This window comes from Pseudomonas sp. Lb2C2, assembly GCF_052112205.1.
Lineage (GTDB): Bacteria > Pseudomonadota > Gammaproteobacteria > Pseudomonadales > Pseudomonadaceae > Aquipseudomonas > Aquipseudomonas kilonensis.
On the sequence record NZ_JAUTYW010000008.1, the window covers coordinates 1 to 55,400 of the forward strand.

The 55,400-nt window shown below is 62.0% G+C and carries 56 protein-coding genes (1 of these 56 running past the window's edge); 19 read left to right on the top strand and 37 right to left on the bottom strand.

Annotated features, from left to right (window positions below; all coding sequences use genetic code 11):
• Positions 1-402 precede the first annotated feature (402 nt).
• From Q7F16_RS23160 to Q7F16_RS23180, 5 genes are all read right to left on the bottom strand, one after another.
• Entirely contained in the window at positions 403-945 is a 543-nt protein-coding gene (locus tag Q7F16_RS23160; protein ID WP_014337784.1) for a hypothetical protein, read from the bottom strand.
• A 75-nt stretch (positions 946-1,020) separates the two neighbouring features.
• On the bottom strand, positions 1,021-1,659 hold the full coding sequence (locus Q7F16_RS23165; protein ID WP_409557412.1) for a response regulator transcription factor: 639 nt from the start codon (positions 1,657-1,659) through the stop codon (positions 1,021-1,023).
• Positions 1,646-2,704: a sensor histidine kinase gene (locus Q7F16_RS23170; protein ID WP_409557411.1), complete on the bottom strand. Its 1,059-nt coding sequence runs from the start codon at positions 2,702-2,704 to the stop codon at positions 1,646-1,648. Before Q7F16_RS23170 ends, Q7F16_RS23165 begins: the two co-directional genes overlap by 14 nt.
• Before the next feature lie 64 nt (positions 2,705-2,768).
• On the bottom strand, positions 2,769-4,073 hold the full coding sequence (locus Q7F16_RS23175; protein ID WP_409557410.1) for an ABC transporter ATP-binding protein: 1,305 nt from the start codon (positions 4,071-4,073) through the stop codon (positions 2,769-2,771).
• Between the two features lie 11 nt (positions 4,074-4,084).
• Positions 4,085-5,833, bottom strand: coding sequence for an ABC transporter permease (locus Q7F16_RS23180; protein ID WP_409557409.1), 1,749 nt, complete (start codon positions 5,831-5,833; stop codon positions 4,085-4,087).
• A 721-nt stretch (positions 5,834-6,554) separates the two neighbouring features.
• Here Q7F16_RS23180 and Q7F16_RS23185 point away from each other — a divergent pair.
• A complete protein-coding gene (locus Q7F16_RS23185) occupies positions 6,555-7,088 on the top strand; it encodes an REP-associated tyrosine transposase (protein WP_046064216.1) in 534 nt (177 codons plus the stop codon).
• Positions 7,089-7,670: 582 nt separating this feature from the next.
• Here Q7F16_RS23185 and Q7F16_RS23190 read toward each other — a convergent pair.
• Genes Q7F16_RS23190 through Q7F16_RS23230 form a run of 9 tightly spaced genes read right to left on the bottom strand, consistent with a single transcriptional unit; the run spans position 7,671 to position 16,375 of the window.
• On the bottom strand, positions 7,671-8,744 hold the full coding sequence (locus Q7F16_RS23190) for a protein-glutamate methylesterase/protein-glutamine glutaminase (RefSeq protein WP_003203057.1): 1,074 nt from the start codon (positions 8,742-8,744) through the stop codon (positions 7,671-7,673).
• Positions 8,745-8,746: 2 nt separating this feature from the next.
• The gene (gene cheD / locus Q7F16_RS23195; protein WP_057450969.1) at positions 8,747-9,244 is read right to left on the bottom strand and encodes a chemoreceptor glutamine deamidase CheD; all 498 of its coding nucleotides are present in this window, start codon (positions 9,242-9,244) and stop codon (positions 8,747-8,749) included.
• Positions 9,241-10,077, bottom strand: a complete 837-nt coding sequence (locus tag Q7F16_RS23200; RefSeq protein ID WP_014337791.1) for a CheR family methyltransferase — start codon at positions 10,075-10,077, stop codon at positions 9,241-9,243. The genes cheD and Q7F16_RS23200 overlap by 4 nt, the downstream gene beginning before the upstream one ends.
• The gene (locus Q7F16_RS23205; protein WP_028237645.1) at positions 10,074-10,610 is read right to left on the bottom strand and encodes a chemotaxis protein CheW; all 537 of its coding nucleotides are present in this window, start codon (positions 10,608-10,610) and stop codon (positions 10,074-10,076) included. The genes Q7F16_RS23200 and Q7F16_RS23205 overlap by 4 nt, the downstream gene beginning before the upstream one ends.
• A 39-nt stretch (positions 10,611-10,649) precedes the next feature.
• On the bottom strand, positions 10,650-12,308 hold the full coding sequence (locus Q7F16_RS23210; protein ID WP_095963172.1) for a methyl-accepting chemotaxis protein: 1,659 nt from the start codon (positions 12,306-12,308) through the stop codon (positions 10,650-10,652).
• 33 nt (positions 12,309-12,341) lie between these two features.
• Entirely contained in the window at positions 12,342-14,444 is a 2,103-nt protein-coding gene (locus Q7F16_RS23215; RefSeq protein WP_409557408.1) for a chemotaxis protein CheA, read from the bottom strand.
• A gap of 36 nt (positions 14,445-14,480) precedes the next feature.
• Positions 14,481-14,765 (bottom strand): STAS domain-containing protein, encoded by a 285-nt coding sequence (locus Q7F16_RS23220; protein WP_095963171.1) that lies wholly within the window; start codon positions 14,763-14,765, stop codon positions 14,481-14,483.
• 15 nt (positions 14,766-14,780) lie between these two features.
• Positions 14,781-15,149, bottom strand: coding sequence for a response regulator (locus Q7F16_RS23225; protein ID WP_003203044.1), 369 nt, complete (start codon positions 15,147-15,149; stop codon positions 14,781-14,783).
• An 11-nt stretch (positions 15,150-15,160) separates the two neighbouring features.
• On the bottom strand, positions 15,161-16,375 hold the full coding sequence (locus Q7F16_RS23230; protein ID WP_079302382.1) for a methyl-accepting chemotaxis protein: 1,215 nt from the start codon (positions 16,373-16,375) through the stop codon (positions 15,161-15,163).
• A gap of 489 nt (positions 16,376-16,864) precedes the next feature.
• Between Q7F16_RS23230 and Q7F16_RS23235 the strand changes: the two genes are divergently transcribed.
• Complete coding sequence (locus Q7F16_RS23235) at positions 16,865-18,211, top strand: MATE family efflux transporter (RefSeq protein ID WP_409557450.1); 1,347 nt, start codon at positions 16,865-16,867, stop codon at positions 18,209-18,211.
• 188 nt (positions 18,212-18,399) lie between these two features.
• Entirely contained in the window at positions 18,400-19,068 is a 669-nt protein-coding gene (locus Q7F16_RS23240; RefSeq protein ID WP_046064243.1) for an HAD family hydrolase, read from the top strand.
• A 129-nt stretch (positions 19,069-19,197) separates the two neighbouring features.
• Here Q7F16_RS23240 and ppnN read toward each other — a convergent pair whose 3' ends face one another.
• Positions 19,198-20,571, bottom strand: a complete 1,374-nt coding sequence (gene ppnN / locus Q7F16_RS23245) for a nucleotide 5'-monophosphate nucleosidase PpnN (RefSeq protein WP_018606010.1) — start codon at positions 20,569-20,571, stop codon at positions 19,198-19,200.
• A 218-nt stretch (positions 20,572-20,789) separates the two neighbouring features.
• Here ppnN and Q7F16_RS23250 point away from each other — a divergent pair, with 218 nt between their 5' ends.
• A complete protein-coding gene (locus tag Q7F16_RS23250) occupies positions 20,790-21,323 on the top strand; it encodes a DUF3087 family protein (RefSeq protein ID WP_409556547.1) in 534 nt (177 codons plus the stop codon).
• A gap of 4 nt (positions 21,324-21,327) precedes the next feature.
• Here the strand turns inward: Q7F16_RS23250 and Q7F16_RS23255 are convergent, their stop codons facing one another.
• The 8 genes from Q7F16_RS23255 to Q7F16_RS23290 all read right to left on the bottom strand — a co-directional run bounded on the left by Q7F16_RS23255 (position 21,328) and on the right by Q7F16_RS23290 (position 28,038).
• Complete coding sequence (locus tag Q7F16_RS23255) at positions 21,328-21,798, bottom strand: arsenate reductase ArsC (protein ID WP_409556548.1); 471 nt, start codon at positions 21,796-21,798, stop codon at positions 21,328-21,330.
• A gap of 141 nt (positions 21,799-21,939) precedes the next feature.
• On the bottom strand, positions 21,940-22,119 hold the full coding sequence (locus tag Q7F16_RS23260) for a general stress protein (protein WP_003203031.1): 180 nt from the start codon (positions 22,117-22,119) through the stop codon (positions 21,940-21,942).
• 125 nt (positions 22,120-22,244) lie between these two features.
• Positions 22,245-22,808, bottom strand: a complete 564-nt coding sequence (locus Q7F16_RS23265) for an ATP-dependent Clp protease proteolytic subunit (RefSeq protein WP_014337800.1) — start codon at positions 22,806-22,808, stop codon at positions 22,245-22,247.
• A gap of 117 nt (positions 22,809-22,925) precedes the next feature.
• Positions 22,926-23,981 carry a DNA topoisomerase IB gene (locus Q7F16_RS23270; RefSeq protein WP_095963544.1) on the bottom strand — a complete coding sequence of 352 codons (1,056 nt, stop codon included), beginning with the start codon at positions 23,979-23,981 and terminating at the stop codon, positions 22,926-22,928.
• A 192-nt stretch (positions 23,982-24,173) separates the two neighbouring features.
• Entirely contained in the window at positions 24,174-25,253 is a 1,080-nt protein-coding gene (gene modC, locus Q7F16_RS23275; protein ID WP_409556549.1) for a molybdenum ABC transporter ATP-binding protein, read from the bottom strand.
• Between the two features lie 3 nt (positions 25,254-25,256).
• Entirely contained in the window at positions 25,257-25,937 is a 681-nt protein-coding gene (gene modB / locus Q7F16_RS23280) for a molybdate ABC transporter permease subunit (protein WP_014337803.1), read from the bottom strand.
• A complete protein-coding gene (modA, locus tag Q7F16_RS23285; protein WP_095963546.1) occupies positions 25,938-26,690 on the bottom strand; it encodes a molybdate ABC transporter substrate-binding protein in 753 nt (250 codons plus the stop codon). It lies immediately after the preceding gene.
• 274 nt (positions 26,691-26,964) lie between these two features.
• Positions 26,965-28,038 (bottom strand): NAD(P)H-dependent flavin oxidoreductase, encoded by a 1,074-nt coding sequence (locus Q7F16_RS23290; RefSeq protein WP_409556550.1) that lies wholly within the window; start codon positions 28,036-28,038, stop codon positions 26,965-26,967.
• A gap of 150 nt (positions 28,039-28,188) precedes the next feature.
• Between Q7F16_RS23290 and Q7F16_RS23295 the strand changes: the two genes are divergently transcribed.
• Positions 28,189-28,677 (top strand): GyrI-like domain-containing protein, encoded by a 489-nt coding sequence (locus tag Q7F16_RS23295; RefSeq protein ID WP_079302374.1) that lies wholly within the window; start codon positions 28,189-28,191, stop codon positions 28,675-28,677.
• Here the strand turns inward: Q7F16_RS23295 and ada are convergent.
• From ada to Q7F16_RS23320, 5 genes are all read right to left on the bottom strand, one after another.
• A complete protein-coding gene (ada, locus tag Q7F16_RS23300; protein ID WP_409556551.1) occupies positions 28,641-29,714 on the bottom strand; it encodes a bifunctional DNA-binding transcriptional regulator/O6-methylguanine-DNA methyltransferase Ada in 1,074 nt (357 codons plus the stop codon). The two genes, Q7F16_RS23295 and ada, sit on opposite strands and share 37 nt — an antisense overlap.
• Before the next feature lie 87 nt (positions 29,715-29,801).
• The gene (alkB, locus tag Q7F16_RS23305; protein ID WP_046064228.1) at positions 29,802-30,482 is read right to left on the bottom strand and encodes a DNA oxidative demethylase AlkB; all 681 of its coding nucleotides are present in this window, start codon (positions 30,480-30,482) and stop codon (positions 29,802-29,804) included.
• Positions 30,469-31,188: a 2OG-Fe(II) oxygenase gene (locus Q7F16_RS23310; protein ID WP_409556552.1), complete on the bottom strand. Its 720-nt coding sequence runs from the start codon at positions 31,186-31,188 to the stop codon at positions 30,469-30,471. The genes alkB and Q7F16_RS23310 overlap by 14 nt, the downstream gene beginning before the upstream one ends.
• Positions 31,189-31,465: 277 nt before the next feature.
• Positions 31,466-31,636, bottom strand: coding sequence for a hypothetical protein (locus Q7F16_RS23315; protein ID WP_014337809.1), 171 nt, complete (start codon positions 31,634-31,636; stop codon positions 31,466-31,468).
• 29 nt (positions 31,637-31,665) lie between these two features.
• Positions 31,666-31,968 carry a DUF1883 domain-containing protein gene (locus Q7F16_RS23320; protein ID WP_014337810.1) on the bottom strand — a complete coding sequence of 101 codons (303 nt, stop codon included), beginning with the start codon at positions 31,966-31,968 and terminating at the stop codon, positions 31,666-31,668.
• A 202-nt stretch (positions 31,969-32,170) separates the two neighbouring features.
• Here Q7F16_RS23320 and Q7F16_RS23325 point away from each other — a divergent pair, with 202 nt between their 5' ends.
• Positions 32,171-32,527: a hypothetical protein gene (locus Q7F16_RS23325; RefSeq protein ID WP_014337811.1), complete on the top strand. Its 357-nt coding sequence runs from the start codon at positions 32,171-32,173 to the stop codon at positions 32,525-32,527.
• A 110-nt stretch (positions 32,528-32,637) separates the two neighbouring features.
• Entirely contained in the window at positions 32,638-32,868 is a 231-nt protein-coding gene (locus Q7F16_RS23330; RefSeq protein WP_003203005.1) for a hypothetical protein, read from the top strand.
• On the opposite strand, the gene Q7F16_RS23335 is transcribed toward Q7F16_RS23330, so the two are convergent.
• Together Q7F16_RS23335 and Q7F16_RS23340 are read right to left on the bottom strand one after the other, a co-directional pair.
• Positions 32,869-33,150, bottom strand: coding sequence for a hypothetical protein (locus Q7F16_RS23335; RefSeq protein ID WP_014337812.1), 282 nt, complete (start codon positions 33,148-33,150; stop codon positions 32,869-32,871).
• Positions 33,151-33,265: 115 nt separating this feature from the next.
• A complete protein-coding gene (locus Q7F16_RS23340) occupies positions 33,266-33,481 on the bottom strand; it encodes a hypothetical protein (protein ID WP_018605984.1) in 216 nt (71 codons plus the stop codon).
• 234 nt (positions 33,482-33,715) lie between these two features.
• Here Q7F16_RS23340 and galU point away from each other — a divergent pair, with 234 nt between their 5' ends.
• The 4 genes from galU to ahpF all read left to right on the top strand — a co-directional run bounded on the left by galU (position 33,716) and on the right by ahpF (position 38,683).
• Complete coding sequence (galU, locus tag Q7F16_RS23345; RefSeq protein WP_003182953.1) at positions 33,716-34,555, top strand: UTP--glucose-1-phosphate uridylyltransferase GalU; 840 nt, start codon at positions 33,716-33,718, stop codon at positions 34,553-34,555.
• Positions 34,556-34,900: 345 nt separating this feature from the next.
• Complete coding sequence (gene gorA / locus Q7F16_RS23350; protein ID WP_003203000.1) at positions 34,901-36,259, top strand: glutathione-disulfide reductase; 1,359 nt, start codon at positions 34,901-34,903, stop codon at positions 36,257-36,259.
• Between the two features lie 174 nt (positions 36,260-36,433).
• The gene (gene ahpC / locus Q7F16_RS23355) at positions 36,434-36,997 is read left to right on the top strand and encodes an alkyl hydroperoxide reductase subunit C (RefSeq protein ID WP_014337814.1); all 564 of its coding nucleotides are present in this window, start codon (positions 36,434-36,436) and stop codon (positions 36,995-36,997) included.
• 123 nt (positions 36,998-37,120) lie between these two features.
• Positions 37,121-38,683, top strand: coding sequence for an alkyl hydroperoxide reductase subunit F (ahpF, locus tag Q7F16_RS23360; protein ID WP_409556553.1), 1,563 nt, complete (start codon positions 37,121-37,123; stop codon positions 38,681-38,683).
• A gap of 179 nt (positions 38,684-38,862) precedes the next feature.
• Here the strand turns inward: ahpF and gloA are convergent, their stop codons facing one another.
• Positions 38,863-39,384, bottom strand: a complete 522-nt coding sequence (gene gloA, locus Q7F16_RS23365; protein WP_079302369.1) for a lactoylglutathione lyase — start codon at positions 39,382-39,384, stop codon at positions 38,863-38,865.
• Positions 39,385-39,578: 194 nt separating this feature from the next.
• Here gloA and Q7F16_RS23370 point away from each other — a divergent pair, with 194 nt between their 5' ends.
• A complete protein-coding gene (locus Q7F16_RS23370; RefSeq protein WP_046064231.1) occupies positions 39,579-40,115 on the top strand; it encodes a DUF4946 domain-containing protein in 537 nt (178 codons plus the stop codon).
• A gap of 109 nt (positions 40,116-40,224) precedes the next feature.
• Here the strand turns inward: Q7F16_RS23370 and Q7F16_RS23375 are convergent, their stop codons facing one another.
• From Q7F16_RS23375 to Q7F16_RS23385, 3 genes are all read right to left on the bottom strand, one after another.
• On the bottom strand, positions 40,225-40,590 hold the full coding sequence (locus Q7F16_RS23375; RefSeq protein WP_003202992.1) for a histone-like nucleoid-structuring protein, MvaT/MvaU family: 366 nt from the start codon (positions 40,588-40,590) through the stop codon (positions 40,225-40,227).
• 212 nt (positions 40,591-40,802) lie between these two features.
• Positions 40,803-42,347: an EAL domain-containing protein gene (locus tag Q7F16_RS23380; protein ID WP_409556554.1), complete on the bottom strand. Its 1,545-nt coding sequence runs from the start codon at positions 42,345-42,347 to the stop codon at positions 40,803-40,805.
• 235 nt (positions 42,348-42,582) lie between these two features.
• A complete protein-coding gene (locus tag Q7F16_RS23385) occupies positions 42,583-43,446 on the bottom strand; it encodes a LysR family transcriptional regulator (protein ID WP_046064233.1) in 864 nt (287 codons plus the stop codon).
• A 182-nt stretch (positions 43,447-43,628) separates the two neighbouring features.
• Here Q7F16_RS23385 and Q7F16_RS23390 point away from each other — a divergent pair, with 182 nt between their 5' ends.
• Entirely contained in the window at positions 43,629-44,573 is a 945-nt protein-coding gene (locus tag Q7F16_RS23390) for a DMT family transporter (RefSeq protein WP_046064234.1), read from the top strand.
• 250 nt (positions 44,574-44,823) lie between these two features.
• On the top strand, positions 44,824-45,900 hold the full coding sequence (gene hppD / locus Q7F16_RS23395) for a 4-hydroxyphenylpyruvate dioxygenase (protein ID WP_046064235.1): 1,077 nt from the start codon (positions 44,824-44,826) through the stop codon (positions 45,898-45,900).
• An 88-nt stretch (positions 45,901-45,988) separates the two neighbouring features.
• On the opposite strand, the gene rarD is transcribed toward hppD, so the two are convergent.
• The 3 genes from rarD to Q7F16_RS23410 all read right to left on the bottom strand — a co-directional run bounded on the left by rarD (position 45,989) and on the right by Q7F16_RS23410 (position 49,554).
• Positions 45,989-46,873 carry an EamA family transporter RarD gene (gene rarD, locus Q7F16_RS23400; protein ID WP_046064236.1) on the bottom strand — a complete coding sequence of 295 codons (885 nt, stop codon included), beginning with the start codon at positions 46,871-46,873 and terminating at the stop codon, positions 45,989-45,991.
• A gap of 160 nt (positions 46,874-47,033) precedes the next feature.
• Positions 47,034-48,047 (bottom strand): aldo/keto reductase, encoded by a 1,014-nt coding sequence (locus tag Q7F16_RS23405; RefSeq protein WP_095963482.1) that lies wholly within the window; start codon positions 48,045-48,047, stop codon positions 47,034-47,036.
• Positions 48,048-48,243: 196 nt separating this feature from the next.
• Positions 48,244-49,554, bottom strand: a complete 1,311-nt coding sequence (locus Q7F16_RS23410) for an MFS transporter (RefSeq protein ID WP_014337824.1) — start codon at positions 49,552-49,554, stop codon at positions 48,244-48,246.
• A gap of 184 nt (positions 49,555-49,738) precedes the next feature.
• Between Q7F16_RS23410 and Q7F16_RS23415 the strand changes: the two genes are divergently transcribed.
• From Q7F16_RS23415 to Q7F16_RS23435, 5 genes are all read left to right on the top strand, one after another.
• On the top strand, positions 49,739-50,863 hold the full coding sequence (locus tag Q7F16_RS23415; RefSeq protein ID WP_046064033.1) for a sugar diacid recognition domain-containing protein: 1,125 nt from the start codon (positions 49,739-49,741) through the stop codon (positions 50,861-50,863).
• Positions 50,864-51,147: 284 nt separating this feature from the next.
• Positions 51,148-52,284: a glycerate kinase gene (locus tag Q7F16_RS23420; RefSeq protein WP_409556555.1), complete on the top strand. Its 1,137-nt coding sequence runs from the start codon at positions 51,148-51,150 to the stop codon at positions 52,282-52,284.
• Positions 52,285-52,367: 83 nt separating this feature from the next.
• Positions 52,368-53,552: a pyridoxal phosphate-dependent aminotransferase gene (locus Q7F16_RS23425; RefSeq protein WP_409556556.1), complete on the top strand. Its 1,185-nt coding sequence runs from the start codon at positions 52,368-52,370 to the stop codon at positions 53,550-53,552.
• Between the two features lie 218 nt (positions 53,553-53,770).
• Positions 53,771-54,472 carry a response regulator transcription factor gene (locus Q7F16_RS23430; RefSeq protein WP_018605899.1) on the top strand — a complete coding sequence of 234 codons (702 nt, stop codon included), beginning with the start codon at positions 53,771-53,773 and terminating at the stop codon, positions 54,470-54,472.
• Between the two features lie 4 nt (positions 54,473-54,476).
• A protein-coding gene (locus tag Q7F16_RS23435; protein WP_079302362.1) for an ATP-binding protein crosses the window boundary here: on the top strand, positions 54,477-55,400 show its 5' portion. Its footprint extends 381 nt past the window's final position; only the first 924 of its 1,305 coding nucleotides appear in the window; the start codon lies at positions 54,477-54,479; its stop codon lies off the right edge, out of view.

Here is a 55,400-nt window from a genome sequence, read left to right on the forward strand (position 1 = left end):
GGATCGTTCCTCACGCTCCGCGTGGGAACGCCGCCAGGGACGCTCCGCGTTCCGCTTCTGTAAGGTGACGCAGAGCGTCACGGGATGCATGCCCACGCAGAGCGTGGGAACGATCAGGTTGCGGGGGATGTGGAGATCGTTCCTCACGCTCCGCGTGGGAACGCCGCCAGGGACGCTCCGCGTTCCGCTCTGGAAGGTGACGCAGAGCGTCACGGGATGCATGCCCACGCAGAGCGTGGGAACGATCAGGTTGCGGGGGGCTGTGGAAGATCGTTCCTCACGCTCCGCGTGGGAACGCCGCCAGGGACGCTCCGCGTTCCGCTTCTGAGAGGGTGACGCAGAGCGTCACGGGATGCATGCCCACGCGGAGCGTGGGAACGATCATCCGAACGAGCGGGTGCATTATTTCTTGACCGGATAATCCTGCCCCCACACCCGTACCGTGCTGACCGCCTCGTTCATGCCTTCAAACACGAACTTCTGGCGCACGGCAGTCTTCGGCGGAATGGTGACTTCATCCGGGTTGTCCAGGCCGGTGAGGCGGTTGGAGTAACCCGCCTGGTCGATGGCCAGCAGCACGCCGGTCTGGCCGAGGTTGACCACGCGCAGTTGGGTGTCGGTGCTGTTCTTGAAGCCGAGGGTGATGCTGACGTTGTCGTCGCTGGGTTCGAGCTTCAACACTTCAACGGCGATGCGGTCTTTCATTTGCTCGCCGGAGGAGATGATCGCGGCGCCATCGGTGCCTTGGGCTGATTCGCGGCCATCGAGCACGCCTTCACTGACGCCGCCCAGCAGGTTCTTGCCGGCGGTGATGAACGTTGAAACGGCCGCTTTGGTCGAGTCCTTGATGAGGCTGCCGTCGGTTGGCTCGCCTTCGGCGAAGCACAGGGAGCTGAGCAAAAGGCTGGAGACGAAGAGGGTGGAGCGTGACGGCAGAAGGTTCATACCTGAGTCCTTGAGGAGGCTGCGACATCGCCCGTCAACAGGGCGAACGGCAATGATAGCCGTGATCATGGGCCGCTAGCGATCTGCTTCCTTGAGTTTTTCCGACATCTTCACCAGCGTTGCCAACGAGTCCGCATTCATCTTGCGCATCAACGACCCGCGGCGCACTTTTACGGTCACCTCGCTCAGGCCCAGTTGGCCGGCCACCTGCTTGTTCAGCAGCCCCGACACGACCAGTTCCATCACCTCGCGTTCGCCGTCAGTCAGGGTGTCATGCCGTCGTTTCAACGCGTCCATGTTCGCTGCGGTTTTGCGCCGTTCCTGGTCGCGGTTCAGGCCCTGGGTGATGGCATCGAGCAGGTCCTGTTCGCGAAATGGCTTGGTCAGGAACTCCAGCGCCCCGGCCTTCATGGCTTTGACGGACATGGGGATGTCGCCATGGGCGGTGATGAACACCACCGGGACCAGGATGTTCAAGCGTGCCATTTCCTGCTGGAAGTCCAGCCCATTCAAGCCCGGCATGCGCACATCCAGAATCAGGCACGCCGGCACGTCCGGCCGTTGGGCGTCGATGAACTCACGGGCCGAGCCGAAAGCCATGCTTGCCAGGCCCACGGAGGCCAGCAGGTCTTGCAGTGAGGCGCGCACCGAGTGGTCGTCGTCGACGATGTAGACCATCGAATCGGCCCGGTCATGCACGTCAGTTTGGTTCATCGGATTCCCTTGTAACGGCTGGCAGGGTGAAGTGAAACGTCGCGCCGGACTGCGGATTACTAGCGACCCAGATCCGCCCGTCATGGGCCTCGATGATCGAGCGGCTGATGGCCAACCCCATTCCCATGCCGTCTTGCTTGGTGCTGTAGAAGGCGTCGAACACCCGTTCCCGGTCGCTTGCCGACAAGCCGTTGCCTTGGTCGGACACCGAAAAGAGCAGTTGCTGAGGTGACTCAAGCGTCACATGAAACTGCAGAATCCGCTGGTCGACGTCAACCTGGCGCATGGCGTCGAGCGCGTTCATCGCCAGGTTCAGGATCACTTGCTGGATTTGTACTTCATCCGCGAGCATCGGCGGCAGCCCTTCCTGGACCTGTACGCGCAAGGTGATGTTCTGCTCGTTCAGCTCGCCGGCCAACAGTCGCAGCGCGGCATGGACCGTGTCGGCGACGTTCAGCCATTGCTTCGTCGGTGCTTGATGCCGGGCCATGCCGCGCAACCTTGCAATGATGTCGCTGGCCCGATGGGTGTCGGCGATGATCCGCTCTACCGCTTGCCGGGCCTTGGGCAGGTTGGGCGGCTCGGTGGCCATCCAGCGCAGGCTGGCACTGCCGCTGGCAGCGACGGCGGCCAGGGGTTGGTTGACTTCGTGGGCAATCGAGGCGGCGAGTTCGCCGAGCATGTTGATGCGGGCGATGTGCGCCAGGTGGGCGCGGGTCTGATGCACCGTGCGCACGGCGGCCGAGAGACGCAGCGCCAGGTACGTGGTGCCGGCGATGGCCGCGAGGCTGATCAGCACGTTGATCAGCCCGGCCTCCGTGTCGCCAAAACGTGTGAAGCGATAGCTGAGGATCGTCAGGACCATGCAGATGACCGAGACCCCGGCCACGGCGCGCGCCGGCAGGATTCTCACGGCGATCAGCACCACCACGATCTGGAAGACCCCGACCGCGATTTCCAGGTCGGTGACGGTGTCGATTGCCGCGATGCCCAGGGCCAATCCCAGCAGAAGCAGTAGACGCAGGGTCAACGCCGTTCTTCTCATTGAATGTCCATCGCGCATTGCTCCAACGACCAGGCCTGATCCACGCAGTCTATACCGCAGCGTCTCAGGATGGATTGTCCAGGCTGAACTGATCGGCCACTTCGTCGTAGGCGAATAACTCGGCGTAGCGGCCCCATTGCGTGACACAGTCCAGCGTAATGGCGGCGTCGTGCTCGGACATGAAATCTTCCAGTTGGTCACGGAAACGCCTGGCCGGTGCGGTGCGGGTAGGGCGGTCGTCCAGCACCCGGCGCACATGCCCCACCAACGGGACATATTTAAGCAGGTGCTGGGCAAACAGTTGCTTGCGCTCATCCACCGCCGACTCGGCATAGCGCTGCCCGGCCGGCAGGAGGGTGATGTGGCCGTCCTGCAGGTCGGCCAGGCGCATGAGTTGCAGCACTTCGGCGACCGGCAAAAGGTCACTGGCGGTATAGCGCAATGCACTGGCGAGCTCGCGCAAATCCGCTTGGCCGGCAAACGGCTGGTCTTGCACCGCTTCGATCAGCCCCGCCAGGGCATTGCTGGAAATCGATGGCAGGACCATACCCACGCCGCTGCCGGCAAAGGTGCCCTGGGGGGCGGAGCCGACATTCGCGCCGCCGGCCATTTGCACGTAGATGTGTTCGACCAGGGCTTGGAACGCCGGGTCGGCGCGATTGCGCGGCTGGCTGAGGTCCACGCTGATCTCGCTCATGACCCGCCCCGGGTTGGAGGAGAGAATCAGAATCCGATCACACATCAGCACGGCTTCTTCGATGTTGTGGGTGACCATCAGGATCGACCGGATCGGCATGCGCCCCTCACGCCACAAGTCCAGCAGGTCTGTGCGCAGGGTTTCGGCGGTCAGCACGTCCAATGCGGAAAACGGCTCGTCCATCAACAACACGTCCGGGTTGACCACCACCGCACGGGCCAGGCCGACGCGCTGGCGCATGCCACCTGACAGCTCTTTGGGGAAGGCGCTCTCGAAGCCATCGAGGCCGATCATGTCGATGGCGGCCAGCGCCCGCCGACGTCGCTCAGGTGCCGCCACGCCGAGGGCCTCGAGGCCGACCTCGACGTTTTGCAGCACCGTCAGCCAGGGAAACAGGGCGAAGCTCTGGAACACCATGCGCACCGAGCTCGTCAGCCCTTGGGCATTGCTTGGAAAATCCACCACGCCGGAGGTGGGCGAAATCAGCCCGGCGATGGAGCGCAGCAAGGTCGATTTGCCGGAGCCCGAGCGCCCGAGCAGGCCGACGATTTCACCCTCGTCCAGGCGCATGCAGACGTTGTCCAGAACCCGGCGCTCGGCGCCGCCAGCCGTGCCGTAGACGTGGCCGACTTGCTGCACATCCACGAGGCAGCGTTTGTCCATCACTTGCATTGGATCACCCCTCAATCAATTCGAAGCCGACGCTCGGCGAAACCGTACAGCGGGCGCCACAGCAGCCGGTTGAAACCCACCACGAAAATCGACATGACCAAAACGCCCAGCGCCACCCGTTGCAGATCCCCGGCCGTGGTTGCCTGGGCAATGAAGGCGCCCAAGCCGGACGCGTACAAATGGTGGTCGCCCCAGGACACCGCCTCGGCGACGATGCTGGCGTTCCATGAGCCACCCGCTGCCGTGAGCGCGCCGGTGACGTAGTAAGGGAAGACGCCCGGCAGCGCGACCTGGCGCCACCACTGCCAGCCGCGTATGTGGAAGCTGCGCGCCGCCTCGCGCAAATCAGTCGGCAGGGCGCTGGCGCCGGCAATCACGTTGAACAGGATGTACCACTGGGTGCCCAGGATCATCAGCGGCGAAAGCCAGACATCGGGGTTGAGTTTCAGGGCGACGATGGCAATCACCGCGAACGGAAACAGCACGTTGGCCGGGAAGGCTGCCAGTAGCTGCGCGATGGGTTGCAGGCGCTCGGCCCAGCGCGGGTTCAAGCCGATCCAGACACCGATGGGCACCCACACCACGCTGGCCAGCACGATCAGCACGCTGACTCGCACCAGGGTGATCAGGCCCAGGCCAAACGTACTGGCCACGTCCTCCCAACCTAACGTGCTGCCGATGAACCGCGACAACTGCAGGATGCCGGCGATGCAGGCAGCGGCGACCAGGGCGAGCCAGACCCGGTCGGCTGCGCGGCTGACGCGGGCACTGGTCTTGAAGCGGATGGACGGCAGCCGGGGGAGCTTCTCCAGGAATAACGAGGCCTTGATGCTGCCCAGCGCCAGCAGCACCAAGGGCACCAGGCGAGTCGAGCGCAGCAGGTCGTAGACCCTGGACCGTGGGCGCTTCTGGGAGGCGGTCTGCTCGAAGCGGAATTTGTCCGCCCAGGCGACGATAGGCCGGAAAAACAGCAGGTCATAGGCAATGATCACCGCGACCATGGCCAGCACCGCCCAAGCAATCGCGGCGATGTTTTGCTGCTCGATCGCCAGCGCAAGCCATGAGCCGATACCCGGCAGGCTGACGGTGGTGTCGCCGACGGTGATGGCCTCGGAAGCGACCACGAAAAACCAGCCGCCGGACATCGACATCATCATGTTCCACACCAGGCCCGGCGTGGCGAAGGGCAGTTCCAGCCTGATGAAGCGTTGCCATGGCGAAAAGGCGAACTGTCGGCTGACCTCGTAAAGATCGTTGGGCACGGTTCTCAGCGATTGATAGAAGCTGAAAGTCATGTTCCAGACTTGACTGGTGAAGATGGCGAAGATGGCCGCGCACTCCACACCGGTTTCCTTGCCCGGGAAAAGTCCCATGAAGAACACAACGGTAAACGTAAGAAAGCCAAGGACTGGCACGGATTGGAGAATATCCAACGCGGGCAGGATAACGATTGCGGCCTTGCGGCTTTTGGCGGCCAATGTGGCGACGACCAAGGAAAAAACAAACGAAGCGAACAGGGCGATGAACATGCGCAACGTCGTGCGCAAGGTATATTCCGGCAGGTGCACCAGATCAAGGGACAGCGGTGAAGAGTCAAGCACGCCGAGGGGCTGGTTCATTTGATCCAGGCCATGGAAGACAAAGGCAGTCAAGAGCACCAGAAGGCCCAGCAGCGCTATATCGGCCCGCCAGGAATTAGCAGCAAGTTGTTCCCGGTTTTTGAAGGGCGTCAATACAGGTGCAAGGAAAGAAGGGCGCATGGATCACCTCTATTACTCTTTGAAAACCAGGGCTGCGACCACACTTGCGATCATTGGCTGTCATGAAGTTGAAGCGCACTTGAACGGGTCCGTTAAATGCCCGGCAAGATTAAGGGCTGCCTGGGCTGAAGACCACGCTGACTTGGGACATGAAAATATACTTTGGTATATCCGTTCCTCTTCGGTGAAAGAACTTCGCGGTACTTGTCGCCTATTGAAAGTTGCGCGAGGGGGACGGGAGGGCGTTCGTCTGATCCGTATTTTCCTGCGTCAGGTGCCTCTGTCATGAACCCGGCCCCCACCCCAGAATAACCACGCGGTTTGCCTATCGGACGGCCCGTGTACTGCAATTTTTTGGTCCAGGAGTGCTCATGGCGAAGATGGCGATTTTTTTAGGTGGGTTTTTGGCGCTGACTATTTTGATCGGCGTGCTGGCGACGATTTCGCCCGTGTAGGCACACGCTGCTAAACCCTCTATAGCGACAACTCCACTGCGGTCGATCGTTCCCACGCTCCGCGTGGGAATGCCTCCACGGACGCTCCGCGTTCGGCTCTTGAAGGGGCGCAGAGCATCCCAGGCTGCATTCCCACGCAGAGCGTGGGAACGATCATCGAGGGTTTACCGACCCTTCCCACGTGCTCCGAGCCCTATTCATCTATCCCCAAACGCCTCGAAACCGGCAGCATGGTCCATTCCCCACGCCGCAAAGGAAGGCATCCCATGGGCCGGAGCCGCTACGTCATCACCGAACCCGAAAAACCCCACTTTCTCACCTGCACATTGATGGAGTGGCTGCCGCTGTTCATACGGCCCTATCTTGTTGATCACCTGCTTGGGTGCTGGCGCTATCAGCAAACCCATCAGAACTTGCAGCTGTTCGGTTATGTCGTTCTGGAAAACCATCTGCATTTCGTTGCCCAAGCGCCGAATCTGAGCAAGTGCTTGCGTCAGTTCAAATCCTTTACGGCGCGTCAGATCATCAACGACCTACAAAACAAGGGTGCTGAGCGGGCATTGCAACGCCTGCGGTTCAGCAAGCGAGCGCATAAGCAGGACAGGGTCTATCAGCTCTGGCAAGAAGGCTCACATGCGGAGCAAATCTATAGCGAAGCGGTCATGCGCCAGAAACTGGATTACATCCATTTCAACCCAGTGAAGCGCGGGTATGTGGAGTTACCGGAGCATTGGCGCTACTCCAGTGCACGCAATTATGCAGGGATGGAAGGGTTGATTGAGATTCAGCGATGGTATTGACCGCGGCGTTCACCGCCCTCCGCCAATTGATCGTTCCCACGCTCTGCGTGGGCATGCATCCCGTGACGCTCTGCGTCACCTTCCAGAAGCGGAACGCGGAGCGTCCCTGGCGGCGTTCCCACGCGGAGCGTGAGGAACGATCTTCACAGCCTCTGCGCCCCGATCGTTCCCACGCTCTGCGTGGTAATGCATCCCGTGACGCTCTGCGTCACCCTCCAGAAGCGGGACGCGGAGCGTCCCTGGCGGCATTCCCACGCGGAGCGTGAGGAACGATCTCCACAGCCCCTGCGCCCCGATCGTTCCCACGCTCTGCGTGGTAATGCATCCCGTGACGCTCTGCGTCACCCTCCAGAAGCGGAACGCGGAGCGTCCCTGGCGGCGTTCCCACGCGGAGCGTGAGGAACGATCTTCACAGCCTCTGCGCCCCGATCGTTCCCACGCTCTGCGTGGTAATGCATCCCGTGACGCTCTGCGTCACCCTCCAGAAGCGGAACGCGGAGCGTCCCAGGCGGCATTCCCACGCGGAGCGTGAGGAACGATCTTCACCGCCCTGATCGAGCTCCACTGTGGGGGCGGTTCTTGTTACCGATGCAAAATCACCTGCGCAATCTCCTGCAACCCCATCACCCGTTGTGCGGCGTTGAGTTTGATCGCTTCCTTGGGCATGCCGAAGACCACGCAGCTGGCTTCGTCCTGGGCCACGGTGGTGCTGCCGGCGTCGAGCATTTCCTTCAGGCCGCGGGCGCCGTCGTCGCCCATGCCGGTCATGATGATGCCGGTGGCGTTGCGGCCGGCGAATTTGGCCACGGAGCGGAACAGCACATCCACTGAAGGGCGGTGGCGGTTGACCAGTGGGCCGTCCACCACCTGCACGTGATAGAACGCGCCGCTGCGGGTCACCATCATGTGCTTGCCGCCTGGTGCGATGAGCGCCAGGCCCGGGTGGATGCGGTCGTTGTTGCGGGCCTCGCGCACTTCGATCTGGCACAGGCTGTTGAGCCGGGCGGCAAACGAGGCGGTGAATTTTTCCGGCATGTGCTGGACGATGACGATGCCCGGGCACACTCGCGGCAGGGCAGTGAGCACCGCTTCCAGGGCCTGGGTGCCGCCGGTGGAGGTGCCCAGGGCGACGATGCGTTCGGTGGTCTGCGCCATGGCGTGGCCGTTGGCGGCGGGCAGCATGGCGTCGGCGGTGAGTTTGGTCGCGGGCGTCAGCGCGATCGGGGCGGGACGCTTACCCAGGTTGCGCACGTTGACCTGGGCGGCGGCACGGATCGCCGACACCAGTTCCGGCGCCGATTCCAACAGAAAGTTCTTCAGGCCGGTGGTGGGCTTGGTGATGATTTCCACTGCGCCAGCGGCCATCGCCTGCAAGGTGGTTTCCGCGCCCCGGGGTGTCAGGGACGAGCAGATCACCACCGGAGTGGGGCGCTCGCTCATGATTTTTTTCAGGAAGGTGATGCCGTCCATGCGCGGCATTTCCACGTCCAGCACGATTACGTCGGGCCATTCCTTGGCCAGTTTGTCCATGGCGAAAATCGGGTCGGACGCCGCGCCCATGACGTGGATGTCCGGTGTGTCGCTGAGGATCGCCAGCAACACCTGGCGAACCACGGCAGAGTCATCCACCAGCAGTACATTGATCTTTTTTGACATAGTCAGTGCCGGGTCCTTATAGGTTGGTGCCTGACCCACACATCGCCGCTGCAAAGGTCGAAGATGATGCTGCGGTGGCCAGTGCTGCCCATGTCGTGGGCGATGAGGTCGAGGCGATAAAGGGCGGCCATTTCCAGCGCGGCGTTGACGTTCAGCCGCGCCACATCGCCATAGGGCACATGGCGTTGCAGCTCGGGGAACATCTCGCCGCCGCCGAACAGCTTGAGTTGGTAATCCTCGGGTTCGGTGTGGTGGGCCCGGGCCTGGCGGATGAACAGTTCGATGGCTTCGTCGGCGTAGATGCCGTTCAGTGCGGTGGAGCAGCGCACCCGACTGGGCAGCATGAAGTGGCACATGCCGCCGATCTTGCGTTCCGGGTGCCACAGCGTGATCGCCACGCAAGAACCGAGGATCGTGCGCAGGCGGGTCGGGCAGGTGGCGAAGCGAAACTCCCCCGGCGCCAGGTACACCTCGGCCACTTCCCTGATCGCGGCGCTCATGGTTTGCGGTAAATCGATGGCGCCACCAGTTTCAATGCATCGGACACACCGTTGAGGCTTTCCGAGTGGCTGATGATGAAATAGCCGCCGGGCTTGAGCCGGGGGAGCAAGCGGGCAACCACTTTGCTTTTGGTGGGCTGGTCGAAATAGATCATGACGTTGCGCAGGAAGATCACATCGAACTCCCCTAGCTCCGGCAAGGTGTCGTTGAGGTTGACCTGGATAAAGTTGACCCGGTTGCGCAATGCCCGATCGATAAGGAACGTGCCTTGCTGGCTGCCGGTGCCCTTGAGGCAATATTTCACCAGCAGCGGCTGGGGCAGGGTGCGTGCACGTTCCATCGGGTAATGCCCGGCGCGCGCCTTGGCCAGCACCTGGCTGCTGATGTCCGAACCGATGACTTCCCAGGGCGTGGTGCCCAGCCCTTCGGCCAAGGTCATGGCCAGGCTGTAGGGTTCTTCCCCCGATGAACTGGCCGCGCTCCACAAGCGAAAGGTCTTGCCCGGTGTCGCGTGGGGCAGCACGTGCTGGCGCAGGAAATCGAAATGCTTGGGCTCGCGGAAAAAATAGGTCTCGTTGGTGGTGAGCAGGTCCAGCGCTACCTGCAGCTCATCGGTGCGCTGGCCGTTCATGATCAGCTTGAAATACTCGCCATAGCTGTCCAGCCCATAGTGCTTGAGGCGCTTGAACAAACGCCCGGCCACCAAGGCTTTCTTGGCCTCGGACAGGCTGATGCCGGCGGCCTGGTACAGCCAGGACTGGAACTGGCCGAACTCTCGGTCAGTGAGCGCCTGTGCGTTCAGCGTGCGTTCCTTGCAGGTATCGGCGTTCACGGGGCATCTACTTCCAGCGCGCTCGGGCTGGCTTCTGCGAGTAGGGACATCTCGTCGATGGACAGTACGCGGTCCACCTCCAGCACGATGACGAACTTGCCATCGACCTTGGCCATGCCACTGATGAAATCGGCACGGATCTTCGCGCCGAAACTCGGTGGCGGCTCGATCTGCGAGGCCGGGATTTCCAGCACCGCCGACACCGTGTCCACCAGCAGGCCAATGTCCTGGGCCTGGCCGTCGGCGCTGGACGCTTCGATGATCACCACGCACGAACGCCGGCTGATCGCCGAATTCGGCCGGCCGAAACGGGCCGACAGGTCCACCACTGGCACCACCGCGCCACGCAGGTTGATCACCCCGCGCACGAAGGCCGGCATCATCGGCACCACGGTCAGGTTGCCGTATTCGATGATTTCCTTGATGCACAGGATGCCGATGGCAAACATCTCCGTGCCGAGCATGAACGTCAGGTATTGCGCTTCTTCCTCGACCGCGATGGCGGTTTGACGTGTGGTCGCGATGGCGCCCATTGCTTTTTCTCCTTTAAGCAAGCCAGTGGAACCGGGCCATCAGAACCGGGTGAATTCCGATTCGTCCGGGGCGCTGGCCATGTTGTAGGCAAACGCTTTAGGCATGACCGGTGCCGGAGTCCGGGCCGGTTTGCGGCCGGACGGACCTGGGGTGTTATCAACCCTGGCAATTTGCACAGCAGACTTGGGCGGCGAGTCGAGGGTGAAGAAACTCATGGCCTGTTGCAGCTGTTCGGCCTGGCTGCTCATTTCCTCGGCGGTGGCGGCCAGTTCTTCGCTGCTGGAGGCGTTTTGCTGGGTCACCTGGTTGAGCTGGGTCATGGCGGTGTTGATTTGCGCCACACCGGCGGCCTGTTCTTCGGAGGCGGCGCTGATTTCCTGCACCAGGTCCGAGGTCTTGTTGATGGATGGGACCATCTCGTTGAGCAGGTTCCCGGCCTTCTCGGCCATATCGACGCTGCTGGACGACAGCTCGCCGATTTCCTGGGCGGCCACCTGGCTGCGTTCGGCCAGCTTGCGCACTTCGGCGGCGACCACCGCGAAACCTTTGCCGTGTTCACCGGCACGGGCGGCTTCGATGGCAGCGTTGAGCGCCAGCAGGTTGGTCTGGTAGGCGATGTCGTCGATGATGCTGATGCGCTGGGCGATTTTCTTCATCGCCACCACGGTCTGCTGCACCGATTCGCCGCCGTCGGTGGCTTCCTTGGCAGCCTTGCTGGCCATGCCGTCGGTGACCTTGGCGTTCTCGGTGTTCTGGTTGATGCTGGCGCTCATCTGCTCGATGGAGGCACTGGTTTCCTCGACGCTGGCCGCTTGCTCGCTGGTGGCCTGGCTCATCGATTGCGCGGTGGCGCTGACTTCTTCGGAGGCGCTGGCCAGGTTGTCCGCCGCGTTGCGCACTTCACCGATGATGTGCGAGAGCTTGCCGACCATGTTCTGCATGGCGTTGAGCACCATGCCGGTTTCATCCTTGGAGCCACCTTCGATTTTCGCGTTCAGGTTGCCTTCGGCCAATTGTTCGGCAACGGCGGCGGCCTGTTTCAAGGGGCGGGAGATGATGCGCGAGATGAACAGCGCCAGGCCCAGGCCCACCAGCAGGGCTGCAGCCAGTACGGCAATGATCGACAGGCGTGCGTTTTCATACAGCTGGGTGCCGTGTGCACTGGCGACATCAGCGCCAGCCGCGTTGAGCTCGACCAGTTTTTGCAGGTCGCCGGTCACCAGGTCGAACCGACGCTTGGACTCGCCCTTGAGCATCGCATTGGCCTGCTCGGTCAGGTTCTGCCGGGACAATGCGAGCAGGTCTTTGCTGATCGCCAGATAGGCGGCCCAGTCATTACGGGTGGTGTCGAATACCTGACGATCTTCAGCGCTGGAGAGCAGTTTTTCGTAAGTGTCCAGGCGTGTTTCGAAGGCCTTCTTGGCGTCCTCGGCCTCTTGCTCGAGGGTGACGCGCTCTTGCTCGGAATCGGCGACAATATGACGATTTTCCTTGAGGCGATAGCTCGCCGCGTAGAAGCGCATGCCCGAGGCTGCTCGCATGGACGGCATCCAGTTTTCACGGATGTCGAGGGCGGTGTGGTTCACCTGGCCCAGTTGGATGATCGAGAACACCCCCATGACGGCTGTCAGCGCCAGCACCACAAGAAATGAAGTGATCAGTTTGGTGGCGATTCTAAGATCGTAGAACCATTTCATTGGGAAGTACCTCTCCATGGAATTGCTAAAGCGTCAGCGAGCGTTGGCTTGTTGTAATTGAGTTGGGGTGTAACGGTTTTCCACTTGGGCGATCTGGGTGAGCAGCGCCGGTACGTCGAGAATCAACGCCACGGCACCACTGCCCAGGATGGTCGAGCCACTGATGCCGCGAAGGGCACCAAACAGCTTGCCCAGCGGCTTGATCACGGTCTGGAATTCACCCAGCAAGTCATCCACCACCAGCCCGGCCTTGAGTTCGGCGTAGCGCACCACCACCACGTTCTGCCGGCGCGCGGCCGGGCCTTCGTGGCTGAAGTGATCGCGCAGGTACACCAGTGGCAGCACCTCGCCGCGCAGGTCGAGGTAGCCTTGTTCGCGGCTGGCGAGCCCGTCGTCTTCGCTCAGCTCAATGCATTCCTGGACCATGTCCAGCGGTATCACATAGGTCGACTGGCCGATGCTCACCAGGAATCCATTGATGATCGCCAGGGTCAGCGGCAGGCGGATGCGCACCACGGTGCCCTTGCCGGGCTGGCTGTCCAGGTCGACGGTGCCGCGCAGCAGGGTGATGTTGCGCTTGACCACGTCCATGCCCACGCCACGTCCCGAAAGGTTGGTCACGGCCTGGGCGGTGGAGAAGCCGGGTTCGAAGATCAGGTTGTAGATTTCCTGGTCGGTCGGGCTGGCACCCGGGGGCACCAGGCCACGTTCCTGGGCTTTTTCCAGGATCCGGTCGCGGTTCAGGCCGGCGCCGTCGTCGGCGATTTCCAGCACGATGCTGCCCGAGTCGTGATAGGCGTTGAGGTGCAGGTGCCCCTTGGCCGGTTTGCCGGCCGCCAACCGTGCCTCGGCGGTTTCAATGCCGTGGTCCATGGCGTTGCGCAGCAGGTGCATGAGCGGGTCGCCGATTTTTTCCACCACGGTCTTGTCCAGCTCGGTCTCTGCGCCGCTGATGATCAGGTCGATGTCCTTGCCCAGTTCCTGGCTGACATCGCGCACCACCCGACGGAAGCGGTTGAAGGTTTCGCCGATGGGGATCATGCGCAGGCGCAGGGCACCGTCGAGGATTTCCTCCACCAGTGACGACACCGTCGAGGTGGATTCCTGCAATGGATCGTTGTTGCAGGTGCGGGCCAGCAGGCTGGCGCCGGCGCTGGCGATGACCAGTTCGCCCACCAGGTTGATCAGTTCGTCGAGCTTGTCGGCATTGACTCGCACATAGGTGCCGTCCTTGGCCTTGCTGTCGCTGGTCACCGCTTGTTTGTCGGTGGCGATCTGGGCGGGCATGCGCGGCGTCTTGCGCTGGTCGGACAACAACTCGCCGGTGGCGACCAACGCGGTGCTTTCCTCGGCAGGTTCCGGTGCTGTGGTCACCAGGCCGGTGTTGGCCGGGGGCGCGATGTCGTCATCCAGGGCCACGATCTCGATCACGCAGTCTTCCCGGACGAAATCGAACACTTCATTGATCGCCCCGTGGCTGGCGGCCGAGCGAAACTCGATGTCGAAGCCCAGGTAGCAGGATTCGGCGTCCCAGGCATCGGCGGCGGGCAGGGCGTCGGTCAAGGTGGTGAGGTCGACGATTTCACCCAGGGTTTGCAGATAGCGCAGGAACGACAGCGGGTCCATGCCGTTGCGGAACACGTCCTGGCCGAAGCGCAGGGAGATGTGCCAGAGGCGCGTTTCGCCGGGTTCGCTGGTGTTGGTTTCAGGGGCTGGCGTCGGGGCCGCAGCGGGCGAGGGCGCCTGGTACTCCTGCAGGATCTGGCACAGTTCCACTTCCCGTTGCAGGGCCGGTGGCGGCAGCGCTCCGCCCTGGTTGGCGGCCACGTTGATCAGTTCCAGCATGTGATCGCTGGACTTGAGCAGCACCGCGATCAGGCCGGCGTCCACCTCGACGCTGCCGTTGCGCAGGCGGTCGAGCACGTCTTCGACGATGTGGGTGAAGCTGACGATCGGTTCCAGGCCGAACAACCCGGCCGAACCCTTGATCGTGTGGGCCGCCCGGAAGATCGCGCCAATGGCGTCATCGTCGCCGGGGTCGGTTTCCAGTTGCAGCAGCGACTCTTCCATCGCCTGCAACTGTTCCCGTGCCTCGACGATGAAGGTCTGTTGTGCCTGATCGAGATTGATGCTCACGCTCATATCCTTTGTCGTGTCCGACGTATTGCAGTCCTAGGCAACCAGGTTGCACAGGGCAAGTGTTTCCGTCACGGCCTTGCTTTGGCCGATCAATGTCAGTTGGGTCCCGGCCTTGGCGGCCTCGCGCTGCACCATCAGCAGCAGTTGCAGGCCGGCGCCGTCCATCTCGGTGATCTGCGACAGATCAAGGGCCATCCGCGGTGTTGCGCCCAGGTGCGGCAACCATTGCGCGGCCAGCTCGGCGGCGGTGTAGATCGTCAGCTCGCCGTCGATGTGCACCTGGGCGGTGTCATCGTGTGTCTCGTATTGCAACGGCATGGGAGCCTCCGGCTATCAAGGAAGAATCAGCTTGGATACCGCCGCCAGCATCTGTGCGGGCTGGAACGGCTTGACCACCCAGGCTTTGGCCCCGGCGGCCTGGCCTTCCTGTTTCTTCGATTCCTGGGATTCGGTGGTGAGCATGATGATCGGCGTGAACTTGTAGCTGGCCAGCTTCTTGACCTCCTTGACGAAGGTGATGCCGTCCATGTTGGGCATGTTCACGTCACTGATGATCAGGTGCACTTTCTGGCCATTGAGCTTGCCCAGTGCGTCCTTGCCATCGCTGGCTTCGATCACGTCATAGCCGGCACTTTTCAGCGCGATGCCGACCACCTGCCGAACGCTCGCGGAGTCGTCGACAACCAATACACTTTTAGCCATGAACGGCGCTCCTAAAAGAAGGTAATTTCCTGTGAAGTCTGTTGCGCGCTCGAGTCGCCGTGGTGATTGCGGCGTTGCTCGTCGGTGGCGTAAGTGGTTTCCATGCGCGCCAGCCATTGGCGGGCGTCGATGGAAGCGGCCTGTTCGGGCGACTGACCGGCCTGCTGCATGTGCACATGCAGGTCCTCGATGTTGTCGCGCACGTGGCTGAGGATCTGGCTGACCCGATCCTGGAATTGCAGGCTGACCAGCACCTCGGTGAGCTCATCGCGGATGCCGAAGCTTTCCCGCTGCAGCATGTCGGCCGAATCGGCCAAGCGGCCGGTGACACTCTTGAAGCGCTCCAGCACCTGCTGGATGCTCTGCTCGGAGGCGGTGACCGAATGGGTGTCCTGGTCCGCGCCGCTGGATGCGGCATGCACCAGTTGGGTGATGGCGGTGTTGATGATGTCGACCTTGGCCGACATCTGCTGGCCGGTCTCGCTGGACTTGCTCGAGAGACTGCGCACGGCGTCGGCCACCACGGCAAACCCACGCCCGGCTTCGCCGGCACGGGCGGCTTCGATGGCGGCGTTGAGGGCCAGCAGGTTGGTCTGCGCGGCAATCGCCGCGACGTCGGCGGCCATGGTCCGCAGCTCGCCGGTATAAGCCGTCAGGTTACGCACCTGGGCCAGGGTTTCGTCGCGGCTGGCCTGGGTGGCCTTCAGGGAATCGATGACCTTGACCAGTTCACCTTCGCTCTGGGCCAGCACCTGCACGGCGCCGCCACTGCTGCTGCCGGCCAGTTCACCAGCGGCCAGTTGCGAGGCTTGCACGGTGTCTTCCAGCCGTGAGGATATGCCGGTGAAGCGGCTGGTCAGCGAGACGATTGCGGTTTCGGTCTGCTGCCGGGAGCTTTCGACCTGCTTGGCCCAGATCGGCATGGCACCGAGAATGACTTCGTTGAGTTGTTCGCGGGTGTTATGGGCCGGATGCTCGCTGGCTTGCTGGTCGTGGCGGGCGATGGCGGCGGCGAGGGCGCTGTCGAACTGCTGGCGTTGCGAACGCGCCCCCCATACGCCAGCACCGACGCCAACGGCCAAAAGGGCAATGCCCAGAATGATGTTTTGTACACTTGGACCGTTGAGCAGTACGACGCCAATGGCTGCAACAAAAGCGACGAGCACTGTGTTCCAGAGGATGCGCGGTGGTTGGGCGAAGGAATGACCGTGTGGGTACGACGTCATGGTTCGGTCCTTGAACAGAGTTTCTAACAGGTTATTTGCGAATAACTGGTTATCTGCGACCTCTACTCGGACTTTAAGACCGGCTGTCCGATACCGGTAATGCTGTAGGCATTGGCCTACACGGTGCGTGGCACTGTGCTACTTCAGATTAGACGCAGTCTGTGAAAAGTCGAATGCACCCGACGAAGGTCGAAGCCACATGGCGAAGGTGATGGCGCACGGGCCTTTCTGGTGGCGCACCGGCCTTTGTGGCGAGGGAGCTTGCTCCCGCTGGAGCGCGAAGCGGTCCCAAAAGCGGCTGGCGAGGTCAGCCTGAAACATCGCATGTCCAGGTTTCGGGGCCGCTGCGCAGCCCAGCGGGAGCAAGCTCCCTCGCCACAAGAGCCACAAGAGCCACAAGAGCAGCCTGCGCTGATTCTTCTGAAACAGATGATTGGATTGCGCTAAATTACCGGCACCCGGATTTTCGAACCTGCCATCAGAGCCCCCATGCCCACCCAGCCCCTCTGGAAAACCTATCTCCTGTTCCTGGCCCCCATGGTCCTGTCCAACTTCCTGCAGTCCATGTCTGGCACGCTCAACAGCATCTACATCGGCCAGATGCTCGGCACCCAGGCCTTGGCGGCGGTGTCAGGGATGTTTCCCATCGTGTTTTTCTTTATCGCATTGGTGATCGGCCTCGGCGCGGGGGCGGGGGTATTGATCGGACAGGCCTACGGCGCCGGAGAAACCGGCACGGTGAAGGCGATTGCCGGTTCGACGTTGTTGCTGGGGGCGATCATCGGCCTGACGGCGGCGGTGCTCGGCAGTGTCTTTGCGCGCCAGGCGTTGCAGGGGCTCGGTACGCCGGCCGATGTGCTGGAGGACGCCGTTTCCTATGCCCGGGTCATGATGTGGATCCTGCCGATGTTGCTGGTATTTGTGCTGTTCACCCAACTGCTGCGCGGGGTGAGCGATACGGTGTCGCCGATGTTGGCGCTGCTGGTGTCCACCAGTGTCGGGCTGCTGCTCACGCCCGCGTTGATCCGTGGCTGGTTGGGGTTGCCGCAGATGGGCATCCAGAGCGCGGCATGGGCGGGGCTGGTGGGGACGACGTCAGCGATGCTGATGCTGGCGTGGCGCCTGTGCCGCCGCGAGCATGCCCTGGCACCGGACCGGGCGTTGTTCGCGGCGATGCGCCTGGACACGGAGATCCTTGGCAAAGTGCTGCGCATTGGCTTGCCCACCGGGTTGCAGATGGTGGTGATCTCATTGTCCGAGTTGGTCATCCTGACGCTGGTCAATAGCCACGGTTCCCAGGCCACGGCGGCCTACGGCGCGGTGACGCAGATCGTCAACTACGTGCAGTTTCCGGCGCTGTCGATTGCCATCACCGCCTCGATCCTCGGTGCCCAGGCCATCGGTGCCGGACGCCTGGAGCGCCTGGGGCCGATCCTGCGCACGGGGCTGTTGATCAACCTATGGCTTACCGGTGGGCTGGTGGTCCTGGGCTATCTGCTGTCCCACTGGCTATTGGGGCTGTTCATCACCGACCCGGCGGCACGGGTCCAGGCCGAGCACCTGCTGCACATCATGCTCTGGAGCCTGCTGGTGTTCGGCTTCCAGGCGATCGTCGGCGGCATCATGCGCGCCAGCGGCACGGTGCTGGTGCCGGTCGCCATCTCGATCTTCTGCATCGTCGCCGTGCAAGTGCCGGCGGCGTACCTGCTGGACGCTCACTTCGGGCTGCAAGGGGTGTGGATGGCGTTCCCGGTGGCCTACTTGAGCATGCTGCTGTTGCAGACGCTGTACTACAAACGGGTGTGGCAGCATCAGCCGATCGAGCGGTTGGTGTAACCCACCCACCACTGACCCTCTGTGGGAGCAAAGCTTGCTCGCGATAGCGGTTTTAAAGCTAACAAAGGTGTTGTCTGTGACGACGCTATCGCGAGCAAGCTTTGCTCCCACAGGCTCGCTCCCACAGGGGATTGGGTTATGGCGATGTTACAGTGGCCATCACTCGCCACGCCGCCACCGAGGATCCGATGCCTGCCAGCCCCCCCAACCCCATTGCCTATCGCGCCTTCCTGTTCGACATGGACGGCACTCTGCTCAATTCCATCGCCGCCGCTGAGCGGATCTGGACGCGCTGGGCCCTGCGCCACGGCGTGGACGTGGCGACGTTCCTGCCGACGATCCATGGCGTGCGCGCCATCGACACCATCGCCCGCCAGCACCTGCCAGGGGTGGATGCCCAGGCCGAAGCCGAGCAGATTACCCGGGAGGAAATCGAAGATGTCGAAGGGGTGGTGCAGGTGCCCGGTGCGCAGGCCTTTCTGAACAGCTTGCCGCCAGAACGCTGGGCAATCGTCACCTCAGCGCCCATGGCATTGGCCTTGCGCCGTATGGAAGCCGCCGGAATCCCGCGTCCAGGCGTGATGGTCACGGCCGAAGACGTCAGCGACGGCAAGCCCAACCCCGCCTGCTATCGCCTGGCCGCCGAGCGCCTGCAAGTGACGCCGCAGGAATGCCTGGTCTTTGAAGACGCCGAGGCGGGCATCCGGGCAGGCGAGGCCGCCGGGGCGGATGTGCTGGTGGTAACGGCGACGCATACGCACCCAGTGGTCACCCTTCATCCGCAGATCAAGGATTACCTTGGGCTTGGTATTGAAGTGGATGAGGCCGGGTTGATGCGGCTGACCCCGACTCTGTGACCACAGCAGAACTCCTGTGGGAGCGAGCTTGCTCGCGATAGCGGTGGGTCAGCTTGCATCTGTGCTGAATGTGCCGCTGTCATCGCGAGCAAGCTCGCTCCCACATTGGATCTGTGGTCCTCAGATAGGTCAGGTCACCACGCGATAGCACGGTACATACGCCGCGCCGCCCGGCAGTTTCATGCGGTGTTGGGCGACGAAGGCCTGGAGCAGGCGGTCGAGGGGTTCCATGATGGCGGCGTCGCCGTGGATTTCGTACGGGCCGTGTTCCTCGATCAGGCGGATGCCCTTGTCCTTGACGTTACCGGCCACGATCCCCGAGAACGCCCGGCGCAGGTTGGCGGCCAGTTCGTGGGCGGGCAGGTCGCGGCTCAGGCCCAGGCTGGCCATGTTGGCGTGGGTCGGGTCGAACGGGCGCTGGAAGCCCTCGTCGATCTTTAGCAGCCAGTTGAAGTGGAAGGCGTCGTTGCGCTCGCGGCGGAACTGCTTGACCTCCTTGAGCCCCTGGGTCATCTGCCGCGCCACTTCGGCCGGGTCGTCGATGATGATCTGATAGTGCTGTTGCGCCGCCGGGCCCAGGGTTGCGCCGACAAACGCATGCAACTGGTCAAGGTACGGCGCGGCGCTTTTCGGCCCGGTGAGGACCACCGGGAACGGCAGGTCCTGGTTGGCCGGGTGCATCAGGATGCCGAGCAGGTAGAGGAACTCTTCCGCCGTACCGGCACCACCCGGGAAGATGATGATGCCGTGGCCGACACGCACGAAGGCTTCCAGGCGTTTCTCGATGTCCGGCAGGATCACCAGCTCATTGACGATCGGGTTCGGCGCCTCGGCGGCGATGATGCCCGGCTCTGTCAGGCCCAGGTAGCGACCGCCATGGATGCGCTGCTTGGCATGGGCAATGGTGGCGCCTTTCATCGGACCTTTCATCACGCCCGGGCCGCAACCGGTGCAGATGTCCAGGCTGCGCAGGCCCAGTTCGTGGCCGACTTTCTTGGTGTATTTGTATTCTTCGGTGTTGATCGAGTGACCGCCCCAGCACACGACGATTTTCGGCTCCACGCCAGGGCGCAAGGTGCGGGCGTTGCGCAGCAGGTGGAACACGTAGTCGCTGATGCCCTGGGACGAGCTGAGGTCGATGCGCTGGCTGTCCAGCTCGTTCTCGGTGTAGACGATGTCGCGCAGGGCACTGAAGAGCATTTCCCGGGTGCTGGCGATCATTTCGCCGTCGACGAAGGCATCGGCCGGCGCGTTCAGCAGCTCCAGGCGCACGCCCCGGTCCTGCTGGTGAATACGGATCTCGAAGTCCTTGTAGGCTTCCAGGATGGTCTTGGCGTTATCAACATGGGCGCCGGTGTTGAGGATGGCCAGGGCGCACTGGCGGAAGAGGGTATAGATGCTGCCGGAACCGGCTTCGCTCAGTTGCTGGACTTCGCGCTGGGACAAGGTCTCCAGGCTGCCCTTGGGGCTTACCGAGGCGTTGATTACATGTCTTTGAGTCATTCAGCTTTCCTTGAAAACGATGCCATGCACACAACGACGGCATCTTGAAAAAAAACGTCCACGCAGAAAGATCGCACGATCCTTGCGCTATCGCCATGGACTTTGATCCGGACCCGGCGAGTCGGTTGCGCTACAAAATGAGCCCCAGCATAGCTAATTCGACCGGGCAGGCGATAATGCGTGACTCTTTTGATGCCGTACAAGGAAATTGCGCCGCGATGTTCGAGATCAAACCGTGGGATGGCGACACCTACCGCAAGCAGACCCGCCGCAGCACCCTGATCATCGCGGTGGTATTCCTGGCCCTGGCGATGTTGCTGTCCAGCCTGGCCGTGATGCTGCTGGGGACGCCTGGAGGCGATAACTTTCGTTTCAATCTCGGCGGGGTGATTGTCGCGGTGTTGGCGATGGCTGTGCTGATGCGCCAGTATTTCTGGTCGCAGCCGTGGATGGCCGCCGCCGTGTACGGCTGGCAGCTCAAGCGCAGCCTGATGAAAATCACCAACGTGATGCACCAGGTGAAGGCCGGTGTGCAGGCCCAGGACCCGGCTGCGATGAAATTGTTGCGGTTCTATCACTTGGGCCTGACCCAGATGCACCTGCTCGATGCCAATTCCAGCGACCACGCCTCGTTAGTTCGTGAAGCCGACGAGCATCTGGAGAAGATGCAGGCGCTGGGCCTGGACACCGAACAGTCGCGCCTGGAGCCGAGCTGGATCGAGACGGTGAAGCAGGCCTATCGCGCGGGTTGATCGGTCAGAGGGTGCCGATGCGGTCGAGCTCGGCTTTCAGGGCCTGGGCATCGAGCTGGTCGAAGGGCAGGGCGAAAAACGCCCTGCAGCGGGTTTCGATACGATCCAGGGTGGCATGGAAGGCCTGGCCGATCTGATCGTCGTTGCCTCTGACGGTCGATGGATCGACCAGGCCCCAGTGGGCCTTGATGGCGGGGCCGAAGTACACCGGGCAAGCATCGCGAGCGGCGCTGTCGCACACGGTGATGACGATGTCCGGCTGGCTGCCCTCGAGCGCGTCATAACCCTTGCTGCGCAAGCCTTGGACGCTGATACCGGCTTCTTGCAAGGTGCTCAGGCTGCGCGGGAGCACGTGGCCCTTGGGGAAACTGCCGGCGCTGACGGCCTCGAACCCGGCTGGGGCCAGATGGTTGAACATCGCTTCGCTGAGAATGCTGCGGCAGCTGTTGGCTGTGCACATGAAGAGGACTTTCATCGATCGGCTCCGATAAGCGCAAGGGTGGGCTGCGCCGGAGTATATGCGGACAATCGAATATATGAAATTTCGTATTTATGGTGAGGGGAAGAGTGGATAGCGCCGGGGCGCAGTATGTCTGCGCCCCAACGATTTGGATGGTTACGATTTTCTGCCGCCGCCTTGGCTGCGTTCGCTACCTTTGTTACCGGCTCCAGTGCCTTTTTGCCGATCGTTGGCAACGTTGCCGCCCGACGCTTGTCCGCCTTTCTTGCCGGCTTCCGATGCTTTTTCACGATCATTGGCGAAGTTGCCTGGGTTTTTGTTTCCGCTACTGGCCATTTCGAGAATCCTCATTTTGGTTGAGCGAGCAACGTGCCTCGCATTAGTTGGGAAAGAAAATGGCCGAGGGAAGTTTAAAAAAAACCGTTTGCCGGCGACGAATGGTCTGTCGTCATTCTTCACTTCTAATCCTCGCCGCCGCTGACTTTCCAATGCTTGGCATCCGCTGGGAAAACCACTTGCTCGACCCGATGGGCAATGCCGAAAGCCAGGGAGTTTTCCGCTGGAATCACTCGCTCTTCGGCGCACAGGCACTTGAAGATATCCAGTTGGGTGGCCGCGCCGGCAGTTTCCTTGACGTAGATTTCCACGTAGCGCGCCACGTCGTTGTCCAGGCTGGACAGGTACTCGCGCAAGCGTGAATGGTCCACGGATTTCTGGCCGAAGTACCAGTTCATCGGGTGGATCAGAAAACGCGAATGCGGGGTGGTGGTGCGGTCGCTGGCGGCCAGGTACATGACGATGCCCATGGACTCGATGTTGCCGGCGTTCACTGCACGCACCGGTACCGGAAGGGACTTGATGAAGGTGTAGAGCGTGAAACCGAAGTTGGTACTGCCACCGACGGTGGAGAGATTGAGCATCAGCGAGTCGGCGCCTTTCTCAATGGCTTCCAGGCAGTTGTCGCGAAAGCGTTCCGTGGTGCCCTGATCGATCTGGCAATGAAAATGGACAATGTGTTCGGACATCTGAAACTCCTGTCGATTTCACCTTTTTGAAAACCTGCGCAGTGGCCGTGCCGTAAAGTTGGGAGTCCGGTGCTCTGCGGATGTTCCGCCTTCCTGGCTCGCTGCGGGTGAATCGCGTTAAACCGATTGCTCCTGTTCGCACGCCTCGGCGGCTTGTGTCATGCGCTGCAAGAATAGCGTCAGTCCGGCTTCTTCTTCGCTGAGGCCTTTGCGTGCCCGGGGTTTGGGCAACTGGGTCAGGGCCCCGAGCAGGAAGCCTTCCACCACCGCAGGGTGGATGTAGCATTTACGACAGACGGTGGGCGTGTTGCCCAGCTGGCGGGCGACGTGCCTGACCATCTCGGCGACGTGTCTTTTGGCTTCGGTCTCGGTTTCCCAACGCAGCGTCCGCAACCCGGCCAGAGCGGCTGCGCTGCCGGCCCAGGTGCGGTAGTCCTTGGCGGTGAAGTCGGCGCCGGTGAGGGTCTTGAGGTAGGCGTTGATGTCCGAAGAGCTGATGGCGTGGCGCTCGCCATCTTCGTCCAGGTACTGGAACAGGTTCTGCCCGGGGATGTCCTGGCAGCGCTTGATGATCCGCGCCAGGCGCCGGTCCTTCACGGTGATCTGGTGCTCGATGCCGCTCTTGCCGCGGAACTGGAAGGCGATGGCGCTGCCGTTGACCTCGACATGTTTGTCGCGCAGGGTCGTCAGGCCGTAGGAGCGATTGTCCCGGGCGTATTGACTGTTGCCGACGCGGATCAGGGTCACGTCCAGCAGAGTGATGACGGTGGCCATGACTTTGTCGCGGCTGAAGCCGGGCGTGGCGAGGATTTCCTCCAGGCGTTTGCGCAAGCGCGGCAGGGCCCGTCCGAATTCCAGCATCCGCGAATACTTGTCCGCATCGCGAACCTCACGCCAGCGCGCATGGTAGCGGTACTGCTTGCGCCCGCGGGCATCGCGCCCGGTGGCCTGGAGATGGCCGCGCGGGTCGGTGCAGATCCAGACATCGGTGTAGGCTGGTGGCACCGCCAGGGCATTGATGCGCTGGATCTCGGCCGCGTCGGTGATGCGCTGGCCCTGTGGGTCGAAATAACAGAATTGGCCCCGCCGCTTTTTGCGGGTGATGCCCGGGGCCGTGTCATCGACATAATGCAGGTCGGCCGGCAGTGCATCCGGCGGCAGGGTGTCGGGCATGAGAAGAGTCCTTGGCAACGAATCCGGTGGCCTGTGAATTCATTGACCGCAGGCTGTTCGGGTCGTGCCAAGATTCTGATGTTGCTGCAAAACCTGTGGGAGCAAACCAGCAGGAGCAAACCAGCAAGAGCAAACCTGTGGGAGCAAGGTTTGTTCCCACAGCTCCCACAGTGTGATCCGCTGGTATGGACCCTACGCCAACACCGCCACCGCCTTGATCTGCGCCCACAACACCTGCCCCGGATGCAGCTTGAGCTGATCGCGGGAGTAGCGGGTGATGCGCGCCAGCAGCGGGGTGCCGGCGGCTTCCAGGCGGATCAGCACATGGGCGGCGTTGTCGGCGGCCTGTTCGCTGACCACGGTGACTGGCAGGCGGTTGAGGATGCTGGTCTGGGCATCGTTCGCCAGGCTGAGGCTGACGTCCCGGGCCTGGACCTTGAAGCGCAGCGGCTGGCCGAGGGCCAGGGAGGTGTGGGCCACACGTACGTTCAGTTGGCTGTCGGGCAGATTCAGGGTCAGCAATTGATAAGCCGGGTCATAACCGCTGACCTTGCCCTCGATCACCACTCCAGCGTCATCCCCCAGGGCCAAGGGCAGGTCGAGCCGGGCCAGGGTCTCGCCGATCGGCCCACTGGCCAGCGCGCGGCCGCCGTCGAGCAGCACGATGTGGTCGGCCAGGCGCGCCACTTCGTCCTGGGAATGGCTGACATACAGCACCGGGATGTCCAGTTCATCGTGGAGCCGTTGCAGGTATGGCAGGATTTCGTTTTTGCGTCGGCTATCGAGGGCCGCCAGCGGCTCATCCATCAGCAGCAGTTGCGGGCTGGTGAGCAAGGCGCGGGCGATGCCTACCCGTTGGCGTTCGCCGCCAGACAGGTTGTGTGGCTGCCGATCGAGCAAGTGCCCGATGCCCAGCAGTTCGGTTGCTTGTTCCATATCGACCCGCCGCTGTGCCGGCGCGATGCGCTTGAGGCCGAATGCCAGGTTGGCCCGCACCGACAGATGGGCAAACAGGCTCGCCTCCTGGAACACATACCCCACCGACCGTTTATGGGGCGGCACGAACACGCCGTGCTCACTGTCTTGCCAGACTTGGCCGTTGACCTCGATAAAACCCCGGGTCGGCCGCTCCAACCCGGCAATGCAGCGCAGGCAGGTGGTTTTGCCGGAACCGGAAGGCCCATACAGGGCGGTCACGCCACGGCCCGGCAGTTGCACATCCAGGTCCAGGGAAAAAGCCCCGTGGTCGAGCTGAAAACGCGCGTGAATCATCGATCAGCTCCAACCGGCACGGGTTCGGCGGCTGGAATACAGCGCCAGCAACACCAGGAATGAAAACACCAGCATCGCCGCGGCCAGCCAATGGGCCTGGGCGTATTCCAAGGCTTCGACATGGTCGTAGATCTGCACCGACACCACCCGGGTTTTCTCCGGAATGTTGCCGCCGATCATCAGCACCACGCCGAATTCGCCGACGGTGTGGGCAAAGCCGAGAATCGCCGCAGTGATAAAGCCGGGGCGGGCCAGGGGCAGGATGACGCTGAAAAACGTATCCCAGGGCCCGGCCCGCAGGGTGGCGGCGACTTCCAGCGGGCGACTGCCAATGGCGGCAAAGGCGTTCTGCAACGGCTGCACCACAAACGGCATGGAATAGATCACCGAGCCGATCACCAGCCCGGTGAAGCTGAAGGTGAGGGTGCCCAACCCGAGGGCTTGGGTGAACTGGCCGATCCAGCCGTTCGGCCCCAACGCCAGCAACAGGTAGAAGCCGATCACCGTGGGCGGCAGCACCAACGGCAGCGCCACCACCGCACCCACCGGCCCGCGCAGCCAGGAGCGGGTGCGCGACAACCACAACGCGATGGGTGTGCCGATGAGCAGCAGGATCACCGTGGTCAATGACGCCAGTTTCAGGGTCAGCCAGATGGCGGCATAGTCGGCGCTGGTCAGTGGCATTTAGCGTTGGTAACCGTAGGTTTGGATGATGGCGGCGGCTTTCGGGCCCTTGAGGTAATCCACCAGGGCCACGGCAGCGGGGTTGTCCCGGCCCTTGTTGAGGATCACCGCGTCCTGTTTGATCGGGTCGTGCAGTTCGGCCGGAACGATCCATGCCGAGCCGCCCGTCACTTTGCCGTCCTTGTACACCTGGGACAAGGCGACGAAGCCCAGTTCAGCATTACCGGTGGAGACGAATTGATAGGCCTGGGTGATGTTCTGGCCTTCGACGAGCTTGCTTTTCACCTGGGCGGTCAAGCCGAGCTTGTCCAGCACCTGGGTCGCAGCCAGGCCGTAGGGCGCGGCTTTCGGGTTGGCGATGGACAGGTGCCGGAAGTCGTTGCGCTTGAGGACCTGCCCCGTGCCATCGACATAACCCTCTTTGGCCGACCACAGCGCCAGGGTGCCGACCGCGTAGGTGAAGCGCGAGCCCTTGACGGTGTCGCCTTCGCTTTCGAGTCTGGCCGGGGTGGTGTCGTCGGCGGCGAGGAAGACTTCGAATGGCGCGCCGTTCTTGATCTGGGTGTAGAACTGCCCGGTGGCGCCGTAAGCCGTTATCAGTTTATGCCCGGTGTCTTTTTCGAAGTCGGCGGCGATGGCCTGGATCGGCGCGGTGAAATTGGAAGCGACCGCCACCTGCACCTCCGCGGCCTGGACGGCGCCAACGGTAAAGAGCGTGGTCAGCAGCAACGGTGCGAAGCGGGTGGGGCGCATAGGTAAGATTCCGTAGGGGCAGATTCGCTATATACCAGAATATATAGCGAATGACCGACAAACGGAACGCGGCATTTTGCCTGGGGAGTGAGGGTGCAAGGGCTGGCCCCATCGCGAGCAAGCTCGCTCCCACACTGGATCCGTGGCGAACATACATCTTGCTGCCACATCAAAACCCATATGGGAGCGGGCATCACCAAATGTTGTGGTTGCCAGCAATCCCCTGTGGGAGTGAGCTTGCTCGCGATGGCGTTCTAACGGGCGATGATGACCATCAGGACCGACCAAAGCGGTTGAGCTGAGCTTGCGCCTCTTCAGCCAAGCCCCGCGTCAGTTCGGCCGTCGACAGTTCGCGGCCCAGGGGGAAGGCCTGGCCGGCCCAGAGGTTGCTGAAGTCTGCTTCGTCCTTGGCGCGCAATGGCATCAACGCGCCGCCCGCCAGGGGAAATGCCGGGGCCAGCGGGCTCATCGGGCCCACTTCGCGCATCACCCGGTTGACGATGCCTCGGGCCGGGCGACCGGTGAACAGGTTGGTGACAGCGGTCTGGCTTTCCTTGGCCGTGCGCAAGGCGCGGTGATGGGAAGCGCTGATCTTCGCCTCGGGCGTGAACAGGTAGGCGCTGCCCAATTGCACCGCCGAAGCACCCAGGGCGAATGCCGCGACGATCCCCCGCGCATCGCCAATGCCGCCAGCAGCGATCACCGGCACCTTCACCGCATCCACTACCTGCGGCAGCAAGGCAAACAGCCCGACTTGGGTGTCGAGGTCGTCGCTGAGGAACATCCCGCGATGACCTCCGGCTTCATAGCCCATGGCAATGATCGCGTCGCACCCGTGCTGTTCCAGCCAGATGGCTTCCTCGACGGTGGTGGCCGAGGAAAGGATTTTCGCGCCAGTGGCCTTCACTCGATCGAGCAAGGATTTTTCCGGCAGGCCGAAATGGAAGCTGACCACTTTCGGACGCATCTCTTCCAGCACCCGGCAGGCGGCATCATCGAACGGCGTGCGGTTGGACACCGGGGTTGGCGCGTCGAAGTCGACGCCCAGTTCCTGGTAATACGGCTTGAGCCGTTGCTTCCAGGCCGCGGCCCGCTGTTCGTCGAAGGCCGGTGGCTGGTGACAGAAAAAATTCACATTGAATGGCTTGTCGGTCTGTTCGCCGATGGTCGTCAGCGCCTGGCGCAGTTGCTCGACATCGAGCATCGCCGCCGGCATCGAACCCAGCCCGCCGGCATTGCACGTCGCGACCACCATGGCCGGCCCGGTCACCCCGGCCAATGGCCCCTGGATGATGGGCAGCTCGATACCGAGCAGGTCAAGAATGCGGGTGTCTGGCCACTGGCTCATGTGCGGGGTCTCCGAGGGCAGAAGGAAACAGCGTTTTTAGCAGGTGTGGGCCGGCGAGGGCCAGTCGAGTTTTTCAATCCCGCGCTCGCCGCTTGATCCCGACGCCGTGAGGGTTACCATGCGGGCTTCATACATCAAGGAGCCCAACCCATGGACGTGAAACTCAAGACCGTCGAACCCTTCACCGTGGCCGGTTTGCAGGTGCGTACCCGTAACACCGACGAGCAGCAGCCCGACACGGCGAGGATCGGCCCGATGTGGCAGCAGTTCTTCAACGAAGGGCTGTTCGACACGATTCCGGCCCGGCAGTCGGAGTCGTTCGTCTACGGGGTGTATTCCAATTACGAGTCCGACGCCACCGGCCACTTCGATGTGACCGCTGGCGTACAGGTGGATGCGACCAGCGCCGGCTACCCCGCCGTGGACATCGAGGGCGGGGATTACCTGGTGTTTGCGGCCAAGGGGCCGATGCCCGACTGCGTGATCCAGACTTGGGGCCTGATCTGGGCCTACTTCGCCGACAACCCGCAAGCCGTGCGCCGTTTCACCACCGATTTCGAGGTCTACAGCAGCCCCGATTCCGTAGCGATCTACATCGGCGTTCAATCCCCGGACGAGCGTTCCAGCGCCAGCAACTGACGCTTGCGCTCCACGCCCCAGCGATAGCCCGAGAGGTTGCCGTCGCTGCGTACCACCCGGTGGCAAGGGATCGCCACCGCCAGGCTGTTGGCGCCGCAGGCCTGGGCCACGGCGCGCACGGCCTTGGGCAGGCCGATGCGCTGGGCGATCTCGGCGTAGCTGGCGGTGCTGCCTGCGGGAATGTCCCGCAGGGCTTGCCAGACCCGTTCCTGGAAGGCGGTGCCGCGCAGGTCCAGGGGCAGGTCCAGACCCAGGGCCGGCGCTTCGATGAAGCCAACCACCTGGGCGATCAATTGCTCGAACTCGCGGTCGGCGCCGATCAGGTTGGCCCGGCGGAATTTGTCTTGCAGGTCGCGCACCAACGCGTCCGGGTCGTCCCCCAGCAGAATCGCGCACACGCCACGCTCGCTTTGCGCCACCAGGATAGCCCCGAGGGAGCATTGGCCGACGGCGAAGCGGATGTCGGTGTTCTGTCCGGCGGCGCGGTAGTCGGCGGGTTTCATGCCCAACACCTTGTCGGCAGCTTCATAAAAGCGGCTGTTGGAGTTGAAACCGGCGTCGTACAGCGCCTCGGTGATCGTGCCGCCATCGGCCAGGCGTTCGCGTACCTTGCGTGAGCGGTGGGCGGCGGCATAACCCTTGGGGGTCAGGCCGGTGACCGCCTTGAAGACCCGATGAAAATGGAAGGGGCTCAAGCCCGCGCTTTCTGCCAGCTCATTCAGGCCTGGCAGTTCCTCGGCCGCTTCGATCTGCCGGCAGGCGGCGGCAACCCGTGCCGCTTGTTGGGCGGCGATCTGGGTCTGGTCCCGGGCCACGCGCTTGCTGGGCCGATAACCGGCTGCCTGGGCCTGTTCCGGCGTGTCGAAGAATTCGACGTTGCGCGGGTTGGGCAAGCGCGACAGGCTGCTGGGGTGGCAATAGATGCCGGTGGTTTTCACGCCATAGACGAAGGTGCCGTCGGCGCGTGGATCGCGGGCGAGCACGGCGGCCCAGCGAGGATCCAGTTCAGGGGCGAGATTGTTCGAAGTGCTGTTCATGGTCGTTATTCCATTGGCCCGTTTTGGCTACAGTAGTGAGCCTGCGAGGTGACGACACTCCGGGTCTTGCGGTTGAATTCTGCACCTTCATCCGGCGGTGCGAAACGTCAGGTTGATCCGCTGGGCGCCAAGGCGCGGGTGCTGGCCTTCCTTGAGCGGCAATACGCCGTGGTAACGCAAGCGGTCCACGCCACCCCAGACCACGATGTCGCCATGGAACAACGGAATGCGCAGGCTTTTGTCGCTGCGCTCGAAGCCGCCGAATTGGAACACCGCCGGCAGGCCCAAGGACATCGAGACGATGGGCGCGGCGAAGGAGCGCTCGTTCTTGTCCTGGTGCAGCGACATCCGCGCGCCGGGCACATAGCGGTTGATCAGGCAGGCGTCGGGCTCGAAATGCTCGAAGTGCGCCTGTTGGGCGGCGGCCTGGGCCAGTTCGCGAAACACCGCCGGCATGTCGGGCCAGGGGTGGCCGGTCTGCGGGTCATGGGCGGTGTAGCGATAGCCGCTGCGGTCGGTGGTCCAGCCCAGCGCACCGCAACTGCTCAAGGCCACCGACATGGTAAAACCACCGGGCGTGACCATCTGCCGGAACGGCGCCGCCTGCAAGACGCTGTCCAGCGCCGGTAGCAAGCGCTCAAGCCAGGGCAGGGCGAACCCGCGCAGCACGTACGCCTGCTCGCCGATCTGCTCGACCTGGCCTGGCGGGGTGGGCGCCTGGTCGGCGAACAGGTCCAATGTGAGCGGTGTGTCATTACTGCGCATCATGAAAAATGATTCCCAAGGTGTGCCGCCTGCCGCTGTGCACGCAGCTGACGCCATGGCGCATGTTCACCCGATAATACCCGCGAACGCCTTTGACGGGCCGCTGATGCACGGCAAACACCACGGCATCGCCCTGTTTCAGATCGATGACCTGGGGCCGTGACTGCATGCGCGGGCGCTGTTCGGTGAGGACAAACTCGCCGCCGGTAAAATCCCGGCCCGGTTCCGACAGCAGGATGGCGACCTGCAACGGGAACACCTGCTCGCCATACAGATCCTGGTGCAGACAGTTGTAGTCCTGCGGACCGTATTGCAGCAACAACGGCGTAGGCCGCTGTTGCCCGGCGGCGTGGCAGCGCTGGATGAAATCGGCGTGTTCGTGGGGATAGCGCACTTCAATACCCATGTGTTCATTCCAGCGGTTCGCCAGCGGTACCAACGCCGGATACAACGACTGGCGCAACTGCTGGATGAGGTCGGGCAGCGGATAGCGAAAATACTGATACTCGCCGCGCCCGAACCCATGGCGGGCCATGATCACCCGCGAACGAAAAAGGCTGGGTTCTGCGTACAGACCAGCCAGTTGCCGGCATTGCAATGGCGGCAGCAGGTTGCGAATGACTGCACAGCCGTCCTGGTCGAGACTTTGCTCCAGGGTGGGCCAGTCAAGGTTGGTGAGGTGCTGGGGCAGGGAAGACGTAGGGGGCACGATGGCAATCCTTGTTGGAAAGGACTGTTCAGTCTGCGCAGTGCTGCGTTGCAGGGCACCCCGATTCTTGCGGTGCACCATTGAGCACAATGCTCTTGTGGCGAGGGAGCTTGCTCCCGCTGGGCGGCGAAGCCGACCCAAAATGACTGATGTGTTCTTGCAGGCAGACCGCGCCAGCAGGTTTTGCGACTGCTGCGCAGCCGAGCGGGAGCGAGCTCCCTCGCCACAAAAACATCATGCCGACCCAGGTGCTACAAAAATAAATCAGGGTGAGCTGTTACAGCGCTTTGCTGACCTTGACGTCGCTGATCACGTCGTCGGTTTCGCCGTGCAGCTTTTGCAATGCGGCCCTGGCTTCTTCCTCTGTGCCGGTTTCCAGTTGCGCGAATTCGAAGCGGCGTTCGTCGTTGAGCTTGTACTTGATGACGTATTTGGTCGTCTGGGCCACGGTTTTGCCTGTCTTGAATAAGGGGCGATTCAGCTCAGTTTCGAGCTGGAACGCCGGATGATTTTGATCTTGTGGGTCAGGGTCGGCTTGCGCGTGACGCTGATTGCACGGTGGCTGACGGTGTCGATGGTGATGTTCCAGAAACCGGTGCTAGGGGCAGTGATCCGGGCCGGGAAGGTGTCGAACGCGCCGCCGTGATACGTGTGCCGGCCGCCGTTCTTGAAGCTGCGGAAGTTGGCGTCGTTCATCAAACGGATGTTACACATTTGGGAGCATTCGATGACGACGATGTCGTCTTCGTTCAAGTGCTCGCGCTGGTGAATGAATTTCATGGGCGCCTCCAGAAGGGCTTTTTCTACAAAATCAAAACGATAGCAAGGGGCAATGATGCGCAGTTTATCAGCCTCGAGTGTTAATATCCGGCCCGCGCTCCAGGCTTTGTTCATTTATCGCAGGAAGCGGGAAAAAAAAGCGGTGCGGCACCGGAGCAAAACGGCGTCTGCACTGTCGGAGGATCTTTATTGGAGGAATCATATGAAGCGCAGCGTGTGGGTGTTGGCATTGGCATTGGCCATGAGTGGATGTGCATCGGTATCGGACATCAACCAGACGCCCCCCACCATGAGCGTCATCTCCGGAAAGAAGCCTCACGAATATGCCAAGTGTGTTTCCGACAAGCTGGCCAGCAGCCGTGGCTCGCTGCAAATGGAGCCGCACAAGAACGGCGTACGACTGATCGTCCCGGGCAAGCTGTCGACCCTGCCGGCGGCGGTGTTCGACATTGACGAGCGCTCCAGTGGCAGCAGCATCAAGCTGCACGAAAGCCTGTCCAACGTACCGGTGCGTCCGGGCGATGTGCAGGATGCGGCCAACGCCTGCATTTCCGGTTGATCACACTCAGCGCCTGACGAGCGGGCCGGGCATCGGATAAACTGCCGCCCCTCGACAAAAAATGCCGCCACGGTTCACGTTGGCGGCATTGTCATTTATGGAGTCAGTTGATGAAACGCGAGCAGGTGCGCGAGCGCCATGCAGAAGGTCTTATCTGTGCCACTCACGTGATTCAGAACCCGGCGAGCCCGGGCGAATGGATCGTGTTCTTCAAGAAAAGCGCCGGGCGCAGTTTTTTCCTGGTGGATGACCAGGACGAAGTCGAGTCCTTCGCCCGTCTCGACGAACTGATCGAAACCTTGCGCGGGCTGGGCATCAAGTTCGCCGAGATCCACATTTGACTACTTGCACACCACCACGACGCTGCGGCTGGTGAAGTTGCCGACGTCGACGCCCAGGGTCTTCTCGCTTTCCTTGGCCTGGGGTGTGCCGTCGGTGCCGACGATACGGTAGCCAGTGCCGGCACAGGACGCATCAGCCTTTTCGTAGCACGTCGCCCAGGAGTTGGCCTCGCCCGAGCAGTCGATGGCCAGGCCTTGCTCGCCGTTGTTCAGGTAGGTTTTTTCGGCCGAGGCACAGCCCGCCAGGGCCAGGACTGTAAACAGCGCCAGAAGTGTCTTCATGGGATCGTCATCGAGAAGGGAAGGGCAACGGCGAGATTATAGCGAATGGCCATTGCGGTACAGCTAAACCAGCCTCGTTCAATGCCCGGGTGGCATCTACTAGAGGCTCGTCTGGTTATTTCTTGCGGCGGGGGCTGCGGGCGGGGGCGGTGTCGCGTTCTTTCGCCGCCGGAGCTGCGCGTTCGTCCTGGAATACCGCAGCCACTTCCACTGCCATGGCCTTGCTAGGCAAGGGGCCGGCGACCTGCTCGCCGTGGTAGTTGATAATCCACCACTGGCCGTCCTTGCCCTGGCTGACCGAATAACCGTTTGCGTTTCTTGTTGCCGACATCTAGCTGCCTCATTGGCGTGATCAAGGACGACATGATACGTCAAATGCTCGCAAACAGCGCTCACTGGCGTACAGTGGGTCCGCTGCAGCCATCGAAACGAAAGGCGATTGAACTATCCGCCGTTTTTTATTTCTCTATGATGGCACCGGTTGGCCAGTGCGGGCATTGTAAGGTGCCCGTCGCCTGATTAGACTGCGCCGAAACTCGTACACACCGCCTTTTCAAGGACTTATATGATCAAGAAATGCTTGTTCCCAGCAGCCGGTTACGGTACTCGCTTCCTGCCAGCGACTAAAGCCATGCCCAAAGAAATGCTGCCGGTGGTGAACAAGCCACTGATCCAGTACGGCGTCGAAGAAGCCCTCGATGCGGGCCTGACTGAAATCTCCATCGTGACTGGCCGTGGCAAACGCGCGCTGGAAGACCATTTCGACATCAGCTACGAGCTGGAAAACCAGATCAAGGGCACCGACAAGGAAAAATACCTGGTCGGCATCCGCAAACTGCTGGATGAGTGCTCGTTCTCCTACACCCGCCAGACCGAAATGAAAGGCCTGGGCCATGCGATCCTGACCGGCCGCCCACTGATCGGTGACGAACCGTTCGCCGTGGTCCTGGCGGACGACCTGTGCGTCAACCTCGAAGGCGACGGCGTCCTGACCCAGATGGTCAAGCTGTACAAGCAGTTCCGCTGCTCTATCGTGGCGATCCAGGAAGTCGATCCGCAGGAAACCAACAAGTACGGCGTGATTGCCGGCGAAATGATCCGCGACGACATCTACCGCGTTCACAGCATGGTTGAAAAACCAAAACCTGAAGACGCGCCGTCGAACCTGGCGATCATCGGTCGCTACATCCTGACCCCGGACATCTTCGACCTGATCGAACAGACCGAGCCAGGCAAGGGCGGCGAAATCCAGATCACCGACGCCCTGATGAAACAGGCCCAGAACGGCTGCGTCATGGCCTACAAGTTCAAGGGCAAGCGTTTCGACTGCGGTGGCGCCGAAGGCTACATCGACGCGACCAACTTCTGCTTCGAGAACTTCTACAAGACGGGCAAGGCTTACTGATAGCCTGCGCCACGCCTTGAAAAACGCCCCGACTGGTTCGGGGCGTTTTTTTGCGCGGGGAAAGGTCTCGCAAATCATCAATCACACAAGCCAACCCTGTGGGATATGAAAATCCTGAGACCACCCCAAAACAACTGTGGGAGCGAGCTTGCTCGCGATAGCGGTGGGCCAGCCTACACCCATGTTGAATGTGCCACCGCCATCGCGAGCGAGCTCGCTCCCACATGGATCGGCGTAACTTGAGCGGCCCAGCTGGCTTTTCCGTTTTCCACCCCCATAACCATCGCAACGCTGCCTCAGGTGAAAACAGCAGGTATGCTGATGACCTGCCGAAGGAGATAGAGAATGGCCTACGATTTTGACTTGTATGTGGTTGGCGCCGGTTCCGGTGGTGTGCGGGCTGCGCGGTTTGCCGCCGGTTTCGGGGCCAAGGTGGCCGTGGCGGAAAGCCGTTACCTGGGCGGGACCTGCGTGAACGTGGGCTGCGTGCCGAAAAAACTGCTGGTCTACGGCGCGCATTACGCCGAGGACTTCGAGCAGGCGTCGGCCTATGGCTGGACGGCGGGCGAGGCGAGTTTCGACTGGGCCACGTTGATCGCCAACAAGGACCGGGAAATCAATCGCCTCAACGGCATCTACCGCAACCTGCTGGTCAACAGCGGCGTCGTGCTGCACGAAGGTCACGCCAGGCTGACCGGGCCCAATGAGGTCGAGATCAACGGCCAGCGCTATACAGCCAGGCACATCCTGATCGCCACGGGCGGTTGGCCGGTGATCCCGGACATTCCGGGGCGCGAGCACGCCATTAGCTCCAACGAGGCGTTCTTCCTCAAGGAACTGCCCAAGCGCGTCATCGTGGTGGGCGGTGGCTATATTGCGGTGGAGTTCGCCGGGATCTTCCACGGCATGGGTGCGCAGACGTCCTTGCTCTATCGCGGTGAGCTGTTCCTGCGCGGCTTTGACGGTGCCGTGCGCAAGCACCTGGCAGAAGAACTGACCCGCCGTGGCCTGGACCTGCAATTCAACGCTGACATCAAGTCCATCGAAAAACTGGACGATGGCAGCCTCAGGGTCGAGCTCAAGGATGGCAAGACGTTGCTCACCGATTGCGTGTTCTACGCCACCGGTCGGCGGCCGATGCTCGACAACCTGGGCCTGGAAACCACCGGCGTCACGCTGGATGAGAAGGGCTTTGTCCAGGTCAACGAAAAATACGAGACCGCTGAACCGTCGATCCTGGCCATTGGCGACGTGATCGGTCGTGTCCAGCTCACCCCCGTTGCCCTGGCCGAAGGCATGGCGGTGGCGCGACGTCTGTTCAAGCCCGAGCAGTATCGCCTGGTGGATTACCGGATGATTCCCACCGCCGTGTTCAGCCTGCCGAACATCGGCACGGTGGGCTTGACCGAAGAGCAGGCCAGGGAGGAGGGGCATGAGGTGGAGATTTTCGAAAGCCGCTTCCGGCCGATGAAACTGAGCTTGACCGAATGCCAGGAGCGCACCCTGATGAAACTGGTGGTGGATGCCCGGACCGACAAGGTGCTGGGTTGCCACATGGTCGGGCCGGATGCTGGTGAAATCGTCCAGGGGCTGGCCATTGCCCTCAAGGCCGGCGCCACCAAGCGCGACTTCGACGAAACCATCGGCGTGCACCCGACGGCAGCCGAAGAGTTCGTGACGATGCGTACGCCCGTCGCCTCCTGATCACCCGACGAACATATGGCGAGCGGGCCTGCTCGCCATATTAAGTTTTCTTCTATCTATTTAGCTGCTGATAGCCAAAACCAATCATTCACATCAGGTTTGCCAATGAGCCAGCCTGGGGATGAGTGGTTAAGATCCTCTCCATCAACTTTCAACCCTGACGGAGAAACATCAATGCCTATCATCAACAGCCAAGTTAAACCGTTCAACGCTACCGCCTTCAAAAACGGCGAATTCGTCGAAGTATCGGACGCCAACCTGAAAGGCAAATGGTCCGTCGTGTTCTTCTACCCGGCTGACTTCACCTTCGTTTGCCCAACCGAGCTGGAAGATCTGGCCGACAACTACGCCGAGTTCCAGAAGCTGGGCGTCGAGATCTACAGCGTCTCCACCGACACTCACTTCGCCCATGCTGCCTGGCACAACACTTCGCCAGCCATCGGCAAGATCCAATACACCATGATCGGCGACCCGACCCACGTCATCTCCCGCAACTTCGACGTGCTGATCGAAGAAGTCGGCCTGGCTGACCGCGGTACTTTCGTGATCAACCCACAAGGCCAGATCAAGATCGTTGAAATCAACGACGGCGGTGTAGGTCGTGACGCTTCCGAGCTGCTGCGCAAGATCAAGGCCGCTCAGTACGTTGCTGCTCACCCGGGCGAAGTCTGCCCAGCCAAGTGGAAAGAAGGCGAGGCCACCCTGGCTCCGTCCCTGGACCTGGTCGGCAAGATCTAAGTCTGTGAGTCATCCGAGGGCGATCCGCTCTTAATCAAGTAAGCCGCTTCGCCCCAAAAAACGCCCGGGCGAGATTCGCTCGGGCGTTGTTTTTTCTGAATTCAAAAAATGGAAATCGCCCGTATGTTGGACGCCAATCTTAAAGCTCAGTTGAAGTCATACCTGGAACGGGTCACCCAGCCGATCGAGATCGTCGCCTCCCTCGACGACGGTGCGAAATCCCAGGAAATGCTCGCGTTACTTCAAGACGTTGCCAGTCTTTCCCACCAGATTACTTTGCTCGACAACGGCAGCGATGCGCGCAAGCCTTCGTTTTCGTTGAATCGCCCGGGAGCCGATATCAGCCTGCGTTTTGCCGGCATTCCCATGGGCCACGAATTTACTTCGCTGGTGTTGGCCTTGCTGCAAGTCGGCGGTCACCCTTCGAAGGCCAGCGTCGATGTCATCGAACAGGTCCGCGCCCTCAAGGGCGAGTTCAACTTCGAGACCTATTTCTCGCTGTCGTGCCAGAACTGCCCGGACGTGGTCCAGGCGCTGAACCTGATGGCGGTACTGAACCCGAACATTCGCCACGTCGCCATCGACGGTGCGCTGTTTCAGGCCGAAGTCGATGAACGCCAGATCATGGCCGTGCCGAGTATGTACCTCAACGGTGTGAACTTCGGCCAGGGCCGCATGGGCCTGGAAGAGATTCTCGCCAAGATCGACACCAGTGGTATCGAACGCCAGGCCGAGAAGATCAGCGCCAAAGAGGCTTTTGATGTGCTGGTGGTCGGCGGTGGCCCGGCCGGTGCTTCAGCGGCGATCTACGCGGCCCGTAAAGGCATCCGCACCGGTGTCGCGGCCGAACGTTTCGGCGGCCAGGTGCTCGACACCATGGCCATCGAGAACTTCATCTCGGTCCAGGAAACCGAAGGGCCGAAACTGGCCGTCGCCCTGGAAGAACACGTCAAGCAGTACGACGTGGACATCATGAACCTGCAACGTGCCGACGGCCTGGTGCCAGGCAAGGACGGCGGGCTGCATGAAGTCAAGTTCGCCAGCGGTGCGAGCCTCAAGGCCAAGACCGTGATCCTGGCGACCGGTGCCCGCTGGCGCGAGATGAACGTGCCGGGCGAGCAGCAGTATCGCAACAAGGGCGTGGCGTACTGCCCGCACTGCGACGGTCCGCTGTTCAAAGGCAAGCGCGTGGCGGTGATCGGCGGTGGTAACTCCGGCGTCGAGGCGGCCATCGACCTGGCCGGTATCGTCGCCCACGTCACGTTGCTGGAGTTCGATGTGCAATTGCGTGCCGACGCGGTATTGCAGCGCAAACTGCACAGCCTGCCGAACGTGACGGTGATTACCAACGCCCAGACCACCGAAGTGACCGGAGACGGTCAGAAGGTCAATGGCTTGCGCTACAAGGACCGTCCGAGCGGTGACGTGCGGGATGTGGAGTTGGAGGGGATCTTCGTGCAGATCGGCCTGTTGCCCAATACCGATTGGCTCAAAGGCACCGTCGAGCTGTCGCCGCGGGGTGAGATTATCGTCGATGCCCGAGGTGAAACCTCGATCCCTGGGGTGTTCGCCGCCGGTGACGTGACCACCGTGCCGTACAAGCAGATCGTGATTGCCGTCGGCGAGGGCGCCAAGGCCTCGCTGAGTGCCTTCGACCACCTGATCCGTACCTCTGCGCCGGCATAAGCTGGCGATAGCGGCAAAAACAGAACCCCATGAGCCTGGCTCATGGGGTTTTGTTTTGCGTCACGCATCACCCTGTGTGCGAGCTTGCTCGCGATAGCGGTGGGTCAGCCTGCATCCATGTTGAATGTGCCGCTGTCATCGCGAGCAAGCTCGCTCCCACATGGGGATGGTGGTGAGGTTTACAGCGGCGCAGGCTGGATGATTTCAACCCAGTAGCCATCCGGGTCCTTGATGAAGGCCAGGCTTTTCATGCGGCCGTCGCTCAGGCGTTTCTGGAAATCGCAGCCCAGTGCTTCGAAGCGCTCGCAGGCGGCGACGACGTCCGGTACCGAGATGCAGATATGGCCGAAGCCGCGTGGGTCGGTGTTGCCGTTATGGTAGGCGAAGGCCGGGTCGCTTTCGGTGCCATGGTTGTGGGTCAGTTCCAGGATGCCAGGGATCGACTTCATCCATTCGGTCCGCGCCGCCGCGTCTGCCGGGATCTGGTTCTTGTCCACCAGCGCCAGGAAATACAGGCTGAACTCGGCTTCCGGGAAGTCGCGTTTCTCCACCAGCGAGAAACCCAGCACGCGGGTGTAGAAGTCCAGGGACCGGGTGATGTCCTTGACCCGCAGCATGGTGTGGTTGAAGACGAACTGGGCCGTGGCGGCATCAGGTTGGGCGGTGACGCCAGGGAAAGTATTGAGTTCGTGCAGGCTCATGGGCCCTCCGGAAAATAAGTGGGGCAAACGGCGTCGCAGCGTGGTCGCGACGGTTCCTGGGCTTGCGTCAGACGGCTTCCTTGCAGGTGCGCCCATGATACGCAAGGGGCGCGGCATCGCCAAACCGCGTGTGGCTATTGCCTGGTTCTGCTTCGGGCTTCAGACTTTACGATTCGTCCTTGAGTGCCAACGCAATGATTCGACCGTTCCTTTCGCTGTTTGTCCTGCTGTTTGCCTGGGTTGCGAGTGTTGGCGGCGTCCAGGCGGCCGAACCGCAGATCGCCTGGCCCCAGGGCTGGGTTGTCGAATCGCTGCCCGCCGATGCATCGGCCCCGGCGGCGTTGGCCCCCCTGCGACAACGTGCGACCAAGAGCGATTCGGCAGGCAATGCGGTGATGGTCATGGAACTGACCACGACCACCGTCGAGCCCGATCACCAGGTCAACTTGCAAGGCGTGTTGCTGGAAATGCGCAAATCAATTCAGAAGGATTTTTTCCAGGGTGGTTACCAAAGTGTGTGCACTAAGATTCATGCTTCCATCTTGGGCGGCGTAACTGCATTGGAGACCACTTGCACGATCACGCAAAACGGACGACATGTATTGTCTCAGGCGCTCGTCGCGGCACTAAATGAGGGCAAGGCTTATGTGCTGTCCTATGCAGGGCAGGCGCAGGTGTTTGTTGAAAGCCAGGATGAAATACAGTCGGTGCGAAACAGTTTGAAACTATAACGTCGTCAGCGTAATACGCCCGGAGCTTAATCCAAAAGTTTAGCCCATAAAAAAGCCCTGACTGTATTCAGGGCTTTTTTGCATCATCGGGGCTGTCAACCACGCACTGTCAACCACGCAACCAGGAATCGACGGTTGCTGCACCGTACTGTTCTTTCCAGGCCTTGAGGCCGCGGTGATTGCCGCCCTTGGTCTCGATCAACTCGCCGGTGTGCGGGTTCTGGTAAACCTTTACCACTCGCGCACGGCGGGTCTTGATGGGTTTGGTCGATTGCAGGCTCGCCTTGGACGGGTTCGGGTCGAGGATCGCGACGATGTCGCGCAGGCTCTTGCCGTAGGTTTTCATCAGTCCCTGGAGCTTTTCCTCGAATTCGATTTCCTTCTTGAGCCCGGCATCGTTCTTCAGCGATTCCAACTGCTTGAGCTGTTCTTGAAGGGCCTTTTCGGCTGCACGAAATTCAGCGAGTCTGGACAAAATCGTTACTCCAATCAAAATATTTGGCTGATACCAACCGCAAACAAAGCTATAAGCCAAGCGCCTTGGTGTTAATGACTCTCCTGCTATCTGGCACAGGTAGAAAAATTGTAGTAGTTAATCCGGAAAGTGTAAATCGTAACTTTTTCGTTATGTAACAACAGCAAAAGCTTTTATCTGTTGGGGCATCGTCGTCAATAGAACGGCGGCGGTTAACTGCCATTAAGGCCGGTCAAGGTCTCAATGAACGCCTGCCCGCTAATCGGTCGACCAAATAGATAACCCTGTAGAAAGTTCACCCCATGGGCGCTCAGGTAGTCGCTTTGCTCGACGGTTTCGACGCCCTCGGCCACCATGTCCAGGCCCAGCTTGCCCGACAGTTCGATGATGCTGTCGAGCAGGTGCCGTGACAGCGTATCGGCACCGATCATCGCGACAAAACTCTGGTCGATCTTCAAGAAGTCCACGTTGAACTGGCGCAAGTACGCCAGGCTGGAATGACCCGTGCCGAAATCGTCGAGGGCGATCTTGACGCCCAATTCCCGCAGTTGCTCGAACAATTGCCGGGTAACAGGCGTAGGTTCGATCAATTCGCGCTCGGTCAACTCCAGTACCAGGGCAATCGTACCCGGCGCGAAGGCGCCGAGAAATTCGCGACAATCGTCCACCAGTGCCAGATCCTGGCAATGGCGGGCGGTGATGTTGATGCCGACATGAAACGGCGCTTCGAGTTGAGGCGCAAGCGGTGCCAGCAGGTGCATGGTTTGCTGCATCAGCGCCCGGGTCATCGGTACGATCAGGCCGCTGTGTTCGGCGAATGGAATGAACAGGTCGGGGCGAACGAGGCCTTCCTTGGGGTGGTTCCAGCGCATCAGCACTTCGACGCCGGCCCAGCGTTTGCTGTCGCTGTGCACGACCGGTTGCAGATAAGGCACGAACTCGCCGGCTTCCAGGGCCCGTTGCAGTTCACGACTGGGCGAGGAGGCGCGTTTTTGCAGCCAGTGCCCGAGGGTCCCGGCCACGACGCCGAAGAAGATCAGCAGGCTGAACAGCGGCGGGTACTCCCTGGCCATGTAGCGCCAGGTTTCCCCCTCGTCGAAGCCGGCTTCTACATTGAAGGCGTAGCGCGATGACCCCAGCTCATGCTGGGCGACCGGCAGCCCGGGCAAGGGCGCAGACAGGACCTTGCCGTCCGCTGCCAGCCAGTTCGGCCCGACTTGCAGCCGTAGCCGGGTTTGGCGGCCGATCAAGCGCAAGACGTTCGTCAGGTGGTACCCGTCAAGCGTGGCCAAGGCGCCTTGATGGCCCTCGTTGAGCCGGTAAATCAGCAGCGCGGTGTCCGGCGTGACCGGGTTGCCGTTCATGAGCCACAAGCTGCCTTGATGGTAGTCGCTCGGGTTGACGCGTTCCTCGAAGGCACCGAACAGCGAGCTGCAGTACAGGTTGTCGTCCCAGATAAGGTTGGTCGAACGGACAAAGGGCCGGCGCGTCACTTGATCGCGCAAGGCCAGCTTCACCGCTTCGCAGGGCTGGCCGGCCAGGGGTAATAGTTCACGGGCCGCCAAGGCGGTGTTGTCGAGCATCAGCTCGACCTGCCTGACCAGTTCTTCGGCGGTCTGTCGGGTGTGTTGTGCCAGCGTCCGTTCGGCCTGCATGTACAAAATGACCAGCCCTGACAGCATCGGCACCAGGCCGCAAAGCAGGGTGACGAGATAGCGACGGGGTTGGGTGTGCGAGCGGGTGGCGGTCAAGGGCATCGGCACAACCTGAGAAAAAAGGGGCTGAGGGGGAATCGTCGGATGCCGACCATGATAGATGGCTTGCCGAGTGCTTGCTGACCGCAGGGTGACTGTGGGAGCGAGGTCTGTGGGAGCAAGGCTTGCCCGCGATGAACGATCATGCGGTCCACCTGGAGAACCGAGGTGCCTTCATCGCGAGCAAGCTTTGCTCCCACAGGTTCAATGCCAGGCTCCCCCAGGTTTGATGCCGGGCTCATGACTGCCGGGCCAGTTCGATAAACGCCAGGGTGGCGGGTGAGGCTTGGCGGCTGTCCAGCACCGCCAGGCCAATCTGGCGCGGCACCCGTGGCGACAAGGGGCGCGCGACGAAGCCCAGGCTTTCGCCCTCCGGCAACGAACCTTCGGACACCACGCTCACCGCCTCACCGCGCCTGACGATATCCAGGGTGCTGAGCAGTTGCGAACAACGGAAACGCACATTCGGGGTCAGTCGGGCGGCATTGAACAGGCGCGAAACCAGCTCCGACGATCCCGCCTCGGTGTGCACGAAGGGGTCGTTGCACAGGTCCTTGAGGCTCAGGCTGGCCTGGGCGGCGAGGGGATGGTGAGTGGGCAGCAGGGCGACCATCTGATCTTCCATCAGCATGAACGTATCGAAACGGTCCTCGGGCAGCACTACGAAGCCGACGTCGATCCGCCGTTCGTCCAGCCACTGGAGGACCTGCCTGTCGGGCCCTTCGTCGATGTGCACTTCGATCCCGGGATGCAAGGCTCGATAGCGCCGCAGGATACCGGGCAACAGTTTCATCGATGACGTTGGCCCGAACGAGCCGATGCGCAAGGTGCCTCGGCGCATACCCCGGGCATCGGCGGCTTCCTGGCGCAAGGTGTTGGCCAACCCGAGCATGGCCCGGGCCCGCAGCAGCAATTGCTGACCAATGTCGCTGAGTTCCACCTGGGATTGATGACGCCTGAGCAATTCCACGCCCAATTCTTGTTCCAGGGACTTGATGGCGTGGGATACCGCTGACTGGCCGATGCCCAATCGTGTGGCCGCTGCGGTGAAACCCCGCAGCTCGGCGACCAGGGAGAAGATTTCGAGTTGGGTAAGGGTCATGAGGGTTTGCTCATTTTACGATGACAAAGCATGAGCCAGATAATGAGGTATCTGACCTGAATCAGGAAGCAGCACTACACCTTGTGGCGAGGTCGCACCTTGTGGGAGCAAAGCTTGCTCCCACAATTAATCCCCCTCGCCACAGGTTTTGTGTTGTTCTCATTAGCGTGCGGTGGTGAACCATGAAAACCCTCGAACAAACCCTCCCAACCCCTTCAGACCTGCCGGTCTACTTGAAGCTCGCCATGGTCACCATGATCTGGGGCGGGACCTTCGTGGCCGGCCGGATCCTTGCCGATGCCCTGGCGCCAATGTTTGCCGCCAGCCTGCGGTTCCTGCTGGCCAGTATTGCGCTGCTGGCGTTTCTCGCCCTGGCCGGGATCCCGCTGGTCAGGCCCAGTGTGAAGCAGGGGCTGCAATTGGCTGCGCTGGGGTTCTTCGGCATCTTTTTCTACAACCTGTGTTTCTTCTATGGCTTGCAGTACATCAATGCGTCGCGGGCTTCGCTGATCGTGGCCTTGAACCCGGCGGTGATCGGGCTGGCGTCCTGGTGGTTGTTCAAGGAGCGGCTGAGCCGCTTGAAAGTGGCGGGCATCGTGCTGTGCATCGGTGGGGCGGGGCTGGTGATCGTCAGTCGTGATCCGTCCTTGTTGCAAGGCGCAGCACAGGGCTGGGTCGGCGACCTGCTGATTTTTGGCTGCGTACTGGGCTGGGGCATCTATTCGCTGTTTTCGAAAAAACTCAACGACAGCCTCGGCCCCTTGCAGACGGTGACCTGGTCGATTCTGCTGGGCACGCTGATGTTGTGGCTGGCCTGCGCGGCTGCGGGAGAAGTCCGCGTTGAAGCCCTGCGCGACCTGGAAGTGGAGCAATGGCTGAGTCTGTTGTACCTCGGCGTGCTGGGCTCGGCCCTGGCCTATATCGCCTGGTACGACGGCATTCGTCGGATTGGCGCGACCCGTTCCGGCGTATTCATCGCGCTCAACCCGCTGACGGCGGTACTGCTGGGGGCGCTGCTGCTGGACGAACGGCTCACGGCCTTGATGTGTGTCGGCGGGGGCGTGATCCTGGTGGGCATTTTCCTGTGCAACAAACCCCTTGCGCGGTCGAAGGAAAAGGCGATTTGATACAGAAGGCGGACAAACTTGGTTACGCTGTGTAGAATCGAGTTACGCATATAAGAATAACGTCTTCTGGCAGCAGAAGCCTCGCCCGCAAGAGCCTTGGGTCGACAATGAAGATACTTGGGTTTCAACTGATCTATGGCGATTTCCTCGCCCGCAGCGTTCGTGGCATTTCCTGCGCGCCGCCCCGTGTCCTCAGCATCGCCAGCAACTAACGTTTTTTGTTAATTGACCCGACTGATGAGGCGCCGAAATGGCAGATCTATACGAAAACCCCATGGGCCTGATGGGCTTCGAATTCATCGAATTCGCATCCCCGACCCCCAACACCCTGGAGCCGATCTTCGAGATCATGGGCTTCACCAAAGTGGCCACCCACCGCTCCAAAAACGTGCACCTGTATCGCCAGGGCGCGATCAACCTGATCCTCAACAACGAACCCCACAGCGTGGCATCGTACTTTGCCGCCGAGCACGGTCCGTCGGTGTGCGGCATGGCGTTCCGGGTCAAGGATTCGCAACAGGCCTACAAGCGTGCCCTGGAACTCGGTGCCCAGCCGATCCACATCGAGACCGGCCCGATGGAGCTGAACCTGCCGGCGATCAAAGGCATCGGCGGTGCGCCGCTGTACCTGATCGACCGTTTTGGCGAAGGCAGCTCGATCTATGACATCGACTTTGTGTTCCTCGAGGGCGTTGACCGCAACCCGGTGGGCGCGGGCCTGAAAATCATCGACCACCTGACCCACAACGTCTATCGCGGGCGCATGGCCTACTGGGCCGGCTTCTACGAGAAACTGTTCAACTTCCGCGAGATCCGCTACTTCGACATCAAGGGCGAATACACCGGCCTGACCTCCAAGGCCATGACCGCGCCGGACGGCATGATCCGTATCCCGTTGAACGAAGAGTCGTCCAAGGGCGCCGGGCAGATCGAAGAGTTCCTGATGCAGTTCAACGGCGAAGGCATCCAGCACGTGGCCTTCCTCACCGATGACCTGATCAAGACCTGGGATCACTTGAAAAGTATCGGCATGCGCTTCATGACCGCGCCGCCGGACACCTACTACGAAATGCTCGAAGGCCGCCTGCCGAACCACGGCGAACCGGTGGATGAACTGCAATCGCGGGGCATTCTGCTGGACGGTGCTTCCGAGCAGGGCGACAAGCGCCTGCTGCTGCAGATCTTCTCGGAAACCCTGATGGGGCCGGTGTTCTTCGAATTCATCCAGCGCAAGGGCGACGATGGTTTCGGTGAAGGCAACTTCAAGGCGCTGTTCGAGTCCATCGAGCGCGACCAGGTGCGTCGTGGTGTGCTGGCGACCGAGTAAGGCCTGAGCCATGAAAAAGCCCGCCCGGCAGTGATACCGGGCGGGCTTTTTATTGCCAATACACAACCCCTGTGGGAGCGGTGTAGGCTCAAGTCCGGCGCTGCTGCCGCACCAAGTGCTTGAACCCTTCGAACACCAGCACCGCCACCGCCATCCAGATGGGGATGTAGGTCAGCCATTCACCGGCCTTGATGCTTTCGCCCAACAGCAGCGCAACACCCAGCAGCAACACCGGTTCGACGTAACTCAACAGCCCGAACAGGCTGAACGGCAGCAATCGACTGGCGACGATGTAGGACACCAGCGCGCTGGCGCTGATCACCCCGAGCACCGGGATCAGCAGCGACAGCCACGGGTATTGATCGAAAACGTCGAGGCCCTGTTCGCCGCTTTGCACGAACCACAGTGCAACGGGGAGCATCAGGGTCATGTCCAGCCAGAGGCCGCCCAGGTTATCGGTCTTGATGCGTTTGCGCAGGATGAAATAGATCGGGTAGCCAATCACCACCAGCAAGGTTGCCCAGGAAAAACCACCCACCTGGTACAACTCGTTGAACACGCCAAGGGTGGCGAAGAACACGGCGACTTTCTGCAGGTAGGAAAGGCGTTCGCCATAGACGATGCGCCCGGTCAGGACCATCGACAGCGGCAACAGGAAGTACCCCAGCGACACATCCAGGCTGTAGCCATTGAGCGGCGCCCACATGAACAGCCACAGTTGCGCGCCCATCAGTGCCGACGAGGCTATCGCCGCGATCAACAGCCGTGGAGTGGCGATCAGGCGTTGGATCAGCGCCGTGACCAGATGCCAGTCCCGCGTCACCAGCATGAACGCGGTCATGCACGGCATCGTCAGCAGCATGCGCCAGCCGAAAATCTCCACGCCGGTCAGCGGTGAGAGCAACGAGGTGTAGTAGTACATGACGGCGAACAGCGCGGAGGCCGAGACCGATAGAACGATGCCTTTGGACACTGAGGCCTCTTATTGAATGGGACTGCAACACAGGTGCGGGAAAGTTGTACACCTGTGGCGAGGGAGCTTGCTCCCGCTCGGCTGCGCAGCGGCCGCTCTTTCTGGGGGCCGCTGCGCGACCCAGCGGGAGCAAGCTCCCTCGCCACGATGTTTGTGAATGTTAAGACGTACGCGGTACCCGCCCCGACACGAAATGCCCCACATCATTGAACCCTGGCGTCGAAGCATGCCCCGGCGTCACCAGCGAATCGATGAACGCTTCATCTTCCGCACTGATCTTCACCGATTGTGCCTTGGTGTACGAATCCCACTGCTCCTCGGTGCGCGGCCCGACGATGGCCGAGGTCACGGCGCTGTTGTTCAGCACCCAGGCGATGGCGAACTCGACGATGCCCACGCCGCGGCCCTGGGTGTATTGCAGGATCTGCTGGGCAATGCGCAGGGACTCGACCCGCCATTCGGTTTCCAGGATGCGTTTGTCCTGGCGTCCGGCACGGCTGTTGGCGTCCGGCGCCACGTCTGGCGCGTACTTGCCGCTGAGCACGCCTCGGGCCAGGGGGCTGAACGGCACCACGCCGAGGCCGTAGTTCTGCGCTGCTGTGATCTGCTCGGTTTCCGCCTGGCGATTGACAATGTTGTACAGCGGTTGGCTGATCACTGGCCGGTCGATGCCCAGGCTGTCGGCGATGCGAATCACCTCGGCGATGCGCCAGCCCCGGTAGTTCGACAGGCCCCAGTAGCGGATCTTGCCCTGGCGAATCAAATCACCGATGGCCGACACAGTAACGTGCAGCGGGGTGTTGTGGTCTTCGCGGTGCAGGTAATAGATGTCCAGGTAATCGGTGCCCAGGCGCGTGAGGCTGGCCTCGATACCGTTGAACAGGTGCTTGCGGCTCAGGCCGCTGCGGTTGGGCACGCCGTCCGCAGGGCCGAAGCCGACCTTGGTGGCCAGCACCCATTCCTGGCGACGACTGGCGATCGCCTCGCCGACGATCTCTTCGGAACGGCCGTTGGTGTAGACATCCGCGGTGTCGATGAAATTGATGCCCTGGTCCCAGGCCTTGTCGATGATCCGCAGCGAATCCTCGGTGCTGGTCTGTTCGCCGAACATCATGGTGCCCAGGGTCAGCGTCGAGACTTGCAACCCGGAATGGCCTAGCGTGCGGTAGCTCATGACAAGATCCTTTTATCCATGGGAAAGGCTCAATCAAACCCCAGAACCACCGCACGGATCAAACAGAATTCTCAACCCCCCCCAAATCACCTGTGGGAGCGGGCTTGCTCGCGAAAGCGGTGGGTCAGTCAATATCAATGTTGGCCGACTTGACGCTATCGCGAGCAAGCTCGCTCCCACAGGGAAAAAAAGGGTGTCAGGCCCGTAGGGTGCGGGTCATGCGCAACGCCAGCAGGCTGCCGCAGACAATCACGCCCGCCAGCAGGTACAACGCCGCGTCGGTCGAGCCGGTGGCGTCCTTGACCCAACCCACCAGGTACGGGCTCAGGAACCCCGCCATCTGCCCCATGGAGTTGATCAACGCCAATCCGCCGGCCGCCGCGCCGGCGCTGAGCATGGCCGTGGGCACCGGCCAGAACATCGGCAGGCCGGTGAGGGCGCCCATGGTGGCGATGGACAGGCCAATGATGGCGATGGCCGGGGTGGTGGCGAAGTTGACGGCGATCAGCAGCCCGACGGCGCCCATCAGCATCGGCACCACCAAGTGCCAGCGGCGTTCCTTGCGCAGGTCCGCCGAGCGGCCCACCAGCAACATGAACACCGCTGCCAGCAGATAGGGAATCGCACTCAGCCAGCCGATCACCAGGTTATCGCCAAAACCCAGGCTCTTGATGATCGACGGCAGCCAGAAGTTGATCGCGTAGACGCCGCTCTGGATGCAGAAGTACACCAGGCCGAAGGCCCAGATCGCCGGGTTCTTGAACACCGCCAACAGCGAGTCGGTGGCAGTCTTTGGTTTGTTGGCCAGGTCTTCTGCGTGGTCGGCGGTGAGCACCTCGCGCTCCTGGTCGGTCAGCCATTTGGCGTTGGCGAAGGTGTCGCTGAGCAGGAAGAACGCCAGCGCCCCGAGGATCACCGTCGGAATGCCTTGCAGCAGGAACATCCACTGCCAACCCGCCAGACCGCCCTGGCCGGCCGCGAAGTGGTTGAGGATCCACCCGGAAAACGGGCTGCCCAGCAAGCCGGACACCGGGATGGCCGACATGAACAAGGCCATGATCCGACCACGTCGGAACGTCGGAAACCATTGCGAGAGATACAGCACCACGCCAGGGAAGAACCCGGCCTCGGCGGCGCCGGTGAACAGCCGCAAGGTATAGAACTCGGTGGGGGTGGTGACGAACAGCAGGCACGTCGACAGGGTGCCCCAGGTGATCATCATCAGCGCGATCCAGCGCCGTGGACCGAACTTGGTCAGGGCCAGGTTGCTCGGCACGCCGCACAGTACGTAGCCGATGAAGAAGATCCCGGCACCGAGGCCGTACACGGTCTCGCTGAATTTCAGGGCGTCGAGCATCTGCAACTTGGCGAAGCCAACGTTGACCCGGTCGAGGTAGTTGAACAGGTAGCAGATGAAGATGAAGGGGATCAAGCGCAGGGTGATGCGCTTGTAGACGGTATTTTTTTCGTCGGGGGTAGCCAGGAGGGCTATTGCGCTCTGGGACATGGCGGGTCTCTCATTATTATGATTTTTGCGAGCCAAGGGGTAACGTTGACCGCCCCTTGAGTCTCGGCCAGCCCAAGGGGCCGTGTCTTTGTGCCAGAGCACAGGGTTTGAGTGCAGACCCTGTGCGCCTGACCAAACCCATGCCTGAAACAACAATCCACGCCGCTTGCAAGGAACACCGCCCATGTTCGAACTCGATCACGACCTGGCGCAGGACATCGTCGACCGGGCGATGGCGATCCTGCCGTACAACGTCAATGTCATGGACAACCAGGGCCTGATCCTCGGCAGCGGCGAGCGCGAGCGGGTCAACACCCGTCACGAGGGCGCGCAACTGGTCCTGGCCAACGGTCGGGTGGTGGAAATCGACGAGCACACCGCGATGCACCTCAAGGGCGTGCAGCCGGGGATCAACCTGCCGCTGATGCTCGATCAACGACTGATCGGCGTTCTGGGCATCACCGGCGAGCCTGCGCAACTGCGCACCTACGCCGAGCTGGTACGCATGACCGCCGAAATGTTGGTGGGCCAGCGCAACCAGCAGGCCGAGCAGCAATGGCGCCGCCAGCGCTGCGATGACTTGCTGGCGTTGCTGCTGGGCGATGCCGGGGATTCGCCGCGATTGTTGGACGAAGCCCGGCAAATGGGCCTCAAACCGCAATTGTCGCGGGTGCCGTATCTGTTCGAACTGGGCCTGGAACATGGGCCTGGGCAGACCGTCGAGACGTTGAGCGCGTGGTTGATGTCGCGCTACCCGGACAGTTGGTGCCTGACCTCGTCCAAATCTTCCTTATTGTGGTGTCGGCCGGTCACCGCCTCGGTGGAGAACGAGCGGCTGCTGGGCAAGCTCGATGGGCTGGGCTGGAACATCCTGCGGATCGCAGTGGGCGGCCAGGCCGAAGGGTTGGCGGGCTTGCGGCGTTGCTATCGACGGGTGGCTGATCTGCTGGCCTATGGGCGTGATGTGTTGCCGCAATCGCGCCTGCTGGCCCTCAACCGCTATCGCCTGCCGGTGCTGCTCTGGCGTCATCGCAGCGACGACGCCCTGGACGAATTGCTGACCCCGTTGCGCAAGGTCATCACCAAGGACAGCAACGGCCAGTTGCTCGCCACCCTGCGCAGTTGGTGCGAACACGACGGCCAGAGCCAGGCCTGCGCCGACGCCCTGGGCATCCACCGCAACAGCCTGCGCTACCGCATGGAACGCATCGCCGAACTCAGCGGCGTGGACCCATTGCGCCTGGACGGGATGCTGGCGTTGTACCTGGGGGTGCAACTGTTGCCGCAGACCGCCGATATCTCCACATAACCCTGTGGGAGCGAGCTTGCTCGCGATGACGGTGGCACATCCAATACCTATGCAAGCTGACACACCGCTATCGCGAGCGAGCTCGCTCCCACAGTTTGATCTGCGGAACTACTCCTGTGGGAGCGAGCCTGCTCGCGATGAGGCCGGCAGCTTCAACCTGAATCTCCCTGGAAAACCGGCATTTGTGAATTTGAACAATAATGCCCAGTGTCTTTTGTGCGGCGGACCGGCGTCACGGCTGCGGTCAGCTGGCAGCATGCTGTGCATCGGAACCGGAGAGTAATATGAAAATAATCATCGCCCCCGACTCGTTCAAGGACAGCCTCAGCGCCCAGGGCGTCGCCGATGCCATCGCCCAGGGGTTGGCCGAGGTCTGGCCGGATGCGCAGTTGATCAAATGCCCGATGGCCGACGGCGGGGAGGGGACGGTGGAGTCGGTGTTGGCGGCCTGTCACGGTGAGTGGCGCCGCACCCGGGTCCGCGGTCCGTTGGGTGTCGCCGTCGAGGCGCGCTGGGGTTGGTTGGCCGAGAGCCGCACCGCGATCATCGAAATGGCCGAGGCCAGTGGCTTGCAATTGGTGCCATCGGGGCAGCGCGATGCCTGTTCCAGCAGTACCTACGGCACTGGCGAGCTGATTCGCGCCGCCCTTGATGAAGGCGCCGGGCGGGTAATCCTGGCGATCGGCGGCAGTGCCACCAACGACGCCGGTGCCGGTGCGATGCAGGCCCTGGGCGTGGTGTTGCTGGATGACCAGGGCCAGCCGCTTGCGCCCGGAGGCCTGGCCTTGGCGAACCTGTCGCGCATCGACCTGCGCGACCTCGACCCGCGCCTGGCCCGGGTCAGCTTCGAGATCGCTGCCGATGTCGATAACCCGCTGTGCGGCCCCCATGGCGCGTCCGTGGTTTTCGGTCCGCAGAAGGGCGCCACTGCCCAGCAAGTGCAGGCGCTGGACCGGGCCCTTGGGCATTTCGCCGAACATTGCGCCCGGGCGTTGACCAAGGATGTGCGCGACGAGCCGGGCAGCGGCGCTGCCGGTGGCCTGGGGTTCGCGGCCAAGGCGTTCCTGGGGGCGCAGTTTCGTACCGGCGTGGACGTCGTCGCCCAGTTGACCGGGCTGGCCGAAGCGGTCAGCGGCGCCGACCTGGTGATTACCGGCGAAGGCCGTTTCGATGCCCAGACCCTGCGCGGCAAAACCCCCTTCGGCGTGGCCCGCATCGCCCGCCAGCATGGCGTACCGGTGGTGGTCATTGCCGGCACGCTGGGGGAGGGCTACCAGGCGTTGTATGAGCACGGCATCGACGCCGCCTTCGCCCTGGCCAACGGACCGATGACCTTGCAGCAAGCCTGCGCCGACGCCCCGCGCCTGCTGAGCGAGCGCGCCCGGGACATTGCACGGCTTTGGCGGGTGGCGGCCCGATAGCACCTGTGGGAGCAAGCTTTGCTCCCACAGGATTGAATTTGAGATAGGGTTGAGGCTGGATATCGCGCAATCAGGAGAGATACATGCGCTTCTCAGCTTTGACCCAACGCATCACCGGCGATGGTGCCGCCGCCTGGCAGATTCACGACCGGGCGCTGGCCATGCGCGAACAGGGCATGGATGTGTTGTTGCTGTCAGTGGGCGATCCGGACTTCGACACCCCGCGCGCCATTGTCGACGCCGCCGTGGGCAGCCTGCGGGCCGGTGAGACCCATTATTCGGACATCCGCGGCTTGCACACCTTGCGCACCAGCATTGCCCGGCGTCATCGCCAGCGTTGCGGCCAGCCTGTGGGGGCCGAACAGGTTGTCGTACTGCCGGGGGCGCAGTGCGCGGTGTATGCGGTCGCGCAATGCCTGCTCAACCCTGGCGACGAAGTCATCGTCGCCGAGCCGATGTATGTCACCTATGAGGCGGTGTTCGGCGCCTGCGGGGCGAAAGTTGTACCGGTGGCGGTCCGCCCGGAGAACGGTTTTCGGGTCGAGCCGGCGGACGTTGCCCGTCTTGTGACCCCGCGTACCCGGGCGATGCTGCTCAACAGCCCGAACAACCCGTCCGGCGCCAGCCTGCCGATGTCCACCTGGCAGGCATTGGCCCGGTTGTGCATCGAACATGACCTGTGGCTGATCAGTGACGAGGTCTACAGCGACTTGCTCTATGACGGCGAACACATCAGCCCGGCCAGCCTGCCGGGGATGGCCGAGCGTACGGCGACGATCAACAGCCTGTCCAAATCCCACGCCATGACCGGCTGGCGCATCGGCTGGGTCATCGGCCCTGAATCCCTGGCCGACCATCTGGCGAACCTGTCCTTGTGCATGTTGTTTGGCCTGCCGGATTTCGTGCAACGGGCCGCCCAGGTTGCCCTGGAGCAGGAGTTGCCGGAAGTGGCGCAGATGCACGAGGAGTATCGCCAGCGCCGGGACCTGGTCTGCGCCATGCTCGACGACTGCCCAGGCCTCAAGCCGGTGCGGCCCGATGGCGGCATGTTCGTGATGGTCGACGTGCGCCGGACCGGCCTCGATGCCCAGGCATTTGCCGAGCGACTACTGGACGACTACGGCGTGTCAGTGTTGGCCGGCGAGGCGTTCGGGCCCAGTGCGGCAGGGCATATCCGTCTCGGGCTGGTGGTCGATCAGGTGAAGCTGGCGGATGCGTGCCAACGGATCGCCTCGTGTGCGGCGCAGCTGCTGCGGGCCCAGCGGTAACGTTTTGTAGTGGCTGTGTGAAATTGTGTAAGGGTTTTGCTCGTCGATGAGCGAGGGCGTATATCCTTGGCAGCTTGAGATTTTCTGCGCCTGGCAGGCCCTCATCGCGAGCAGGCTCGCTCCCACATTGAGTCTTTAGTGCGACTCAGGCCCCTGTGGGAGCGAGCCTGCTCGCGATAGCGTCATTTCCGGCGCCACAGCACTTTCTGGAAACACCCATGCCCAACATCCTCCTGGTCGAAGACGACACCGCACTCTCCGAACTGATCGCCAGTTACCTGGAGCGCAACGGCTATCAGGTCAGCGTGCTCAGCCGTGGCGATCATGTGCGTGAACGGGCGCGTGTCGATCCGCCGGACCTGGTGATTCTCGACCTGATGCTGCCGGGGCTGGACGGCTTGCAGGTCTGCCGCTTGCTGCGGGCCGATTCGGCGACCTTGCCGATCCTGATGCTCACCGCCCGGGACGACAGCCACGACCAGGTCCTGGGCCTGGAGATGGGCGCCGATGACTACGTCACCAAACCTTGCGAGCCCCGGGTATTGCTGGCACGGGTGCGTACCTTGTTGCGCCGCAGCAGCCTCACCGAGCCGCAGACGGTCAACGACCGCATCCTCATGGGCAACCTGTGCATCGACCTGTCCGAGCGCACCGTAACCTGGCGCGGACAAGCGGTGGAGTTGTCCAGCGGCGAATACAACCTGCTGGTGGTGCTGGCCCGTCATTCCGGCGAAGTGCTGAGCCGCGACCAGATCCTGCAGCGCCTGCGCGGCATCGAGTTCAACGGTACCGACCGTTCGGTGGACGTGGCGATTTCCAAGTTGCGGCGCAAGTTCGACGACAACGCCGACGAAGCCCGCAAGATCAAGACCGTGTGGGGCAAGGGTTATCTGTTCAGTCGTTCCGAGTGGGAATGCTGAGCCGATGTGGAAGCTGCTGATTCGCCTTTACCTGGTCACCATCGTGTCCTACAGCGCGGCGATCTACCTGATGCCGGAACTGGTGATCCGCCTGTTCCAAGACCGTTTCATGACCTACAACCTCGATTATTCCCGTGGCCTGCAAACCTTGATGGTCAAGCAGTTCCGCGCCGTGCCCAGCGAGCAGTGGCCGGCGCTGGCGGCGCAGATGGACAAGGAGTTCGAGCCGCTGCGCATCGAGCTGGCGGCGGTCGATGACGGCGGCTTCAGTGCCGATGAGCAGGCGCGTCTCAAGCGCGGCGAGAACGTGGTGCGTATTGGCGACTGGGCCTGGCGCACCTTGGCGGCGGCGCCGCTGGATGGGCGCACGGCGGTGAAGATGGTCGTGCCGCCGGATCCGGCCGACGTCAGCTGGTTGTACTGGAGCATCAACGTGTTGATCGGCGCGACCATGCTCGCCTGCCTGTTGCTCTGGTTGCGACCTCACTGGCGCGACCTGGAGCGCCTCAGGCGCACCGCCGAACGCTTCGGCAAAGGTCATCTGGGCGAGCGTACGCACATTGCCTCCAGTTCGAACATCGGCAGCCTGGCCCACGTGTTCGACACGATGGCGGGTGACATCGAGAACCTGCTCAACCAACAACGGGACCTGCTCAACGCCGTGTCCCACGAACTGCGCACGCCACTGACGCGGCTCGACTTCGGCCTGGCCCTGGCGCTGTCCGATGACCTGCCGGCGGCCAGTCGCGAACGCCTGCAAGGGTTGGTGGCGCACATTCGCGAGCTGGATGAGTTGGTGCTGGAACTGCTGTCCTACAGCCGTCTGCAGAACCCGCAACACTTGCCCGATCGGGTTGAAGTGGCGTTGGACGAGTTCATCGACAGTATCCTGGGTAGCGTCGACGAAGACCTGGCGGCGCCAGACGTG

Bases quoted from the DNA above. Each gene is read 5' to 3' on its own strand.
- cheD (WP_057450969.1), bottom strand. From the start codon at position 9,244: ATGAGCGCCGCGATCAGGGAAGTGGCCGAGGTGTACCTGGCGCCGGGG.
- Q7F16_RS23270 (WP_095963544.1), bottom strand. From the start codon at position 23,981: ATGCCCGACACCCTGCCGCCGGATGCACTGCCGGCCGACCTGCATTAT.
- ahpF (WP_409556553.1), top strand. From the start codon at position 37,121: ATGTTGGACGCCAATCTTAAAGCTCAGTTGAAGTCATACCTGGAACGG.
- Q7F16_RS23205 (WP_028237645.1), bottom strand. From the start codon at position 10,610: ATGGGCGCCATCGCGACCACACGTCAAACCGCCATCGCGGTCGAGGAA.
- Q7F16_RS23235 (WP_409557450.1), top strand. From the start codon at position 16,865: ATGCCCACCCAGCCCCTCTGGAAAACCTATCTCCTGTTCCTGGCCCCC.
- Q7F16_RS23265 (WP_014337800.1), bottom strand. From the start codon at position 22,808: ATGTCCGAACACATTGTCCATTTTCATTGCCAGATCGATCAGGGCACC.
- Q7F16_RS23255 (WP_409556548.1), bottom strand. From the start codon at position 21,798: ATGAAAGTCCTCTTCATGTGCACAGCCAACAGCTGCCGCAGCATTCTC.
- Q7F16_RS23415 (WP_046064033.1), top strand. From the start codon at position 49,739: ATGTTCGAACTCGATCACGACCTGGCGCAGGACATCGTCGACCGGGCG.
- hppD (WP_046064235.1), top strand. From the start codon at position 44,824: ATGGCAGATCTATACGAAAACCCCATGGGCCTGATGGGCTTCGAATTC.
- Q7F16_RS23210 (WP_095963172.1), bottom strand. From the start codon at position 12,308: ATGAAATGGTTCTACGATCTTAGAATCGCCACCAAACTGATCACTTCA.
- Q7F16_RS23390 (WP_046064234.1), top strand. From the start codon at position 43,629: ATGAAAACCCTCGAACAAACCCTCCCAACCCCTTCAGACCTGCCGGTC.
- Q7F16_RS23370 (WP_046064231.1), top strand. From the start codon at position 39,579: ATGATTCGACCGTTCCTTTCGCTGTTTGTCCTGCTGTTTGCCTGGGTT.
- Q7F16_RS23260 (WP_003203031.1), bottom strand. From the start codon at position 22,119: ATGGCCAGTAGCGGAAACAAAAACCCAGGCAACTTCGCCAATGATCGT.
- Q7F16_RS23190 (WP_003203057.1), bottom strand. From the start codon at position 8,744: ATGTCAAAAAAGATCAATGTACTGCTGGTGGATGACTCTGCCGTGGTT.
- Q7F16_RS23325 (WP_014337811.1), top strand. From the start codon at position 32,171: ATGAAGCGCAGCGTGTGGGTGTTGGCATTGGCATTGGCCATGAGTGGA.
- Q7F16_RS23420 (WP_409556555.1), top strand. From the start codon at position 51,148: ATGAAAATAATCATCGCCCCCGACTCGTTCAAGGACAGCCTCAGCGCC.
- Q7F16_RS23410 (WP_014337824.1), bottom strand. From the start codon at position 49,554: ATGTCCCAGAGCGCAATAGCCCTCCTGGCTACCCCCGACGAAAAAAAT.
- Q7F16_RS23220 (WP_095963171.1), bottom strand. From the start codon at position 14,765: ATGCCGTTGCAATACGAGACACACGATGACACCGCCCAGGTGCACATC.
- Q7F16_RS23290 (WP_409556550.1), bottom strand. From the start codon at position 28,038: ATGAGCCAGTGGCCAGACACCCGCATTCTTGACCTGCTCGGTATCGAG.
- Q7F16_RS23225 (WP_003203044.1), bottom strand. From the start codon at position 15,149: ATGGCTAAAAGTGTATTGGTTGTCGACGACTCCGCGAGCGTTCGGCAG.
- Q7F16_RS23330 (WP_003203005.1), top strand. From the start codon at position 32,638: ATGAAACGCGAGCAGGTGCGCGAGCGCCATGCAGAAGGTCTTATCTGT.
- Q7F16_RS23335 (WP_014337812.1), bottom strand. From the start codon at position 33,150: ATGAAGACACTTCTGGCGCTGTTTACAGTCCTGGCCCTGGCGGGCTGT.
- gorA (WP_003203000.1), top strand. From the start codon at position 34,901: ATGGCCTACGATTTTGACTTGTATGTGGTTGGCGCCGGTTCCGGTGGT.
- modC (WP_409556549.1), bottom strand. From the start codon at position 25,253: ATGATTCACGCGCGTTTTCAGCTCGACCACGGGGCTTTTTCCCTGGAC.
- alkB (WP_046064228.1), bottom strand. From the start codon at position 30,482: ATGATGCGCAGTAATGACACACCGCTCACATTGGACCTGTTCGCCGAC.
- Q7F16_RS23295 (WP_079302374.1), top strand. From the start codon at position 28,189: ATGGACGTGAAACTCAAGACCGTCGAACCCTTCACCGTGGCCGGTTTG.
- Q7F16_RS23340 (WP_018605984.1), bottom strand. From the start codon at position 33,481: ATGTCGGCAACAAGAAACGCAAACGGTTATTCGGTCAGCCAGGGCAAG.
- Q7F16_RS23380 (WP_409556554.1), bottom strand. From the start codon at position 42,347: ATGCCCTTGACCGCCACCCGCTCGCACACCCAACCCCGTCGCTATCTC.
- Q7F16_RS23165 (WP_409557412.1), bottom strand. From the start codon at position 1,659: ATGAACCAAACTGACGTGCATGACCGGGCCGATTCGATGGTCTACATC.
- Q7F16_RS23250 (WP_409556547.1), top strand. From the start codon at position 20,790: ATGTTCGAGATCAAACCGTGGGATGGCGACACCTACCGCAAGCAGACC.
- Q7F16_RS23405 (WP_095963482.1), bottom strand. From the start codon at position 48,047: ATGAGCTACCGCACGCTAGGCCATTCCGGGTTGCAAGTCTCGACGCTG.
- Q7F16_RS23185 (WP_046064216.1), top strand. From the start codon at position 6,555: ATGGGCCGGAGCCGCTACGTCATCACCGAACCCGAAAAACCCCACTTT.
- modB (WP_014337803.1), bottom strand. From the start codon at position 25,937: ATGCCACTGACCAGCGCCGACTATGCCGCCATCTGGCTGACCCTGAAA.
- Q7F16_RS23230 (WP_079302382.1), bottom strand. From the start codon at position 16,375: ATGACGTCGTACCCACACGGTCATTCCTTCGCCCAACCACCGCGCATC.
- ada (WP_409556551.1), bottom strand. From the start codon at position 29,714: ATGAACAGCACTTCGAACAATCTCGCCCCTGAACTGGATCCTCGCTGG.
- Q7F16_RS23425 (WP_409556556.1), top strand. From the start codon at position 52,368: ATGCGCTTCTCAGCTTTGACCCAACGCATCACCGGCGATGGTGCCGCC.
- Q7F16_RS23385 (WP_046064233.1), bottom strand. From the start codon at position 43,446: ATGACCCTTACCCAACTCGAAATCTTCTCCCTGGTCGCCGAGCTGCGG.
- modA (WP_095963546.1), bottom strand. From the start codon at position 26,690: ATGCGCCCCACCCGCTTCGCACCGTTGCTGCTGACCACGCTCTTTACC.
- Q7F16_RS23175 (WP_409557410.1), bottom strand. From the start codon at position 4,073: ATGCAAGTGATGGACAAACGCTGCCTCGTGGATGTGCAGCAAGTCGGC.
- ppnN (WP_018606010.1), bottom strand. From the start codon at position 20,571: ATGACTCAAAGACATGTAATCAACGCCTCGGTAAGCCCCAAGGGCAGC.
- Q7F16_RS23160 (WP_014337784.1), bottom strand. From the start codon at position 945: ATGAACCTTCTGCCGTCACGCTCCACCCTCTTCGTCTCCAGCCTTTTG.
- Q7F16_RS23240 (WP_046064243.1), top strand. From the start codon at position 18,400: ATGCCTGCCAGCCCCCCCAACCCCATTGCCTATCGCGCCTTCCTGTTC.
- Q7F16_RS23430 (WP_018605899.1), top strand. From the start codon at position 53,771: ATGCCCAACATCCTCCTGGTCGAAGACGACACCGCACTCTCCGAACTG.
- Q7F16_RS23180 (WP_409557409.1), bottom strand. From the start codon at position 5,833: ATGCGCCCTTCTTTCCTTGCACCTGTATTGACGCCCTTCAAAAACCGG.
- Q7F16_RS23320 (WP_014337810.1), bottom strand. From the start codon at position 31,968: ATGAAATTCATTCACCAGCGCGAGCACTTGAACGAAGACGACATCGTC.
- Q7F16_RS23170 (WP_409557411.1), bottom strand. From the start codon at position 2,704: ATGAGAAGAACGGCGTTGACCCTGCGTCTACTGCTTCTGCTGGGATTG.
- ahpC (WP_014337814.1), top strand. From the start codon at position 36,434: ATGCCTATCATCAACAGCCAAGTTAAACCGTTCAACGCTACCGCCTTC.
- galU (WP_003182953.1), top strand. From the start codon at position 33,716: ATGATCAAGAAATGCTTGTTCCCAGCAGCCGGTTACGGTACTCGCTTC.
- gloA (WP_079302369.1), bottom strand. From the start codon at position 39,384: ATGAGCCTGCACGAACTCAATACTTTCCCTGGCGTCACCGCCCAACCT.